A 52916-nucleotide genomic window follows, 5' to 3' on the forward strand; every position below is an offset into this window, starting at 1 on the left:
TGATTACCTTGGGACATGATTCGCTTCCTGACCCTGTTCCTGCCGTTGTTGTGGGCGGCTATGTCGTTCCTGCCTTATCCAGAATCGTCCAGTACCAGCCAGCCCCGGCCCAGTCGACCTAACATCGTTTTCATTCTCGCCGACGACCTTGGGTATGGTGATTTATCGTGCTTCGGCGCTACCGACCTCAGGACGCCCCACATCGACAGCCTGATCGGGAGCGGAATCCGGTTTACCAATTTTTACGCCAATAGTTCGGTCTGTTCGCCGAGCCGGGCGGCCCTGCTGACGGGGCGCTACCCCGAGCAGGTGGGCGTACCGGGCGTCATCCGCGACGAAGTGCAGGACAGCTGGGGGTATCTGGCGTCGTCGGCGACCCTGCTGCCGACGTACCTGCGCAAACAGGGCTACCATTCGGCCAACATCGGCAAGTGGCACCTGGGTCTCGAGTCGCCAAACCTGCCGAACGAGCGGGGATTTCAGGAATTTTACGGATTGCTGGAGGGGATGATGGACGACTACGTAGTAAAGCTCCGCCACGGACAGAATTTCCTCCGGCACAATGGGCAGGTCATTGACCCGCCCGGCCACGCTACCGACGTATTCACCGACGCGGCTGTCCGCTACCTCACCGAACGGAAGGCAAAGAAAGACCCGTTTTTTTTATACCTGGCGTATACGGCTCCGCACGATCCGCTCCAGCCACCCATAGCGTACCTGAACCGGGTGCAGAAGCGGCAGCCCGGTATTGATCCGCAACGCGCCAAACTGGTCGCCCTGATCGAACACATGGACGATAATGTTGGCCGCGTGCTGGCTACGCTGCGGGCCAACGGACAACTGAACAACACACTCGTAATGTTTACCAGCGATAATGGCGGCTGGGGGCCGGGCAAAGCCAACAATGGACCCTTTCGGGGGGTAAAAGGGCAGTTTTACGAAGGGGGCATCCGGATACCGACCGGGGCCATGTGGCCGGGGCATATTGAGGCCGGCAGCGAGTCCGGGGCGGTGCTGCAACTGATGGACTGGTTCCCCACCTTGTTACAGGTCGCCGGGTCCAGCGTGCCCGATGGGATCAGCGGCCAGTCGTTCCTGAACCTGATGACCGGCCAGGGCGACGCGACCATGTCCGATCGGCCGCTGTTTTTTGTCCGGCGCGAAGGTCAGGATACGTACAAGGGATTGCAAATTCACGCGGTCCGGCAGGGCGACTGGAAACTGCTGCAACCGTCGCCTTTTGCACCGTATGAGCTGTATAACCTCAGAAACGATCCGAAAGAAACAACGAACGTAGCCGACCAGAACAAGAACGAACGGGACGTATTGATCAAGCTGCTGATGGAACATATCCGGCAGGGCGGGGCCGTACCCTGGCAGAAGCCGCAGCGACAGTAGTTTTCGTGAACATAACGAATGGTCGCCTGTTTCTCTAGTAAATTTATAGGGAAATGGTATGCGAAAACTGGTAGGGGTTTTAAGTCTTGTGCTGCTGATCTGGGCTTGTGGGGGCGGCAACACATCGTCGAACGTTACATCGCCCGGCGCTGAAAAATCGGCGAAGACAAAGGTCCTCGAAGCGGGAGCCGATGTAATTCAGGACAAATCGCCCATTCGCAAGCTGAACATGTATCTGGATGGCTTTCACTTTTATAACGGCCACCTGGCTGGTCAGATGGAAGCGCATCATTATTGCGCCAAACTCAACGAAGACCTGACCCAGTGCGTAATTTACGACGGTAACGGCGACAGCGCCAAGATCATGGGCGTGGAGTACATCATCTCCGAGAAGCTTTTTAAAACGCTGCCCGCCGATGAGAAAAAACTGTGGCACAGCCACCGCTACGAGGTGAAAAGTGGGGAGCTGATAGCACCCGGTCTGCCTGACGTAGCCGAACACGAGCTGATGGAGCAGATTGTGACAACCTACGGTAAAACCTGGCATACCTGGCACACCGATCAGGACATCAGGCTCCCGCTTGGTAGTCCGGCGCTGATGATGGCCTTCACGCGGGATGGCCTTCTGAAACCCGAATTAGTCAAAGACCGCGACGAACGGTTCGGTGTGTCCATCAGCGAGAAGCGCCGGCAGCGGACCGACATTCAGTCTCCGCCCAAAACCCCCGGTGCCGATTCGTGGGAAACCGGCGAGATTATTCAACTGCCGGCCCTGACCGATCATAAGCACGAGCACGTCAATCAGAACAGTTTTAAAAGCGAAACAGTGAAGCGCTGAGTAACGTCGCCAATGGTCAGACGTATCGTCCGTCAAGCCGAGTGCCTGAACTAAAGGTCTGACGGCACGTCTGACAAGGGATAGATGAGCTTTATATTCGGTCAGACCTGGCTGCTTTTTGAGAAATCCGGTCAGACGTACCGTCAGACCAAATGCCTGAACTAAAGGTCTGACGGTACGTCTGACCGGCTGGATTTTCGGCGTTGACCGCTACAGGCGTCAGCCAAACAGGAACGAAGTCTGTAGCGGTCTGACGGCACGTCTGACCGAGTAAGCAATCATACGGTACGTCTGACCGAGTCACCCCCGGCCTGACGTACCGTAGGGCGAAATCTGTTAGAACGACACCCGCACTTCAGCCCCGACAAAGCGCGGAGGACCGGCGATGAACGTGGGAATACCGAAGGCGTTGCCCGTATTGCCGGCGTCGATGATGTAGTTCTGATCCAGCAGGTTCTTGCCAAAGAAGCCGACCATCACCCGGGGTTTCGCCCCCAATTCAACCCCTGTGTTGAGGTTCACCAGACCGTAGCCTTCCTGCACGAGGTTGGCCTGGTTGGTATTTTCGAAGAACACCTTCGATTTGTACGTATAGTTCGGGCGGAAATAGATTGAAAACCGCGACTGTACCGGGAAATTCAGGTCGGCTCCGAGGGCCATCTGGTTCATCGGGGTCAGGCGGAAGCGGTTTCCGGCAAACTGCTGCTGGCGACCTTCCTGGTCGGTATCATTGAATTTGCCGTCGATGTACGAATAGCTGCCGTACAGGAGCGAATTCCGGAATACGTTGTACCGCAGGCCGACTTCAGCGCCGAAGCTGCGGGCCGATCCAGCGTCGGTCGACAGTGCGCGTAGCTGCCCCTGCTGCAGCACGATCGAGGTGGACTGGAAGTTGTTCCAGTCGTAGAAGTAGGCCGCCAGATCGTACTGCAGGCGGTTAGCCAGAGCCGCACCTTTGTAGCCGATTTCGTAGCTCATGACCGTTTCGGGGCGGAGCAGGGTCGTGTCGATGGCCGATACCTGAATCACACCCGGCCGGCGACCCCGCGAGAGGCTGACGTAGGCTTTCTGATTGCCGATTTTGTAATCCAGCACCAACCGGCCTACTGCTGAGAAATAATCTTTTGTGACCGAGTAACGGCCCTGTGTCGGGCGACTCAGGATATTGGGAAAGTTGTTGACCAGCAAACCAATCAGGCTCGGAGCGGCTGCCGGATCTGCCTGGTAACCACCGGTCTGGCTTTCGTACGTTCCCCGAATCCCGGCGCTCAGGCTCAGGCGGGGAGTCACCTGGTACGTACCATCGGCAAACAGCTCGTAGGCGGTGTTCTGTCCGTAGTTGGCATACGCTTCTTCGTGGCGCGTTTTCAGGGGGGGCAGCGGGCGGGGCACCTGGGGCGGCAGCAGCGGATTCAGCACCGCACTCGTCAGGGTGAGGTTAGGCGTACCGTTGGGGAAAACGATTGGGATAACCGGAATGGTCGGTACCGACTGGTTGATCAGCGCCGTATACAGGGCCAGTATGCTGCGTTCGTCCGTAACCAGAGAAACCCGCTGGGCGTTGTCTTCCGAAAAAACGCTCACCCCCGCAAAGCCCGAAAAACGACCTTCGTTCTGGTAGTTCAGCCGGAACTCCTGACTCCACTGACGGCTGTCGGCAAACTCAGCCAGGAACAGCGCCGGGGCAACCGTACCGTCGGCGTCGAAATTCTCGTGCGAATTGAACCACCGGTACGCTGAGATGGAGTTCAGCGACAGGCGGTTGGTGAGCTGCTGGTTCCAGAGAAGCGTCGTGCCAAACACTTTCCGACGGATAAAGAGGTTGGTGCCCTGCTCCAGATCGGCGGCCGTATTCGGATCGGTAGTGCCGCCCCGGGGGGTGTAGCGGCCGCTTTTGAACGACGTACCCGGGTAATCGTCGTACTGGTAGTTTACCAGCAGATCGAGGGTTGAGCGCGTACCGGGCAGGTACCGTAGCGCCAGACGGCCCGCATACGTACCTTTTCCGTTCAGCGTGCCGCCGGAGATGTTTTCAATGAAGCCGTCGCGTTTGCTGGCCACACCAGCCACCCGCACGAAGAGCTTGTCTTTCACGACCGGCTGGTTAATGAACCCCTGGGCGTAGAGCGCGTTGTAATTGCCATAGGACAACTGAACCTCGCCGGACTGGTTGTTCCGGGCTTTGTTCTGAATCAGGTGCACAGCTCCGATCTGCGCCCCCCGACCGAACAGCGTACCCTGCGGACCTTTGGCCACTTCGACCCGCTCCATGTCAAATAGCTCCACGACGGCCCCGCGCGACCGCGAAATCTGGACTCCGTCCTGAAACACCGATACGCGGGCCTGGGCACGGGAATCGCCGTCGTCGCTCGTTACGCCCCGGATCACAAAACCTGGGTTGTTGGGGCTCTGGAGCTGCACCTGCAGGCCCGGGATGTAGTTGGAGAGTACGTCGAGTTCCTGAATACGCTGCCGCTTCAGAAAATTACCGTCTACGGCCGCGATGGCGATCGGTACGTCGAGGATGGATTCGGCCCGCTTCTGAGTACTGACGATTACTTCGCTGAGCTGCGACGGATTTTCCGCCAGGGTAATGTCAAGCCGTTCGGCACCGTTGACCGTGACGGATTGCCGAAAGGTCTGGAAACCGACAAAACTGGCTTGCAGATCGTGCCGGCCGGTCGGTACGTTACGCAGGAGATACCGGCCACTCTCGTCGGTGGTCGTACCCAGCCGCGAGTCGTCGAGGACGATCGTTACGCCCGGCATGGTCTCGCCCGAAGCTCCGCGGACGGTACCGGTAATCGTGCCGCTGTTCTGTCCCCAGGCGGTGGATAGGGTGACTGTCGTAAGTACAAAAAAGAATAGGTGTCTCATGTAAGTTACTGATTGTAGGTGGATTGATTGCTTTATTAAACAGGGGGCACGAGGTCCTTGGCCGTCACGGACGCTCACGCTGAATGACGCGCAGCCGGCACGACCGGCTATTTGCCCGTTGGTAGTTCGGCGCGGTTAAGCCGACCGCTGCCGGGTGTCAGGTACAGTCCGTAGCCGAAGGTTTCGCCCGAATTGGGCTTGCGGATGTCGTTTACGAAGAACCAGTCGGCCTGGGCCCGATCGGGGGTTAGGGTAAGCAGGAAATAGCCATGCTGCGACAGATCGACGTATTTCAGATGCGGATTCGTTTTCGGATTGGCGAGGGTGTTCTGCACAAACTGGACCTGAGCCGGTGCCCGCTGCCGGATGTACTCGCCGAAATTGGCCGATGTAATGCTGGGCGATACAAACTCCGCCCCAAACGACCCGCGGCCGGTTGTGCCCTGATAAGCCGTCGAATCCTGCGGACTGGTTGTCAGTTCAAACGCCCACGAGTTGTGAATATCACCGGTGATGACGACAAAATCACGGATGCCGGCTTTTTCCAGTACGTTGACGATCCGCCGGCGTTCGGCCGGGTAGCCATCCCACATGTCGAGGTGCAGCGGCATGTTTTTGGGCAGAATCCCGCCGTAGTTTATGGGCGAGAACACAACGTCGTTGCCCAGTACTTTCCAGCGGGCTTTCGACGATTGCAGTCCCCTGGCCAGCCAGTCGAACTGCGCTTTGCCCAGCATGGTACGGTCTTCGGCCTGGTAGTTTTCGTCAACGGATTCGGCCTGCTTGTCGCGACCGGCCAGACGGCCATCGATCATGAATAGTTCGGCCAGATCGCCAAATTTCAGCGACCGGTACAGATGCCGTTCCTGATTCTCGCGAACGGGCAGCCATTCGTAATAGGCCTGCTCCCCGGCCGACCTACGGGTTTTCCAGTCGCCTTCCTGAGCGGGCTGGTGGTTTTCTGCGCCGTCGCGGTAGCTGTTGTTGGCCACTTCGTGGTCATCCCAAGTCGTGATGAACGGGTGGACGCGGTGCAGTTCGCGCAGGTCCGGATCAAGCCGGTATTGCGCATAGCGGGCCCGGTAATCGTCGAGGGCTACGATCTCCTTGGCTGGAATGTGCCGCCGGTTCAGGGTCGAATCGCCGTACTTCCCCCGACCGTATTCGTAGATGTAGTCGCCGAGGTGAACGATCGCATCCAGATCCCGGCGGTTGGCCAGGTGCCGGTACGCTGAGAAATAGCCTGCTTCGTAATTGCTGCAGCTCACAACGGCCAGCCGTAGCTGGTTGGTCTTGTTGGTGGGGGCTGTTTTGGTCCGACCCACCAGCGATTTCGCGCCGTTGCTGGTGAACTGGTAGTAGTAGACATGATCGGGCTGCAGCCCCGATACGTCCACCTTGACCGTGTAATGGCGGGTGCGGTCGGTAACAGCCGCCCCCTGCTTCACAATCCGGCGCATGGTCGAGTCCTCGGCCATCTGATACGTGACGGTAGCGGGCTGGTTCGGATTGTCGGGGGTGAGTTTGGTCCAGATAATGACCCGGTTCGCTTCCGGATCGCCGGAGGCCACCCCGTAATAGAACGGCTTCAGGCGGGTATCGTACAGACTGGCCAGTTCGGCGTCGTAGGGCGTTTGAGCCGTTGCCGTAAGTGAACAAAATAAGGTAAAGAACAGTGGGAACGTAACGATGAAGCGCATAGTGGGATTTTTTGCAAAATTCGATGCGGGGTCCGACCCGGTAGCTGAAGGAACGGTTAAGCGTTTGTGAAACTTTAGGCTGGTGACGTAACACCGGCTTAAAAAAGCGTATCGATGCTCAAGGCCAGCGCTTTATCTGGTCCTGTGGAACAAAACGACCGGTTTTCCGGTACTGACTAAAACCTGATCAATCGACCGCTATGAACCTCGACACAGCCGCCGTTACCGACAACCGCCACCACAACCGGTTTGAACTCACCGTTGATGGAAAACTGAACATCATCCAGTACCAGTCCATCGACGACGAAACTCTTGCCTTGCTGCACACCGAAGTGGACCCTGCACTGGAAGGGAAGGGGGTAGGTTCGCATCTGGTGCAGGGGGCACTGGAATACGTAGAGCGTAATAACCTCCGGATTGTACCCCTCTGTCCGTTCGTAACGGCCTATCTCAAGCGCCATCCCGATTGGAACCGGGTCGTATCAACAGCCTACAGCGTGGATGATTTCTGAGTACGTACCGGTCCCGATGCCGGCGCCGTAGCCCGCCAACCCGGCTGTCAGCGTTTTATGGGTTTCAACGACCGCCATTCCTGCGTCGATCCGGTGTTCGGGTCGACGGTTGGGTCATTGGTGCCCACGATATTACCCTGCTGATTAATCCAGTAATGTTGGTAGGTGGCAGGCAGTTCGATCGGCTGGTTGTTGTTATACGGGTCCGGATACGTCTGCACACCCCCAAGTGCTTCCCGAAACTCCTCATTCCGCCGGTCGGTCGATCGGTTACGCTCGTCGGTAACCTGCTGCCAGTTGCGGTTCGACCAGTCGCGGTAACGTTGAGCGGCTTCGGCAAAGGCCATTGAATTGTTAAGATTCTGCTGCATGATGCCCCGCATCCCGAACGCGGCCCCGTTAGTAGCCGAAATCTGCTCCGCCACCGCCGGCAGCCAGTTGGCGTAACCATCCCACTGGGTGGCATCCGAGAGGGCGGCCGTGATCGCCATAACACTCGAATCATACGCCGGCTGGATGTGGCAGGTAACCAGCCCCCGGCAGGGAGCCGACTGAGCGTAATAGCTAACCTCAAACTGCCAGGCCTGACTAAATCCGGCAATTGGTTTAGCCGCTACCGGCCGACTCAGTTGCAGTTGTTCGGGGCGTATGGCCATCAGCTTTTCGTAGACGAACCGGTCGGGCGGGTAGTTGACCGGTAGCCCCGCATTGCCGACCATAAAGGTAAGCGCCCGCTGATCGGGTGCGAGGAGCGTCAGGGCAAACTGGCCGTCTTCAGCCACACGCCAGCCGTCGGGCAGGGCGAAGGAAAAGAAGCGGCCCTGGCCAATCTGAAGAGAAGGTTCCATGCGATTTGAGGAGGAGGTTACAGGTTTGACCGGAAAGAAGGTTCCGGCCGGCAGGGCAGCCACGCTCGCTGAATCAGCCGCTGACGTACCGGATTGCGCCGTATCCGACTGCGATGAACAGGCAGTCATCAATACGGCGGAGACAATGCGCAGAAGGGTAGCGAAGCGGCTCATAAACGACTTGGACAGGAATAAGCAAATGTACTCATTTTGCTTATCCTCAGTAAGTTATGAGCAGGTATTTAGTAGACGGTTGGGGGAATTGACAAGCCGCGAGTTTACGTTTGTTACGCTTTAATACCTATGGCTGGAACTTGCCAATCCATTAAAAAAAAGGATTCCGCTTTTTACGTATTCTGGCAGAAATACCGGCAGCAATAATGACAAGTACAACTATAAATGGCATTGCTGTTTAATGCTTTCACTTTATACAATAAATGTAATAGTAGCCATTGTTCAAACTATTTTTTAAGTTTTTCAAGGGCTTTTGAATGAGCAATTTTTAAAGCTTCCTCAGAATCGACTTGAATATCTGGAATAATTCCGACTCCTTCCCAATTGGTTTTTGTAATTGGGCTTGTTGGTTTGCCTTGTGGAATTCTTACGAAAAAATTATTAGTTGCGATTACAGCACCTGTAAGATGTGCACCACCAGCTGTTGTTTCTCCGATAATTGTAGCACGTTTTAAATTTTTCATGCAATAGGTAAAACTTTCGGCAGCGGAAAACGTCTTTTTGCTAGTCAAAATATATAAATCTGCTGATGACTTAGACATTCCTGAAACATAAGGTAATGTCCATGATTGTGTTGATTCTTTTTTAGGGCGATTATAGAAATCGAAAAGGTGAGTGGGTGTTGAAAAAAAATAGCTTGCAATCAATTGTACCATTGCGGGGGAACCACCGTCATTTTTACGTAAATCCAAGATTATCGCATTAGTATTCCCGAGAAAATTCATTGCTGCTGTAAGGGTTCTGCCACTGTTTTTTGGGTCGGCAAACTCTCTCAAATCTATATAACCAATGTTACCGTCAAGAACCTTAACTTCCCTGAAGCCAAAATTATCGCGCCTTAAACCTTTTAACAGTTCCTCATTCTCCTCAGTTTCCAGTTTTCTTCTATCATTATCTGTTAATGCTTTTTCTCTGGCAATAACGGAAGGATTATAAATGACACTTAGGTGTTTGTCTTTACTGATTGCTTGAAGGTCTTTTGTAAGTTGTTGGGCGAAACTGGAATGCTCGGCAATTGAAACGTAATTATTATTATTTAAATTAGTTTTAAGGATATTTGACATCTCATTTGCCATTTTTGAATCAACATAATTTTTTTGAAGCTTTTCACATATTGAATCGATAGTAATTGTCTTTTCTTTGATACTTAAAGAGGATGAAAACTGCTGGGCAATTAGCTCCTTACAACAAAATTGAATAGAAAAAATAAAGACAATGAGTAATTTTGAAAAGCTCATGATCAAAATATGTTTGCGATTTAAAAAAGTATAGCTGTAGTTCAGTTTTGATTAGCATCGTATAATAATGTCCGCTAACTGGCCAATTGCCGCACTTTCACTATAAAATGTGTACGTCTCATTTATTGTGCTGCAGTACTATGCACCATTATCTTTAGAGGACTATCGCTAAGCGCTGCTCCGTAAACCTAAATAGGTCTAACCAAGGCGTTCATCTTGTCACACAAGACTGCCCATATCGAGCAAACCTTAAATGCGTATAATCGCTTTAAGTCGAGGTTAGCTTAACTTATCTAATCTAATCTAATTTTGCTTTGTCGACACCGACTAACTTATAAAAATGTCAATTAGAACGATTAGCCTGCCACAGGGGAGCGGGTAATTCTTCTAATAGCATTTCTGATGGCATGACAAGCAGGCCCTAAGGCAGCCCTCAAATTTGGATGATGTGGATCGTAAGGTGCGGTTGTTATTCCAGCTAAATCACTTGGTATAGAAATCCCTTTTCCTCCTGGATGGATTACGAAGGCCCTAAATCTAGTCAACTTACCAATAAACAGGCCGAGTTCAAAAATAACATTATCCCGAGCCACTTGTTTACTCTCTCCACGAGAAATCAATTCATCATCAGGGGTGAATATAAATATTCCAATATCATAACTCTTCACCGCCTGTTCTAATGCTTCAAGTGTAGAAGTTCCAAGACCGAAAACAGTACCTTGATTCCAAATTTCAATTTCATAATCGTATGTAAGCTCAGCTTGAATGCTACGTGCCACATCTAAACCTTCAACAGAAGATCCAATGAAAACACGTACTTTGTCATTAACTGGATGCAAAGATTCCTCCTGGGCTTTTTGCAGAAAAAGAAGGTCATCAATTTTCTTATTAAGCTTATAAAATTCATCCAGCAATTCATTGTTAAGCGATTTTTCTGACTCTTTGATTAATGAAGTATTTGTATCATGACTAATATCTTTTGCCCAACCCAAGGCAGACTTGTCCCTGATAAGGGCTGATACGCTTACTACAATACTGGCGGCAAGATCGTCAGAGGATCTGAAGAAGCGAACGAGTGATTTTTGAATAATACTCTTTTTAAAAGATTCAAATTTTGAATTTTCTAATTTATCAGATTCATAATTTTTACTGCTCTCGCCATCTTCAAAAATAAATGTTAGTGCTGGTATATTTTGAGATTTTGCATATTCGTACTCCATTTCGACAAAACTAATTTGTGCTTCTTTTGAGATAGAGCCGTATTTTTTTCCAATTATAAGTATAAAATAATCGCAGCTATCTATAATCTTTTTATTATAATCAAATAGAGAATCACCCACAGCAGGGAACATTTCTAAGCCAATAGGTATACAGTTTATGCTTAGTAGAGCGGTTGACACTGCTCGCCTTTCTTCCTTTAAATCACCAAAAGTTGAACTGACAAATACCTGATATGTTTTATATGTTTTCATTATTTTATGAAAGTGTGTAAGATATTTAATGCATACAAATATGATAAACTTTACTCACTTCGTGCTATATCTAGCAAAGCCAATGAGCAGGTTCTATTTTGAAATTTATCTACTGAGTTTGATAAAAGCGGTTTTGAAGGGCATGCCCGACCGGGGCGTTTCTTTTGTCGCAAACAAGCCCGACATGGAAACCCAAAGTGGCCCAAGCGGGGCGCTTCTCGTGTCCACAAGAGCCAGAAATGGATGCCCCAAAGTACTCTCCGAGACGTGCCTTGTGTTGACCGAAGACGAAATACACGCTTTACGGCTTGGTAGCTTACCCAACATATACATGTACGCCAACTCACTTAATAACAAATATCTAATTATGAGTAAGATATTATCATGCGAAACAGCAAAATTGCACATTTGAGAAGGAGTATTATGGCGATAAGTAAGTTGATGCAATCCTAACCAATAAACTAGTTTCATGCAAGTTAACTAACTAAAGGTACCCATTAGTATAACAAGTGATACCCTACTTCCCCCGCAACTGCTTCGTGGTTTTCCGGCTGCCGTCGTGGCTCCAGCCGGGAGGGCCGAACAGATAACCTAACGCGTTGCGTAATGACCCGGCTCTGACTACGTCCCGCACCATGTCGCTCCACTCGTGGAAGGCAATTTTTACGGGGTTGTGTGAGTCAATGTTCTTCGTCAAGCCGTAGACCGGGCGCTCGTCCTCGCGCTGGAACGTACCGAACAGCCGGTCCCAGATGATCAGAATGCCCGCGTGGTTTTTGTCTAAATAGGCCAGGTTGGTAGCGTGGTGAACGCGGTGGTGCGAGGGGGTATTAAAGATGAATTCGATGGGAGCCGGCAAGCGGTAGATGAACTCGGTATGAATCCAGAACTGGTACAGCAAACTGATCGCCTGCATCGTCATGATGGCCGCCGGGTGGAAGCCGAGCAGGGGCAGCCAGATCCAGAACAGGAACGAACCGCTCAGATTCCCCGTCCAGGTCTGCCGCAGGGCTGTGCCGAGGTTGTATTTCTGCGAGGAGTGGTGCACTACGTGCGAAGCCCAGAAATACCGACTGCCGTGGCTGATCCGATGAAACCAGTAATAGCTGAAATCGTCGGCGAAAAACAACACGACCCAGGCCCACCACTGCGTCATGTCAATGGTGAACAATCGAAACTGATAAACGAGCGAAAAAGCACCAAACACCACCACTTTTCCCACTATGCCGATAACGACATTGCCGATGCCCATGGCGAGGCTACCGGCCGTATCGCGGGCATCGTAGTAATCCTTCTGCTGTACGGCCGTCGCAATGATCTCGGCCAGCAGTAGGATAACAAAGCCGGGAATGGCGTAGTGAATGAGGTCTTTCATAACTCGTCAATGATATGTACAAAAATAACACATAAAATTACAGCAAGCACACGGCGATTGATCTACGGCTATAATTCTCGAGTACTACATGATAAAGCCCTCTACCGTTCCAGTACGGAACCAATTATCTTTACTCGTCATTTCTGCCATTCTATGACTACGCTAACCGATACCGTTCGTTACCCCATTGGTCCCTGGGTTGATAAGGGGACGTATTCCGCCGACCTTGTTCAACGGCTTGTTGAGCGCATCAGTATCCTGCCCGAGGAGTACCAGACCGTAGCCGATCGCTGTTCGGACGAGGATCTCCGTCGGCAGTACCGGGCCGGTAGCTGGACCGTCCAGCAATTGTTTCATCACGTAGCCGACACGCACCTGATGCACTTCATGCGCCTGAAAAACGCACTGAGTACGCCCGAGCCGACGATCGGCGTTATTGCCGATGTGAATGCCTGGGCCGCGCTGGATGAAGCCCAGACCGCTCCGATCCAGTCGTCGGTTACGATGCTGCGGGGAACGCACCAGCGTATTGCGTATCTGGCCGGGCACCTGACTCCGGACCAGCTCGACATTACATATTTTCACCCACCCCGCCAACGTAACCTATCCCTGGCGCAGGCCCTGGACATCATCGTCTGGCACGCCGAACACCATCTGGGGCATATACGATTGGCAATGAGTCTGTAAGAGTTTATTAAACCGTTTGTTAGCGTACGCAATGGATGATATCGGCCGGCAGGTGCTTCTTAACTTCGACCGGCACGCCCACCTGATTCCGTCCCGGACTGCCGGCATGACCGTCTGGAAATTGCCCGGCCTGACGGCTGTGGATAGTGGCCTGCCCTGCGATACGTTCAATATCGTGCATGTGCATGATCAGGGGCAACTGCAACCCGCCGACCTCGAAGCTACGGTTCACCAGTTTGTTGTCCGGCAGTTTCCGTTCTGCGTCTGGATTGATGACCTAAACCTGACCGAGCCGGTGCAGCAGCAGTTGACCCGGCTTGGATTGACCCGGGCCGAGGTTGAGCCGGGTATGGTGCTCGATCTGGACACCTACAGCCCGGTTGTGGATGACCGTCACCGGAAGGCCCGTATCGCTGCGACCCTTCGCGAGGTCGCTGATTTCGCCGAGGTTGTGGCTCGGAACTGGACCCCACCCGATCCGAACGTACTGGCCTATTTCTGGAAAACCGCTTTGCACTATCTGGCCCCGGACAACCGGATTGTCCTGACGATCTACTACGAGAACGAACTACCCGTGTCGGTCATTGAACTGTTCCCGACCGATGATCAGACAATCGGGTTATACTGCCTGGCCACGCTGAACGAATACCGTGGCCGGGGTATCGGCACCGCCCTGATGACGTTTGCGTTGAACAAAGCCCGCGAACTGGGTTATAAAACGGCGGTGCTGCAGGCTTCCGAAGAGGGAATCCGGATCTACGAACGCCTGGGTTTCAGCGTGGTCAACACGTATTATGAGTATCAGTAGCCCGGTCGAAACCAGTTGATTGCCAAACCTATGACGTCTTCTATGGCCGTTGGTACATCCTGGTAAACCGAAAGATATTCTAACGAGTTTATAGTTGTTTTCAGAGCAGCAGCCAACTGCGGGGCTGTTCGTGATTACTTTCACTACGTATGAATACCGGTTTGCGCTCAACGCTGCCTGATCAGACACACTACTTTCAGGACTTGCTGGCCGCTACAACGGCCGCTATTGTTCATCTGGAGGCCATTCGCGATGCAACCAGTAAGGTTATTGATTTTCGGTATCGCTTTGTTAATAAGGCCGCTGCCCGCCTGATCGGTGTGCCGTCGCCTGATGCGCTGATGGGTACGACCTGGTCAGAACGGGTGCCGGAGGCTGGTCGGGCCGACTGGCTGAGTCAGTATACGCGGGTCATCGACAATGGCGAATCCATCCGGTATACCCAGGTCACTAACGATACCGGAACGGACCGCTGGACCGACGTAGTCGTATCCCGTTTTGGCGATGGCGTACTGCTGACCCTGCACGACTGTACCGATCGCTACCAGGCAGAGCAGGAAAACCAGCAGCGATTGACTCAGCTACAGCGGATAACCGACACGTTGCAGACCAGTATCCACCTGATTCATCCATTACGCGATGCCGGGGGGCAGATCGTTGATTTTACGTTTGTTACGGGTAATCCGGCGTTCATCAACCAGTCCAGCCTCGAACAGATCGACTTTATCGGAAAACCGCTGGCCAGTTTATTTCCGGGTTATAAGACCAGCGGCCTGTTTGACATCTACCGACGCGTGTACGAATCCGGCGAACGGCAGCGGTTTGAGTTTCACTACGATAACGATGGTCTCGACATCTGGGTGGACGCACAGGTGACTCGCCTGGGTGACGACGTGCTCGTGACCCATACGGACCATACTAAGCTCAAACAGGCCGAACTGGCAACGCAGCGGCAGGCCGAACGCCTGAAGTTGGTGACCGACAGCGCCCTTACGGCCATTGCGTTGTATTCGATTGAGCGAGATCCGGCAACCGGCGAGGTCGTTGATCTGCGCTACGAACTCATCAACGGTCGGGCCGAGCAGATGACCGGCCGAAACGCGGAGGAGCTGGTTGGTCATACGATGCGGGAGGTGTTTCCCGGAATTGAGAAAAGTGGCATCTGGCTGCAGTACAAACGATTAGCCGAAACAGGCGAAACGCTACGTTTTCAGAACCAGTACGTCTACGATGGGTATGATCTGTGGTACGAGGTTCAGGGGGTTCGGGAGAGCGGTTTTATCGTGCTGTCATTTCTGGATATTACCGAACTGAAGCGAGCGCAGGAGTTTAATCGGCAGCAGACCGATGAGTTCCGGCAGGTGCTGGACAACGCCCTGACGGCCATTTCGCATTTCACGGCCGTCCGCGACGAAAACGGGCAGATCGTCGATTTTATCTACCAGTCGTTCAACCGAATTTCGGAGCACATAACGGGCCTGAAGGCCGGGCAGGTGGTTGGCCGTCGCATGCTTGAATTATTCCCCGGCGTCCGTCAGAGCGGGGTGTTTGACCGGTGGGTGCGGTTGGTCGAAACCGGAAACACTGTCCGGTTCCAGGACTATTATCAGCACGATGGATTCGATTTCTGGTTTGATACGCAGGCGGTTAAATGGGGGGATGGCTTTATTCAGTCCTACGTGGATATCTCCCTCATCAAACAGGCCGAACTGGCGCAGCAAAAACAGGCTGAACTGCTGAATACGGTGCTGAACGCCACCATGACGTCGGTTGCCTGTTATGAGACCGTGCGCGATGAACAGGGGAGGATCAAGGATTTTCGCTTTGTGCTGGCCAACCAGAAAACCTGTAACGATCTGGAAACTACACCCGAAGCCCTTTACGGTACATTACTGTCGGAGGTAAATCCGGCGGTGGTTCAGTCGCCCATTTTTCAGGAATACATGCAGGTGGTCGAAACGGGCGTACCCTGGGCGAAGGAGCGGCCCTTCCGTGGCCGGTGGTACTACGTATCAGCGGTTAAACTCGGCGATGGCATGGCCATGTCGTCGGTCGACATCACCGAAATTTATCGGTATCGTCAGCAGATCGAAGCCGCCAACGCAGAGTTGAGCCGCTCCAACGAAAACCTGGAGCAGTTTGCCTACGTCGCCAGCCACGACCTGCAGGAACCCCTGCGTAAGATTCAGTCATTCAGTGACGTATTAAAACAGCAGTATGCGCCGGGGCTCGGCGAACAGGGCGCCGATCTTATTAATCGCATGCAACTCGCTGCTCAGCGGATGTCGGTGCTGATTCGTGATTTGCTGAGTTACTCACGGCTTTCAACCCGGAAAGAGCCGTTCCGCCGAGTAGCCCTCAACCAGGTGATTGCCAATGTACTGAGCGATCTGGAAGTAGTTATTCACGACAAACAGGCCACTATTGAGCTGGTTGACCTGCCAACTGTACCGGGTGACGAACGGCAGCTTCAGCAGTTGTTTCAGAACCTGTTGAGCAACGCGCTGAAGTTTACCCGGTCCGACGAGCGGGGGGCTCCGATTTCTCCCCGTATCCGGTTTACCTGCGCGCAGATCAATGCCGCATCCCTCCCTGCTGACGCCACAAAGCAATTACTGCCGGTCGATGTGACTATTGGGGAGCAGCCTCGCCGGTACTGGGCCATTGGTCTGACCGACAATGGTATCGGTTTTGAACAGCACCAGGCCGAACGCATTTTTGGGGCGTTCCAGCGGTTGTATAGCCGACAGCATTATCCCGGCACGGGCATCGGTCTGGCTATTGTTCGTAAAGTAGCCGAAAACCACAGCGGAGCCGTTGTGGCCGAAGGAAAACCCGGTCAGGGCGCTGTCTTTACGGTTTATCTGCCTGCATAAACAAAAAAGCCTGCCCCAGTGGCAGGCTTTTTTATAGATCGGTGTGCTTCAGCTTACCGGTTCATCGAAATCAGGAATTCTTCGTTGGTTCGCGTGCCTCTCATGCGATCAAGCAGGAAGTCCATTGTTTCCATGGGGTTCATGTCGGCCATGTGTTTGCGCAGAATCCAGACGCGTTGCAGCGTTTCCTTGTCCAGCAGCAGGTCTTCCCGGCGCGTACCCGACGCCAGTACGTCCACGGCCGGGAACACGCGTTTGTTGGCCAGACGGCGGTCGAGCTGGAGTTCCATGTTACCGGTACCCTTAAATTCTTCGAAAATAACTTCGTCCATTTTTGATCCTGTATCGATCAGGGCCGTGGCGATGATGGTCAGCGAGCCGCCGTTTTCAACGTTCCGGGCCGCTCCGAAGAACCGCTTGGGCCGGTGCAGTGCGTTGGCATCGACACCACCCGACAGTATCTTACCTGACGATGGCACTACGGTGTTGTAGGCCCGCGCCAGACGCGTAATCGAATCGAGCAGAATCACAACGTCGTGGCCGCATTCGACCATCCGTTTGGCTTTTTCCAGTACCATGCTCGACACCTTGACGTGCCGCTCGGCCTGTTCGTCAAACGTGGACGAGATCACCTCGGCGTTCACGCTGCGGGCCATGTCGGTCACTTCTTCCGGGCGCTCGTCAATCAGCAGAATGATCAGATAAACTTCCGGGTGGTTTTTGGTGATCGAGTTGGCAATCTCCTTGAGCAGTACCGTCTTACCGGTTTTTGGCTGGGCTACAATCATGCCCCGCTGACCTTTTCCGATTGGCGCAAACAGGTCAAGTACCCGCGATGAATAGTTTTCGGGCCGGTTGCTGAGCCGGAGCTGCTCTTCCGGAAACAGAGGAGTCAGGTATTCGAACGGAATCCGGTCGCGGATCTCCTCGGTAGTTTTGCCGTTTACGGTCGACACCCGCAGGAGAGCGAAGTATTTTTCACCTTCCTTCGGCGGCCGGATTGCACCACGTACCGTATCGCCCGTTTTCAGACCAAACAGCTTGATCTGCGACGGTGATACGTAAATATCGTCCGGACTGGCGAGGTAGTTGTAGTCGGCAGAGCGTAGGAACCCGTAGCCGCCGTCCTGCATGATTTCCAGTACGCCTTCGTTGTCGATGATGCCATCGAATTCACGAATGTGCTGGTTGTATTGCCGCCGAATCCGGTTCTGGTATTCCTGGGCTTCGCGCGACGGCTGGGCGGCTTGCTGCTGTGGACCAGACGAAGGAGTCGCCGTAGCTTCCGATGAATCCGGAGCTTCCTGGAACGATTCGGTCGATTCTGTTTCGCCAGGTTGCTGCACGGCCACGTTAGCTGCGTTATCTTCAGTAATAACCGTTGGGGTCAGGAATTCTTCTTCCGGCTCATGGTGCAGGTTCAGCATGGGCTCATCAGCAACGGGTCGCTGTGTACGTTGCCGATGACCAGGCCCGGACTCACCTGTCCGATCAATCCGGGGCCGATCGTGACCAGACCGTTCGTTTGTCGGCTGCGCAACGTTCCGGTTGTCGCGCTGCGTAACCTCGCGTGGTCCGGCATCTCGTTGCCCGGCATCCCGTGGTCCGGCATCCCGGCGTTGGCGCTCGTCGCCCCGTCCGGTTTCCGGCCGGTTACGTACGCGCTGGCTTGGCCCCTGCGAACGCTCAGGCCGCTGGCCACCTTCCTGAGTAGCCGGGCGATCGTTGCGTGGCTGGGGCTGCTCCTGCTGAGCCGTCAGGCCGGGATCCTCAACGGGTACTTCATTTTTAGGTTCGGGCAGGCCGTCTTCGGGGGTTGGGGCCGGCAGTTCGGCTGCATCCGCATCGCGCCGGATGCGATGGCGTGTCCGCTGGCTGTTGTCGCCTTCGGTCTGGCGGGCTGCCGGCTGAGCGTCCGGAGCGGCTGCTTCTGCGGTCGGTTCAGCGTCGGGTGCCGGAGTGGGAGCGGGCGGGGTGTCGGCCGCAGCCGTCCGGGTTTTCCGACCGCGCCGGGGCGTTTCGGCAACCGGGGTGCGTTCGGCCGGTTCAGCGCCGTTCGACCCGGCGGGTTCGGGCATGATGGCCTGCTGATCCAGGATCTTATAAATCAGTTCTTTTTTCTGGTATTTGCTGGCGTCGCGAATGCCGAATTCATCGGCAATGGTCCGAAGCTCCGACAGGAGCTTCAAGTCTAATTCTTCTTTATTGTACATACACTTCAGGTCAAAAAACCTTTTTGCCGACAGCGCGGCTACGTCGATAAGGGGATTGATGGATTAAGAAACGGAAGGCTCGTGGGGCGGGTCGTCTGGCAGGGCATATGCCGGTAGGCCGCAAATCAGCGAGCCAAAGAAACCATGGATGGTCAACTAAGTGAAAAATAAATAGTCAAAACGTGAACAGGAGTAGTTTGGTTGATCAAACCGAACAGGCGACCCCGCGCCGAATCAGCTCTTCGCAGACACCCGGTAGGGCTAAGCGCGGTAATCAATAAACGTTTGGAAATCGGACAATCCGCCGTGACTATGAGTCGTCACAGTGGGAAGGGTACTATCTGCCGTTAGATTCGGTCAAGGCAAAGATAGAATAACAATCCGGTTTTGTCAAGAAAACGCTTTTCATTGTAAAATGTTTCCATAGTTTGTCAGAAAATTAATAAGTCATTGGTGAGCCCGGTGCAATCCGGTAGTTTCTTCTGGACAACTCAAACAAGGGTGGCGTCCGCTTCATAAAATCAAATGTACGTTTCATAATAATTCCCTGACGCTTCGTCGGACAGGACCTCGTAGTTCGTGATGACTTTATTGTGATTTGTTGCACAATCAACTCCTGAACACGTACTATGAACAACCTATCTACTTTCCAAATCGTACTGATAGCGGCCGCTACATTGTATGCCACTGCATCACAGGCTCAGAATAACCTCGTTATCACGTCACCGGTGTCTGCAACGCCGGGAGCTAACAACACACTAGTCGGGATCAACGCCGGCCGAGTCATAAGTTCCGGCAGCGACAATACGTTTGTGGGTTTTAGTGCTGGCGCCAGCAATACCACGGGTGGATTTAATACGTTTCTCGGACGGCAGGCTGGAGACGCCAACACAACCGGAGCACAGAACACCTTTGTTGGACAAGCCGCGGGTTTTTACAATACAGCTGGCCGAAATAATACGTTTTTAGGCTTACAAGCTGGGTTTGAGAATTTGACAGGCAGCGCTAATACGTTCCTTGGCGTTGGGGCTGGAGGCCAAAACAGTGACGGCTACAGCAACGTTGCTTTAGGTGTTTTTGCCGGATCCTGGAACCGTAATGGCACCAATAATGTGATGATTGGCGATTCGGCAGGTTATTTTAGCTTCAGCTCAGGTAACGTCATGGTGGGTAGTAAAGCGGGATATTCCAACCAGAGTGCTACCCAAAACACGTACATAGGCTTTCTGGCGGGATCCAGTAATCGAGCCAATGCAAATGTGTTCCTTGGTTATCGAGCTGGACAAAAAAATACCGTTGGCCAGTTTAATACGTTCATCGGCGTGCAGACTGGTATGAATAACACTACCGGCAACAGTAATTACATGATGGGAACGAACGCGGGGGCAGCTAATACCTCTGGCTCGGGCAACTACTTCCTGGGTGATAACGCCGGGGGCGGCAACACCGGCGGCTCCTTTAACATCTACATCGGCGCCAATGCGGGTAATGGTACCAATGTCAACGGCGATAACAACCTGGCCATCGGTTTCGAAGCTGGTCGGGCTAACGTAGCAGGCATCAACAATACGTTCATCGGTTTCCGGGCCGACGCTGGTGCCAACGGGCTGAGCAATGCTACGGCAATTGGTAACAACGCTAAGGTCAACATCAGCAATGCGGTGGTGCTGGGTAATGGTGCTAACGTAGGCATCGGCAACTCGGCACCCACGGCCCGGCTGCACGTGACGACGGGGGTAGCCAACCAGTCGGGCGTGCGGTTGGAGAACCTGACAAGTGCATCGCCGGCCACCGCCCTCAACCAGTCCAAATTCTTAACGGTCGATGGGTCGGGCAACGTCATCCTGGCCAGTACCAACAGTTCTGCCCGTGAAGCGGCATCCGAAAACCTATGGCAGCGCAACGGCCGCTACCTGATCAGCCAGGCCGACAACGCGGTGATCATCGGCTCAAATGTGAGCAAAACACCGGCGGGCTACCGGCTGTACGTGGAGGAGGGTATCCTGACCGAGAAGGTCAAGGTTGCGGTGAAGAATACCAGCGAGTGGAGCGACTACGTGTTTGTCGATACATACCGGCTGCGGCCCCTGACTGAAGTAGAACAATTCGTACGGCAGCACAAGCACCTGCCGGGTGTACCGTCGGCTGAGCAGGTCGTGAAAGAAGGTGTTGATGTTGGTAAGATGGACGCCAAACTGCTGGAGAAGATTGAGGAGCTTACGTTGTATGTTATCAGCCAGCAGAAAGAAATAGCAGCTTTACGGGAGCAGGTGTCAACATTGGCAAAAAAACAAAACTGATACGCTAATGAAATCGCTATTTATACTCCTGGTGACGGCTTTACCAGTTGCGTCTGGTCTGGCCCAGAACACCGAAAATGAATTATCAGGCAGATTGGCGGTTAACGAGCATCTTCGCTTGAATCGGTTGGTGATTTTGGGCGATAAGCAGTTCGTGACGGCAAGCCAGTCCATAATGTTGGCTCCGGGTTTTGCTGCCCTACCAGGCACCGTGTTTCAGGCCACTATTTCTCCCATAGGTGAACGGCGGCTGATCGGCAAAGAACGGGCTATGGTAACCTTAACGGCCTACCCGAACCCGTTCACGGCCGAAACGCTTGTCGAATACACCGCTCCGTCAGCCAGCCTGGTTCGACATACACTTCTGGACATCAACGGACAGGTGGTTCGCGAAGTGAATACGGTCGTTGAACAGGCGGACGGCAAGCGGTACTTACGCTTAAATGGCAGTATATTGCCGACGGGAACCTATCTGCTCCGGATTGACGCAGTCGGTCAGTCAACGACAATTCGTTTGCTCAAACAATAGTCAGAACATGGATTGAACGCCAAAGGGCATGGATGTTTCTGTGCCCTTTGGCGTTTATTAGGGGTAGTAATAAGTCGCTACGTACTGGCACTTTGTCGTTAAAAAACCTTAAAGCAGACAAATTTTGCAATTTTTGTACCCTTTGTTATCGTTATCAACACCGTACGCCAGGATCGTGATCTGGGCGACGTGGGAACTACTGTACCATGAATCTGGTAATTGATTGGGGCAATTCGAGCCTGAAAGTGGGCTGGTTCAATCAGTCGGCGCTGTTGCAGTCGGAGCGCTACGAGTCCGTAAGCTCATTGCTGGCCGGGGTCAGCCAACGGGCGTTTGACCAGGTAATCGTGTCGTCGACAAGTCGGCCGGCCGACGACATACGGGCGGCTCTGGCCGATCTGAACCGCACCATCCTGACGCTGGACAGCGCAACGCCGGTACCCATCCGGAAAGCGTACGATACGCCCCACACGCTGGGGGCCGACCGCGTGGCGGCTGCGGTGGGGGCAATGAGCCTGTTTCCGTCCTGCGATTGCCTGGTACTCGATGTCGGTACCTGCCTGACCGCCGACCTGATCGACCGGGAGGCTGTGTTTCAGGGTGGACTGATTTCGCCGGGTCTTCATATGCGCTTCCGGGCCATGCACGAGCAGACGGCCCGCCTGCCGCTGGTCGACCTGCCAGACCGCGAAACCGTACCCCTGACGGCTAAGAATACCCGGCAGGCGATGCAGAGTGGCGTTGTGAACGGGTTGACTTTTGAGATGAACGGAATCATCGAAACGTACCGGCGCGAACGGCCGGGCTTGGTGGTGGTGCTGTGCGGGGGCGACGCATCCGTCTTTGAAAGTCGGCTGAAACCCCCCATCTTTGCAGTTCCGGAATTGGTGCTGATTGGATTAAATCGAATTTTAGAACATAATGTCACTATTTTACAAGCGGCTAAGCCGACTCCTGACAGGTAGCTTACTGGCCGCTGCCACCTCGCCGATGGTACTGGCGCAGGGATTAGGTAACTCACCGTACTCGGCTCTGGGTCTTGGTGAGCCATACAGCCAGGCCAACGTGACCAACCTCGGTATGGGGAGCTTAGGCATCAGCAATTCCAATCCGTTCAATCTGAACCTGCAGAATCCGGCCCTGCTTGGTACACGGCCTCCTTATACGCTCTTTGAGGTGGGCATACTCGGTCAGTCTAAATCCATTAGCCAGAACGTTACCAACACGCAGCAAACGCAGCGCGATTTTGGCGGTAACCTGGGTTACCTGGCGCTGGCATTTCCGGCAAATTCCCGCTGGACCATGTCGCTGAGTCTGCGGCCCAGTACGTACGTAGATTACCAGACCCGCCAGTATGCGCAGGTGCCCGGCACGATCTATGAAGCCGAATATAACTACACTGGTCGGGGGGGGATAAACAAAGCTTCGTTTGCCAGCGGATTCCGAATTGGTAAGAACATTTACCTGGGGGCCGAGGGGTCGTATCTCTTTGGCAACGTCACGAACACGTCTGATTCGCGCGTCCTGATCAACGACGCTGCCACTGGGATTCAGGATGTGCGGATTGCCCGTATCAACCGGATCAACTATAGTGATGTGGTCTGGCGGCTGGGCGCAGCCTGGCGGCCTAAACTCAGCACCGACTGGACGCTCAACATCGGGGCTACCGTCGATCCGCGTAGCCGCGTGAACGCCCGTGAAACCGACATCTATCAGCAGGTATCGCTGGCGGGTACCAACATCTCGGCGGCCGATACGCTCCGTATCAACTCGGCCGGTAAGGCTACCGTGCCCCAGCAGGCAAATTTTGGCATCAGCATCGAGCGGAACAATAAACTGCTCGTAGGGGTAGACGTCGGCGTTCAGCAGTGGTCGCAGTACCGGACAATCACCGATCAGCCGGGGTCGTTTAACAACGGGTACACGGTATCAGCCGGGCTGGAATATACTCCCAAGTATAACTCGACCCGCTATTGGGATCTGGTCAGCTACCGGGCCGGGTTTCAGTATAACCGCCTGCCGTATCTGGTCGATGGTGCCCAGGTCAACGATGTCAGCGGGAGCGTAGGTCTGTCGCTGCCCATCGGCGCTTTCCTGGTAAACCGGATCAACATCGCCGTTGTTGGCGGACAGCGCGGGGCTCTGATCGGTACGCAGATTCGGGAACAGTACCTGCGGTTTGCGCTCGGCTTCTCCCTGACCGACCGCTGGTTCCGCAAGTCGGTAATCGATTAATACGTTGGTAAACCAATCCGGCAAAACCCGTGTTTTTGGGTCGTGAATATAGTCATCCATAACCTACGGTACGGTGTCGTGCGGCAACTCGTGCAGCCGGTTTTTCTGCTGGCTACGTTGCTGTTGTCGGCCTGTGAGGAGCCGAAGCAGTCGAAGAAGCTTCAGCCCTACCAGGGACCGATTGAGGAGATCAATGATGTGAAGATGCTGTACAGCGAAGCGGCCATCCTGAAAGTCCGGATGACGACGCCAAAGCAGTTCCGGTATCAGAACGACGACCGCAAATATCCCAAAACGGTCAATATCGTATTTTACGGACCGGCCGGAGAGGAGGTCACTACGTTACGGTCCGATTCCGGACGGTACAACAAAGCAAAAGACCTTTATACGGTCATGGGCAACGTAGTGGTTATCAATAAACAGCAGCAAAACAAATTGTTGACATCGGAACTGAACTGGAGTCCGATCAATAAGAAGGTATTTACTGAAAAACCTGTAACCATCATCAGTCCGCTAACCGGCGAACGACTGCAGGGGATTGGCCTCGATGCACCGCAGGATTTCTCCCGCTACTCCATCCGGAAAACGACCGGTATCTTCAACGTAGAAGGCGGACAGGGCTTTTAGCATTCAACCCTGTTTATCAGGCAACCTATATCGACTGCCTGATAAACAGGGTGACAGTCAGGGCTGGTCGGTTTGTTGTTTGCAGGTAGCCAGGATAGGACTGACCGTTTTCACGTCGGTCACCTTTGTTTCGCCCCCCCATTCGTTGTAGATGTACGTCATCAGCTCGGCCACTTCCAGATCGCTGAGCTGAAGCTGGGCGGGCATTGGCCGGTTGTACGTTTTGCCGTTCACCACAATTGGCCCCCGCTGGCCGTACCGTATGAGGCAGGTAACGGTGTTTTTGTTGACGAGGTAATCAGAGCCGGCAATGGGCGGGTAGAGCGCTTCCAGCCCTTTTCCGTCGGTCTGGTGACAATTGGCGCAGTAGGTTTTGTAGAGCAGCAACCCTTCGGTAATGTACCGCTGGCGTTTGATCTCTTCCTCACTCTGACAGGCCGTAAACAAAAGCATCACGGCGATCAGTCCTGACAGCCCCGTGTATCTGAGCATGCCGCTGGTTTTACCCTGCGAGCTGTGCGTTACCTTTTCGTTTTTGCGATTCTGGAAAAGCCGTGTCATGATTGATACTCGCGCAAGAGTTTGTCCATGTCGGCCATCAGTTTGTTGACGCCCTCTTCGGTGGTGCCGTCGTAAACCCCCCGAATGTGCTTTTCCTTGTCGACCAGGATGAACGCTCCGCTATGCACAACGCCCCCCGGTGCAGATGCATCTTCCTGAGCAGTAACCATGTAGCTGTTCTGGCCAATCTCGTAAATGTCATCGCGCGAACCGGTCACAAACAGCCACTGCCGGTCTGCAATGCCCAGCCCCGTAGCGAATTCTTTCAGTACGGCCACCGAATCGTGTTCCGGATCAATTGTATGCGAGAGAAGCATAACATCCGGATTCCCTTTATACTTGTCATACACCCGCTTTAACTGCGTTTTCATTTTTGGGCAGATCGTCGGGCAGGTCGTGAAGAAGAAATCGGCTACGTAGATCTTGTTGTCGAGTGCTTTGGCCGTGACCGTATCGCCGTACTGGCTGACAAATTTGAAATCCGGTATGCTGTGGTACACCGAATCAACTACGTCTTTCCCATCAACGGTTTTTGTGACGGCCTCCCGCTGCCCCAGAATCGGTAGTTTGTCGTCTGTAGTGCTGCACCCGGCCGTAACTACAAACAGGGCCAGTATAAGCAGCCACGCGTTACGGTGTACTGAAAAAGGCTTCCGCCTGTTGGATGCTGGTGTTGATTTTTGATTTGACATCGTCAATTTTTTCCTTTTCCTGTTCGAGGTAGAGTAAGGCCTGGTCCGTTGGCAGTCGGTCGAGGGTATCGCCGTTATAACGTGCCATCCAGCGCACCATCAGGCTGTCGGCGATGGTCAGGTTCTGCATCAGACGCAGCGCTTCGTCGCGCTTTTCGTCAACCCGAATTGACGCCGTTGCGGATTGGCCGGCCTGCTGCATACTGTCGAGCGAATGGGCATGTACCTTCAACTGCTTGCGCAGCTGCATCAGGCGACCGATTTTGGGCATCACCTCATTATGAATAGCGAACACTTCATCTTCCGCCTGCGTAATGGTGCTGGCTCCGGAGTCAGTACAGGTCTGAAGCAGGCCGGCTACAGCCAGTAGACTTACTAAAAAAACAACACATTTTGTCATAAATTAGGTCGCACCGGCGGATTATTTAGCTATTGCCGTAGCCCGTTGCTTCAGGATTTCACGGGCATTTTTCACCGCACTCGGGGATGGGTTGCTGCCTCCGATCATCTGCGCAATCTCGTTGACGCGTTCGTCAAACGTAAGCTTGCGGATGCGGCTGACAGTCCGGTCGGCGGAGTGGTCTTTGTACACGAAATAATGGGCCGTGCCCTGACCGGCAATCTGATGCAGGTGGGTAATGGCAATGATCTGATGACTGTGGGCCATGTCGCGCATCATCTGCCCCATTTTGATGGCAATCTCACCCGAAACCCCCGTATCGATTTCGTCGAAGATGATGGTCGGCAGGGACCGCTTACTGGCCAGAATGTATTTAATAGCCAGCATCAGGCGCGAAAATTCACCCCCCGACGCTACGTTCTTCAGCTGCTGGGGTTTAATTCCCTTGTTTGCGCTGAACAGGAACGTGATCGTATCCAGGCCGGTCGGGGTGGCTTTGCCGGTTTCAGCCTGGATCTTGAGTGATGCGTTGGGCATGCCCAGATCCCGCAGTAAGCCGCCGATTTCAGTTTCGATGGGTGCGAGAACGGCCAGCCGGGCCGCCGACAGCGCCTGGGCACTAACCTGCATCTGTTCCCGGGCCGCATCGGCCTGCGCCTTGGCCTCGGCCAGTTCATCATCCAGGTTCAGAACCTTGCTGACTTTCTGTTCCAGCTCGTTCTGCAGGGCCAGCAGCCCCGCTACGTCTTTCACCTGGTGCTTGGTCTGCAACTGGTAAATCAGATTCAGCCGGTCGCGGATGGTGTCGGCGCGGGTATCGTCGGTATCTACGCGGTCCTGTTCGGTACTGATCTCGTCGGCCAGGTCGCGTAGTTCGATCAGTGTGCTCTGCGCCCGTTGCTGCAACTGATCGTACTGGCTCGATAGCTTGCTGATGTAGCCCAAATTACTGACGGCCCCTTTCAGGAAGCTAATTACCGACTGTTCAGCGTTGTCGAGGTATTCGTAGGCCAGTTGCAGCCGCTCCTTTATTTCCCCGGCGTTTTCGAGGATGTTCAGCTCCTGCTCCAGCAACTCCTGTTCGTCGGCCTGGAGCTGGGCTTTAGCCAGTTCTTCGTACAGGAAGTTGTTGTAGTCGAACTCCTTCCGCATTGCCGACGCTTCCGCCTGAAGCTGGTCGTAGGTAGTTCGCTTTGCCCGGTAGGCCTGGTAATCAGTACGGTAATGCCGAAGCAGGGCATCGTCCTGGGCATACGTATCGACAATCTCCAGCTGGTATTCGTTCGAGCCAAGCAGCACCGAATCGTGCTGCGAGTGAATATCCATCAGCTGGCTGGTCACGCGCCGGAGAGTTTCCAGATTAACGGGCGTATCGTTAACGAACGCCCGCGATTTACCACTGGTGCTGATTTCGCGCCGGACAATGCAGGATGGAGAAAAGTCTAATTCTTCTTCGTCGAAGATGCGCTCAATCTGGTAGCCCGCTACACCGAACGTACCTTCTATGACGCATTTCTGGTCTGGGTTGTACAAGACTTTTGTGTCGGCCCGGTTCCCGAGCAGCAGGCCAATGGCCCCCAGCATGATGGATTTTCCGGCTCCGGTTTCGCCTGTAATGATGTTCAGCTCGTCGTCGGGAACGAGTTCGAGCTGGTCAATCAGGGCGTAATTTTTTATGAGTAAATGCGATAGCATACAGGTAGCTCCTTACTCAGGTAACAATGCCGGTTGGGGGTGAGGTTCATTCGGTATACGGTTTTCGGTTGACAGTTTTCGGTTTTCGGCGGCCGAAAACCACGAACTAAAAACCGCACACCGTCATCCGGTCTCACCACAGCAGCTTCCGGTACGTTTCGGTTTTGGATGGGTCGAGGAACGACAGCAAATCAAACGCTTTTTTTCGTTCAGGCTGCGTTCCTTCAAATAAAATATTATAGATCTCATCGCCCTTGGCATCGAAGAACGAGTTGAGGAGGACGGAATTGGGCAGTTGCTGGCCGATTGTGCGGATGGTTGACAGCAGATCGAGCGTCTGCTTACGAACCTGCACGGGGTTTGCGCCGAACACATCCAAGCCCTGCCGGTGGTAGGTATACATGGCATCCCGGAACGGCGACAACTGCTGGTTCTGCATGTTTTCGATCAGCCAGTAGCGATTCCGGCGGTCGCCCCCCGTCTGCCACGACGGGTTGACTGAGCCCTGCTGCGCCAGATTCACGATGGCGTAGGCCCGCTGGATGTACGGATTGCCGCCCTGCCGACTGAACGTATCGTAATCGACGGCGAGAATGATGTTGGCGTAATAAGCGAGCAGCGAGGTCAGTTCGTCGGAATACACATTTTCGCGGAAGTAGATCGGGGTGGTAGGCAGATAAACAAAATTGAACGCCCGATCAACGTAACTGAAAGTCGTGGTTTCGTACGACGTACCGTATACAGGGCGGGTCACCACGATCTGGGCCGTTGCTTCAAAAACGCCCTGGGTCAGCGACTTGACAAGGTTGATATTCATTGAGCAGTTGATCCGTTCAGTTGGTGTAAACTGATCGTTGGTCCAGCGCCGGGTGTTCATGAACTCCGAAATGACCGTTTTCAACTGGTTGACGTAGGAAAAGTCAGTTTTCTGCTGGGCAATCAGCTGGTCGGAGTTGATCGTTACCTGACAGTTCAGTTCCTGCGCCTGCGCCAGTCCCGAAAGCCCAATAAGAAGCACTAAAACGCGTATTGTTTTCATAAGAAACGTATTCGACCGGGCAACAATTTGATAAACCACAACCGTTTGGCGATCAGACGACTGACTGTTTGGTTAACGCGCTTTCGACCAGGTCAAGCAGATCCTGTGCCACGTCCTCCTTTGCTTTCAGGGCAAATTCGTGGGTTTGCTCGTCTTTGTCAATAACGGTGATTTTGTTGGTATCGTGTCCGAAACCAGCACCCGAATCGCGTAGTGAATTTAACACAATCCAGTCTAAATTCTTAGCCCGTAATTTTTTCAGTGCATTGGCCAGTTCATCGTTTGTTTCCAGCGCAAAGCCCATCATGAGCTGGTCGGGGCGTTTCTGTTGCCCCAGCGTAGCGGCAATGTCGGTAGTTTTGGTAAGCTCCAGCGCAAAGGTTGCTTCCTGCTTCTTAATTTTCCGGTCGGCGGGGTGGGCGGGGGTATAGTCTGCTACGGCCGCGTTCAGAATCGTTACGGCTGCCCCCGGGAAAGCCGTGGCGGTTGCCTCGTACATGTCGGCCGCCGACCGGACAGTCACCCGCCGAACAGACGGATCGGGGAGGGGCAAAGCCGTGGGACCGCTCACCAGGGTTACCTCGGCTCCCGCTTGGGCAAACGCCTGGGCAATGGCGTAGCCCATCTTGCCGGTCGAGTGGTTGCTGATGTAGCGAACCGGATCGATTGGCTCCTGCGTCGGTCCGGCCGTAATCAGTACCGGTTTGCCGGCCAGTGTTGGCCGGAAGGCGAAATGGCGATTAAGCGCCTGGACGATGGTTTCCGGTTCCGCCAGACGGCCTTCGCCAACCAGACCGCTGGCGAGTTCGCCATGTTCCGCGTCAATGATGTGATTGCCGAATGATTCGAGCCGCCGGAGGTTTTCGACCGTGGTGGGGTGGCGGTACATATCCAGGTCCATGGCCGGCGCAAAAAAGACCGGACACTTAGCCGATAAGTACACGGCCGACAGCAGATCGTCGCAGAGACCGTGGGCGCAGCGGGCCAGCGTGTGCGCCGAAGCCGGTGCGATCACCAGTACGTCGGCCCAGAGGCCAAGCTCGACGTGGTTGTTCCAGCTACCGTTCTGGTCGCTCACGAACGTCGACAGCGCCGGTCGTTTAGATAAGGTAGCCAGCGTAAGTGGCGTAATAAAGGCCTTCGCCGATTCCGTCATGACGACCTGCACCTCGGCCCCGGCTTTAACCAGCAACCGGATCAGCAGCGCCGATTTATAGGCCGAAATGCTTCCCGTTACGCCCAAAAGAATACGCTTCCCTTTCACAGTCGGTTTACGGTTTACAGTGATCAGTTTTCGGTCAGGACTGGTTGACGATCATCATGGGTTCTACCCGAAAACCGTATCCAGCCAACCAAATACCATACCCCAAAAATAAAGCCGCACGGTGAAATTCCCGGCGGCTCTGTTGTTGGTGGGGCGATGTCTACTGCTGCTCTTCTTCGTTGTAGCGCCAGTATACCTTGCCTTCCAGAAATTCATCGGTGGCGATGGATGTCGGCTTCGGCATGCGCTCGTAAAACTTGGAAATCTCGATCTGTTCGCGGTTCTCGAATACCTCTTCAAGGTTGTCAACGGCCGATACAAACTCAGACAGCTTGTTGCTCAGTTCTTCCTTGTTTTTGGAAGCAATCTGCCGGGCACGTTTCGAAATGATCGACACGGATTCGTAAAGATTTCCGGTCATAGCCGCAATCTTGTCATTGTCGCGGGTAATGATAGATTGATTGGTCGCCATACGTTTCTATTCTTGATTAAAAAGCCGGCCTCGACTAGCTGAGTAGCAGTTGGCCAGCGTCAATTTATGCTGATTATTCGTTTGCAGCGGTAACCTTGGACGGCCGGTTCGGGTCCGGTTTTGGCTGTTGTTTTTCTTTTTCCAGCTTATCCATCCGTTCGATTTCCTTCTGGCTGGTTTCGTACATTTTCTCCGCCTGCTTCACAAACTTGCTGTTCGGGTACTTATCGACGAATGCCTGATAGTAACCGATTGCTTCCTGATAACGTTCCTTCTGTTTCGTTTCCAGGCTGTTTTTAGCCAGGCTGTACTGCGCGTCAAACTTCAGATAAGCAAGTTCCTCGTTGTATTCTGAATCAGGAAATTCTTTCTGGAAGTTGTTAATGGCAATTACCGACGACTTGTACGAGGCAATGTTGAACCCACTGGTTTTATAGTACAGAACGGCTTTTTCGTAGGCTTTCCGCTCCAGCTTCCGGCGCAGTTCCAGAATCATCTTCGTGCAATCATCGCGGTACTGGCTGCTCGGATAGGCGTTAATAAAGTCCTGCAGGGCAGACGTTGCCGTCAACGTATTGGACTGATCGAGGTTAAAACCCGGCGTGTCCTTATACAGCGACAGGGCATACATATACATAGCCTCCTGAGCGTAGTCGCTGCGGGCAAAGGTCTCGTAAAACTTCTTGAACAGCGTAGCACTGAGCAGATACTGCTGCTGGTGATACTGAGTATAGGCGTAATAAAACTGAGCCATCTCGGATTCCGTGCTTCCTTTCAGTACCGGAATCAATTCTTCGAACAGGATACCCGCACGATACCAGTCTCCTTTCTTGTAATACTGGACAGCTCCTTTGTATTTCTCGTCGTCGGTTCCGTGTTTCTGCAATTTTGAAAACGGGCTGCATGAACCCAGTAAAACCACAATCCAGGCGCTCAACAGAACCCTAACGATAAGTCGTTGTTGCATAAGGCTACAAAGATACAAAAAATACCGGCCAACAGGGAAATGGCCGTACCTTTTCAACGAAGGGAAAGCGGGTATAGTGCCGGAATCAGGCAGGAAAACGACGGGTTTGCGGGCAAGGGGGCGTTAAATAGTGTTAAAACGGGGTAGCTGGGCCAACCCCGTATCAACCCGCTACTGATGCCGCACGAGCAGTTTCTTCGTCGCTACGATTTTGCCGTTCAGCGACAGACGGTACAGATAATAGCCCGTTGCCAGTTCGCGGGTCTGGATACGGATCTTGCGCTCATTCTGATCCAGCGAATACTCGGCAATGGGCGACCCCAGGATGTTCAACAGGGTCAGCCGGGCGTCGCCGACGGGGCCGTTGATCTGGTAATCGATCTCAGCAAATTCGCTGGCTGGGTTTGGGTAGATGTTTGAGACCGATATGCGGTCATTGGCAAACATCCGTTCCTCTACCTTGCTTTCCGGCTCAGCAACGGCACGTGATTCGCTAACCACCGACGGCGTTGATTCGGCTACAACCGACCGGGCTGCGGGCTTGGCGGCAGTTGGCGCCACCAGCAATGAGCGGTAATACTCATTGATAGTCGTGTTCTTGCGGGGAGCGCCAAGCCGATCAAAGCTGCTCAGCGCCGGGGGGGGAGCTATTGAAAAATACGATGATCGTAACGATTTAGAGGCTGGTCGACTAACAGACGACCGGCCCAGCTCCAACCGGCTACCGCTCTTCTGAACATCGCTGTCCCGGGCTGCGGTCTGCGCCTGCAGCGGGGGAGCGACCAGAGAGAGGCCGATTAGTAAACCAAAAAGTATATATTGTTTCATGAAGATTCACTTTCGGATACGCACATTTAGTCACCACAAACCTATTCATCGAAAAAGACAAAGTCAACGGGCGTCCGTCTAAAAAATTGTTAAATAACTTACTTTTCACTCGTTAGAACCGTCTTTTTAGCCAAAGGTTTAACGCCGGGTTTCTTTTTCGGCGAATTTTTGTTAACCGGTTGCGCCGGCGGGGGCGTTTCAAGCCATAAAACCTGGCCTTTTGTCGGTTTTTCCTCCTGTCGCCACCGGAACCCATCCAGTTCTTTCACGTCACCCACAATCTCGTGTGGGGGTACGAATTTAGAGTCCGGCTGTCCGTAGAACCGGATTGTACCCACTTTGCTGTCGGTAAATTCAAGGTTCATACGACTACATTCAACATGATTCATGCCAATGAGCTTGTTTTTGTCATCAACAGCGAAGTAAATGCTCTGGCCGTTTCCTTCAACGATAACCCGTTCCAGCTCAGTTTTCTGCTCCGGTGCGGTGGTGGTTGATCCGGGGGGCACCGGCCGGGCGGAGGCTGTCAGTTCGCCTTTGGGGCCGACTGCTGTGGTGGCCACGGGCTTCGTGGCGAAGTAGGCTGTAATGGTCCGGCCTTTGATCTGGTTAAAATTCTGGAGCGTATCCAGGGAGATAACAAAGGCCTTGGCCCGCAGATACATCGTATGGATGCGGTTATTTTTCAGAAAGGCCCGCATGGAATCGGCTTCCATCTGGTACTTGTTCTGACTCCAGACAATGGGCTTTTTGTAAAAATAAATGGTTGAATCGGCGGTGTTATAAATCAGCGAGTCGCACTTGCTTTGCAGGTCTGATTTGAATACGTACACGTTCTTGTGAGCCAGCAACCGACGCGTATTAGTCTCCTTGTTGTCGAACGAGAACAGCGTATCGGCCCGCAGAAACAGGGTATCCTGCCCACTGATGCTCTTGGCAACGGCATGGCCCGTCACCCGTGAGATGCCAATTTTACCGTTATACCGGACATGATCGCCTAAAATAATAGCCTGTTTGTCTTTTGCGACCATAATCACATGCCCCCGGGCAACCCCCAGTTCGGTGATGTTATCGTAGTAAAGCGAATCGCCGGTGAGCCGGTATTTGGGGGTTTCGACGGTAGCCCGGCGCTGGAAATTCGATATGCGCGATACGGTATTGTACTGGCCTTCTACGGCCGTCAGAACCCCATCTTTGCTGACAATGCGCGTTGGCCCCTGAAACGTTGCAATCTTGCTCAGCGAATTGTACAGCAGGGAATCGGCGGTAAGGGTGTATTTCGGGTTTACCAGTTTAACGTCGTCTTTGAACGTGAACTGCTTGGAGCGGGTGTCGTAGTAGCCCTCGCGGCTGGTCAGCACGTTTTCATTGTCGACAATCCGGCCCGGCGTAGGGTAATGGGCAATGCCCCCCTGCATGTCGTAGTCGAGCCGGGCGGTCGTCAGCGTCATCTTACGGTCTTTCATGACTACGTGTCCGCGCAGGTTCGCCTGGCGTACATTGCCGTAGTAGAACATGGTATCGCCCCGGACGCTGATGGTGTCGCCCTGAATGATGCGGACGTTGCCATACGCTTCAATTACGTTGGTCGTTACGTTCTGAATGGCGAGGTTGCAGTACATTAGCACCCCTTTGTGCCGGAACCGAACGTTATTGTACAGCTTGCGGATAACCTGACCGGGCGTGTTCAGAACAACCAGGCTGTCGGCACCGGGCGGCAATAGCTCAACCTTATCGCCGGGACCACCCGCCGACGGACGACCCGGCTGGGTCTGGGCGATGGCAGGGCCAAGCAACGAGCCAAGCAGAAAAAACGACAGCACTAAGCGGAACAACGTTCGATACATGTTTGCAAAACTACGGCTTCGGGCCGACACCCCATGTTGGAGCGTAATTTTTTAGAATTTATTAACGGAAACCGATTGTTTGGATCGGCCGATCGGGTACTGCTTGCAGTCAGTGGCGGACTGGATTCGGTGGTGATGACGCATTTGTTTCACCAGATTCGACAGCCGTTTGCCATTGCCCATGTGAACTTCGGACTACGCGGAGACGAGTCGGATGCCGATGCCCATTTTGTACAAAACAAAGCCCGAGAGTACGGGGTTCCGTTTCATCTGACCCGTTTCGACACCACCGCCGAAGCCGACCAGCGGGGCATTTCCATCCAGATGGCTGCCCGCGACCTGCGGTACGACTGGTTTGCGCAACTCGTTCAGCAGGAGGGCTATGCCTGTGTGGCTACGGCCCATCATCAGAACGACGTACTCGAAACCCTATTGCTGAACCTCGTGCGCGGTACGGGGCTGGCCGGTCTCCATGGCATTGCCGTCCGGCAAAATACCGTAGTACGTCCGCTCTTGTTCGTGACCCGTGACGAACTGGAAACCTACGCCCGTGAGCAAGGACTCCACTGGCGCGAAGATCGTTCGAATGCAGAGGATACATATGCCCGAAATCGACTGCGCCATCATGTCGTGCCGGTGTTGGAGAGCCTGAATCCGGGCTTGCTGCATACCGTTCCGCATACGGTCGGGCGGCTTCGGGCGGCCGAAACGCTGATGCGGGAGGAACTGGAGCGCTCGTGGCAGGCCGTAGCCGACAGGCGCGACGACCGGATTCTGCTCAAAGCCGACGCTTTGCTCAACCTGACCGAGCCGGACTTTCGCTTGGCAGAATGGCTGAAACCGTACGGCTTTTCGGCCGACCAGTCAGCCCGGATGGGGCAGGCACTACGTAATCAACCCGGGCAGATTTTCCAGTCGGCAACGTACCGGATAACCCACGAGCGCGACGGGCTGCTGATAACTCCCCTGAGCGCGTCATTGGCCTACAGCCTGACCGTTGAGGCACTGCCGGATGGACCCGTGGACGTAGCCGGACAGTTTTCGCTGGCGTTTGCGGTGTTTGACCGACCGGCTGATTTCCGGCCTCCGGCGGATGCGGCAACGGCCTGCTTCGATGCCGACCGGCTTCGCTGGCCGCTGACAGTCCGGCCCTGGCAGCAGGGGGATCGCTTCCGGCCGCTGGGCCTGAACGGACATAAGCTGGTCAGCGATCTGCTGACTGACCAGAAAGTGAGTCGCCCGGATCGGGAACGTACGGCCGTCCTGCTTTCAGACAATCAGATTGCCTGGGTGATTGGCCGACGGCTGGATCACCGCTTCCGGGTAACGACCGAAACCAAACGGATCATGCTGGTGACGATTCGGTCGTAGGGGTTTACTACGGCCTGCATCAGCCTACGTAGCGAACCGTGCCTTCCTCAAAGGACACGAACTGAGCCGTTTGGTTGATCCACTCGGTAATGACCGGCGACGTAGCGGTTTGCTGCTGAGCGGCCTTGACGGCGGCTTCGTCTTCCCAGCGAATCAGCATCAGCCAGTTTTCTCCGCCCAGGTGCAGAAGCTCGGTGCTTACGTGCCCGGCCAGCGAACCGGTAAACCGCTCGACTTCGGCCCGGCCCTCCAGAAAGGCGGAGGTGTTTTCAGGGGTGACGGTGAACCGGATGATTTCAAGCACCTGGTCGAGGGTGGGTCGATTTGTCATAAAATGGCGGTTATTACTCTATTTTTAAGGGGATTGGGTTTTCAAGTAATGAGGTAATGAAGCTATTGACGGTTTGTTGACCACCGCCTAAATTGTTGTACACCCCGACTACCCGGGGGCGGATCCGGGTTTTCTCGGCGTACAGAACCGCCCGAATGGCACCCAGCGATTGAATTGCGTTCTGAACCGATGTCTGATTGATTTCACTGGGTAACGGTATTGACCCGGAAATGCCTTCACCACTGATTCCAAGCGTCTGGATGACTAAGGTACCGGAAATTTGCTTAGCCTGAGCTGACACACCCAACGCCAGTAGATTGCCCAGGTCAACGGACCCTTCATTGACCGTAATATTGGCCGTTAGCCGCAAACCAACGCCAATGTAAACCGGAACGAGCAGGTCCGGATTGGGCTTGTAGGTTACCGAAGCTGATCTCTGATACGGATTGGTTTCATTCGGCGTGGTCTTTACTTCTACCCCGAAGGACTTTGTATCAAACTTAATGTAGTCCAGCACGACCACATAACTACCGCCCTTAACGCCGATCTTGGCCGGGCCAAACGTCAGACCACCCTCGCTATCAAACTGACCGATGGCCAGCCTGACGGTCTCATCGGGGAGGGCATCCAGAATTTTTGAACTGTTCACGGTTGTGACTGCCTGCGGGCTCAGTACTTCAACCGGTAACGGATCGATAGGCGTATAGCCATACGTCGGTGATTTTTTGACATCGCCCAGCGTAGTGGGCAGTTTTGAACTGGCACACCCGAAGAGCAGACCGACCAGAAGCAGAAGAACATGTTGACAGTTCATGGGATGGAGATGGTTTAAAGGCTTGACTTAGGCCCGGTAAAGCGATTGTGTAAGTGAATGACCGTAAAGTATAACCGCCTGACGGAGCAGTCAACAGGAGTGAAATTGTGTTAATTAACAGCGAGTTGACCTGTTCAGTGAAAAAGCTCTGCTGCTGCTGTCTTTGTCGTTGAGCCGATGATAAATGGTAACAAATTCTTTCGGGCTACTTACCTTGTGTTCTCTTATGTGTGCCGAATTTTTTGAGAGTGAAAGCAGTATGACTTATCCGCCATACGTTAAAAATTGTATTTTTAACATGAAATAGGCGGGAATGTGGCTATTTTATATGAAATAATATATTCCCTGAATTCTGGCATTCTATTTGATACATTCTGGGTAAACCCATAGTTTACCACTAATACTTACACCCATGAACCGAATTGTACGGGTCTTGCTGTTCGCGGGACTGGCCTTGTGGAGCCTGACTGCTCAGGCGCAGAGTACGCGGTTGCGAGCGGCCAATAAGCAATTTGACAACTTAAGCTACGTCACCGCCGTGCGGATGTACGAAGAGTTCCTGCGGACGGATAAGAAGAAAGATCCGGTCGAAACCCGCGAAGCGCTGACCAAACTTGGTTACAGCTACCGGAAGCTGCAGGATACCCGTAATGCCGAACGCGTGTACGGCGAACTGGTCAAAAACTACAACGACCTCGACAGCGAAATGTACCTCTTTTATGCACAGGCACTGGCCGCCAACGGGAAGTACCGCGAGTCGCAGAAGATGTACAGCCGCTACGGCGAGCAGCAGAGCGAAGACCTGCGCGGGCGTAAGTTCACCGTGTCGTACATGGACGTAAACCGGTTCTATCGCGATTCGTCGTCGTACCGGGTGCATAACATTCCCATCAACTCACGGCAGGCTGATTTCAGCCCGATGTTTTACAAAGGCGGTCTGGTGTTCGTATCGTCGCGCGATGAGTCGGGCGTAATCCGCCGGGTGTTTAGCTGGAACCAGACGCCGTTCCTGGATTTATATTTCCACCCCGATACGAACCAGCTCAAGGTGCCGAACATCGAACGGCGGCCGAGTATGGCCATGCTGGGGGGCGGCAACACCGAAGCCAAGCCCATCGAGGCCATGGAGGAAACGACATCGGCCGAAGAACAGCAGCCGTTGACAAAAGCACAGAAATTCAGCCGGACGCTGAACACCAAATACCACGAGGGACCCGTTACGTTCACGAAAGACCAGAGTTTCATCGTGTTCACCCGGAACAACGGTGCCAAAGGCAAGGCCGGAAAAAGCCAGGAGGGCGTACGGAAACTGAAACTGTACTCGGCCGTTAATAAAAACGGCAAGTGGACTGATGTGCAGGACCTGCCGTTCAACAGTGCGGAATACTCGGTTGGACACCCGGCGTTCACGCCCGACAATACCCGGATGTATTTCGTCTCGGATATGCCCGGTGGCTACGGTGGAACGGATGTTTACGTCGTGGAATTCAACAACGGCCAGTGGGGAACGCCCGTAAACATGGGCCGGGAAATTAATACGGAGGGTAACGAAATGTTCCCGTACGTCGATGAAACCGGTAACCTGTACTTTGCGTCGGATGGCCACGAAGGCCTGGGGGGGCTGGATATTTTCTACGCCGAACTGAAAGACGGCGTCGCCTACAAGGGTGTTGAGAACGTAGGGGCACCGATCAACTCCGAAAAAGATGATTTCGGCCTGATCACCGACGCCAGCCGCACGACGGGCTTCTTTAGCAGTAACCGGAAAAAAGGCATTACCGACGATGATATCTACAGCTTCAAGCGGACCTGCAAGCAACTCAACATTCTGGTCTACGATGCCAAAACGAATATGCCGCTCGAAAATGCCGACGTGCGTATCCTGCGCAATGGTTCCAGCCAGGACCTGCGGCTGACCAACGTCGAGGGCCGTGCCGAACTTTGCGTAGAATCCAATGCGGAATATGAATTCAAAGCCGTGAAAGAAGGATTTGCCATGAACAGCGTGCGGTTCTCAACCCTGACGCAGTCGAGCAAGCCGGTGATGAACGTATCAATCTACCTCGAACGCTCCGAGAATACCATCATGAAGGGTGTCGTGAAAACCGAAGTCAACCAGAAACCGGCTTCCGGAGTAAAGGTGACTCTGCGTAACGAGAAAGACAAGTCGGAGCAAACGGTGGTGACCGGGCCGGATGGCGGCTACGAGTTCGCGATGAAACCAAACGCTCCGTACACGCTGACGGCTCAGAAAGATCAGTACGCAGTCAAAAAAGCGAAGTATGGCAAGCAGCCCAAGAAAGCAACAAATAAGGTGGTTACCGATTCGGTCGGTATCTACGGGGTCGGGGATGTATTCCAGCTCAAAAACATCTACTACGACCTGAACAAGTTCTTTATCCGGCCCGATGCAGCCCGCGAACTGGATCGTCTGGTGGGGCTGTTGAAGGAATACCCCGAGATGAAGGTGGAGATCCGGTCGCATACGGATGCGCGGGCCAGCGACGGCTATAACATCCGGTTGTCGGAAAACCGGGCCCGTGCAGCACTCGACTACATCGTCAGCCGGGGCATCACCCCGAGCCGGCTCGTAGCCCGCGGATACGGCGAAAGTGAAATTGTAAACGGTTGCGTGGATGGGGTGAACTGTTCAGAAAATGAGCACCAGCAGAACCGCCGGACCGAGTTCAAAATATTGGCTGTGCAGTAAGGTACGCGAATCAGACAGATGAAGGAGTGGCGTGGGTCGTAGGGCCCACGCTTTTTTGTTTCTCTACCAAAAGACGGCTGATGTTAGCTATGATGTGTTATTAACAACTTCATAGCCGTCAATGCCTTTTATTGTCATCCCGAGGAACGAGGGATCTTTGGGTGAGACTGACATTTCGTCCAGCTACCGGAGATATCTCGTTCCCCGGGATGACAAAGATGATTTAATTAGATGCTGATAACCAATAAATTGAATTATTTACTGCCCATAATTCAGGTTAAACGAACGTCGGATTTTTGTCGCGACGAGTGCATACCGTGGCAGTTCAATGCCGCTTTCAGGGGTTGGGGCTGTGTTACTTACCGCAGCAACAGCAGGCTTCCCCGCTGCACGGGACGCTCAGGCACGGTTCGGAGCGTGTACGTGTACAGGCCAGCCGGGAGCGGGGTACCGTTAAGGGTGCCGTCGAAGGGTAGGGGATAGCCTTTGTCGGACAAGTAGATAACCTCACCCCAGCGGTTGAAAACGGTTACCACAGCGTCGGGGAAGGCTTCGATGCCGGGGAGTTGCCAGACATCGTTCAGGCCGTCGCCGTTGGGCGAAAACGCATCAGGAATGCCAAGCTGCGAATAGACCGTAATGTGGATGGTATCCCGGGCCGTACAGCCGACGTTGTTTTCCACGTCGAAAACGTAGGTGATGTCAGCTCCGATCCGCTGAACGGCGGGCGTTGCCGACCGGTCATTGTCCAGGTACGTTCCGGCTGTCCACTGAAACCGGGTGGCATTGCCCGTTACAACCGGAGCCAGGGTGAACGTATTGCCTTTATACGTTGCCATCGAATCGGCCAGGTCGATGGCGGGAATCGGGGCGACTACGGCTGTTCGGGTGGCCACGGTACCTTTACATTCCGGGGCCGCTTTGACCGTGTAGGTAAGCGCATGGTTGCCGATTCCGGCCAGCTTCGGGCTGAACTGGTTTTCCTCAACGCCCGTCCCGGCAAAGACACCGCCCGCCGGACTGCCGCGCAACGCATAAGCCGGAGCATCAGGGCCGCAGACCCCCGGCAGCGAATCGAACAGCACCGTAACGGGCGGAACGGGCGTTATCAAAAACGGCGACGACGTCCCCTGGCAGCCGTAGCCATCGGTAGCCGTCAGGACGTAGGTACCCGTTTGGCTGATGTCGAGGTCCGAGCCGGTTGCGTCGGAAACGGGTAGACCGTCGTGCTGCCAGGCGTAGCGCGTTCCTCCGCTACCGGTCAGACGAAGGGTTTCCTGCGGACAGAGCCGGGCCTGACCCGTAGCGGACTGAATGGACGCGACGACTGCTGCCGACCGGGCCAGTGAAACCGTATCGGTTCGGGTAACACAGCCATAGGTCGCGTAGGTCAGAACAGACCAGAAACGACCGGGTTGGAGTGTAGCCAGTGAGTCGGCGGTCTGGCCCGGTACCGGCTGACCATCCCGATACCACTGGTAGGTGACGTTCGTGGCGCCGGTAGCGGTGATCGTAACGGTACCCGTCGTAGCGCATAAATGCCCCGTCGTCGAGAGTTTGGCCTGGCTGCCAACCACGGTAATTCGCAGGCTTTCCGACGTACTGGATTGACTACAGGCTGCTTTGGGCGACACAACCACCGTGTAGTCGCCCGGCTCCCGCACCGACAGCGAGGGGCTGGTCGCGTTCAGTAAGTTCACGCCGTCGCGTTGCCACTGGTAATTCCAGCTCGTATCTACTTTGGCCAGGAGCGTAGCAAGGTTTCCCTGGCAAATGGTCGTGTCGCGTAGCCCCGGCCGGTCCTTGATCTGAACCGTAGGGTCCGGAGTCGTGGTGGGCGGGCAGTCGACCACCAGAAACTGGAAGTCGCGTCGTACTTCGCCGATTTTAACCCCATTGCGGAATTCTTCCACTTTTACGGCGAATACGAACAGACCGAGTTGTGTGGCGGTGATCGACAACTGCCCGGTTTTGGGATCGACGCTCAGGGGTGGGCTGCCCGGGATGGCCCGGTCGGCACTAAAACCGCTGAGCCACCTTACGTCGGGATAAGGAGCCGGCGACACGGCGTTCTGACTACCCCCACGGTTGGGGCCTTTCTGGTCGAGGGGCGTCACCATCGAGTAACGCAACTCGTCGCCGTCGGGGTCGGTGCCGCCAAACGGAAACGTAAAGGGCTTACCGGCGCAGATGTATTCGCCGTTGATCGGGCCGAAGCGGGGGGATGAGTTCGTAACATACTGACCGTTCTGCAGCAGCGCGGGAAATTCCAGGTAAAACGTAAAACCTGTGCCGGTCGGGTCATTGATGTTAGCCAGCCCCCCGTTGCGATTGCGGGTCTGAAACGAGATGTAGTACCCCTGCGTGTCATTGTACGCAGCCGGGTCGAGGTCGAGTTCAGCCTGGAACGTAACGACGATAAAGTTGAGGTTCCGTTGGCTGGAGCAAAACGTATTGCTGTAAATAACGGGCTGGCGCTGGCCGGTTTCACGGACCACGAACGTCGTCATCAGGGCATCGTCGCGTTTGCGAAAGACCCCAAGTGTGCCGCCTGTTTCGCGGTCGGCCCGGGGACCGGCTTCCAGGTAATTCGTGACGATGATAAAAAAATGCCCCGGTCGGTCACCAACCGCCCGCATTTCGATCTGCCCCCCAACCTGGTGTATAGCCAGAACCGCTACAGGAATAGCCAGAACAAACACTACCGCAATGACAAACTTGTAGAAATTGGGCATAGAGTAAAACTGGGCCTTGACTCATTAACAATTACTACGATCACAGGAAACGGGCGAGGAGGATTAAACCCGTTGATGCACACGCTATTAGTGTTGCCTTTAAAATGGATTTTGCCTGGCTATCTACTTATTCAGCCGACCAATTATACGGCCTGGTGAACTTTGCTATCGTATGGACAGGTCTGCCCCGAAAGAGGTTGGCTGTCGACGCTTCTTTTTTGCAAATCATTCGTTGACGTCCGTCAGGCTCAGGTCAGTTTCCGGCGGGACTTTTAGTGGGGCAGCGGCACCGCCAGCAGACATAGCAGTGAGTCGTTGGACAGGGCCTCAAAGTCGATGTCGTCGCCGGGTTCGCACCACAACGCAAGACCGTCTTTTTCGTGAAGGAGTCGATTGGCGACTTCAAACACCCCTTGCAAAACAAACACAAATACCCCCCGATCCGGCCCGTCAATCGAATACGTACCTTCTTCCCGACCGTCGTAGCGGCCGAGAAACAGGCGGCCGCTGGCGGGAGCAGCATTCGGGTCAAACAAAGGCAGCAGGGTATTCCGGGTGGTCGGATCGAATGCCGTCGACTGATAACCCGGCGCGCCTGAACCTCCTGGATTCGTTACCCAGTAGTGCAGAAAATTGACCGGTTCCGTTTCATATGGATTAGAAACGGTGTAGGACGCTCCTGCCGGCAGCGACAGCCGGACAAGCTGACCCGGCCACACAAGCTCATTCCGAGGGTGGTTCAGCTCCACCGCCCCGCTCACCGGCAGCAGCAAAACGTCGGTCGGCTGGTCGACCTGATACGTCAGGCCGGCTTGAGGGCTCACCGTTTCGTCGTTGAGGAGCCGCAGCGGACCAAACGGCTCCCGGCCCTCCGCTACGTACTGGCCGTAGTTGAGGGTATGGAAGCTCCGGGAAACGTCCGTTTCGGAACAGCCTCGCTGATCAGCCAGATAGATATGGGCCTGGGTGGTTGTCGGCATAGGTCTATGGTTTAGTGGTTTGTGGTTAGTAGTTTGTGGTTTATGGGGGCTGACGCAACAACCGAAAACCACAAACCACTCAACTACAAACCGTACCTACCCGCTAACAACGATTGTGTGGGTCAGGGTGTAACCCGCTGCGTTACTGCCCGACACCGTAGCCAGTTCGGTGGAGAAGCCGTCCCGGAACACGTTGTCCGTTTCGTTGCGGGTGTCCTGCGTACCTTTCGTGTACCCGTACGACTGCCCCGTGGTATATACCGTATTAGCCAGGTCGTAGGGGAACGCAATCTGGGTGACCAGCAGCGACTTACCCGACGCACTGTAGATGTGTACGTGAATGTGCGGAGCCCGACCCGAATACCAGCCGGGAAAAATCGTTGTGAAGCCGACAAGACCGTTCGCATCCGTTGTCTGGCGACCGCGCAGGAAGTCAACGGTCGAGTAGTTGACGTTTTGCATACCGCTGCCACCGTATTCAGAATAGTACCCATCCTTGTCGCAGTGCCACACATCGACAAGGGCCCCCGCCAGGGCCGCGCAACCGGCGTTGGCGTTCCTGATGGTGATATTCATCGCCATCGGAATACCGGTGCGATCGTCGCGGATGTCCTTGCGGACAAAGTTGGCCGGCACTTTCGTCGGGAAAGGCCCTTCGGTTTCCGAGGGCGTAACGGTGCAGTTGCTGGACGAACTGCCGTTGGTAGAACCGGTCGAGGTTGTGTTGCCCGTGTTCGTACCGCTGGCCGGATCGATTTCGGTGGTTTCGTTGCAGGCCTGTATGGCCGGTAGCAGGGTGGCAATGCCAAGCAGGCTGGTGAATCCGCGCTTTAAAAATTCCTTACGCTCCATGAGTTTGTATGGTACAGGTTAGTTGATCGTTTCTGACGTAGTTGTCAGCTTGAGTTGCTACTGATAATACGTTGGCAATAGAGCGATTCGTTGCAGGGGGCGGCCATGTGCAGAGCTAAGGCGCCAATGTGTCGACAACCGTCAGGACGACTCCCGGCGGGGTGTCGATAACCAGGCCCGGGCGCTCAGGGTATCCAGAAAATATCGGCTGGTGATAGCAGGGTTCATGTCGAAAGCCGCCCGCAGAACCAGATCAGAGCCCTGCTTACTGAACTGATTGAGATCGGTCAGCACTACGCCGATTCTGACGCGGGTGGGGAGTCGATAGATGGCTTCGGGAAGCCACTGCTGCGTGAACCACTGCAAGTCCAGCGGGTTATACAGCCGCAGCTGCCGCTGATCGATCAGCCAGCGGCTAAGGTGGTGTGTTTCGGCCAGTTGCAGGGAAATGAGCGAGGCTTCCCGGTAGTTTTCGCTGCTGGGCAGACCTTGCCAGACCTGCTGCAGCAAATGGGTGTGGTACTCGACCCCAACGGCGACGTGGTCGTTCCGGTACAGTTGCATAGGGAATCGATCAGGCCGCGGGGTCATTGATACGTCCCTGCAGGCAGGCATTTTCCAGACAGACCTTCTGAAGTTCAGCTTCCATAAAGCGATACGCGTAGATAAATTTGTCGGGTTCGCTCCGGATGATGCCCATATCTTCAAGGGCTACGACGTTCTGCCAGACGTGCTGCAGGCGTTCGTAAAAATTCGTCTCGCTCGATACGTGCAGGGTGGTTAGGGTAGGGAGGGCGGTGGCTGAGGGGGGAACGTCGACGGTTGTGCGGGGGCTTCTCATGGTCCGATCTAGCTGATGTTTGATTGATTTCGGTTTAGAAAATAACGTAGATCTGTCGCATCCGGTGTTTACGTAAAGTAGGGTATGTGCCTCAAAGCCCTGATTTTTAGATTTTTTAACGGCAGCTTCCCGTCTCTGCTCATCTGTACGCAGAACGACCCGGCTTCGTTGCAGAAACCGGGCCGTTTTATCGATAAGCCGGCCGTTGTCAAGGTCGTACTGGGTTTTGGCCAACGTACGGTGTAAGCAGAATCGGCTGTAAATGCGTGCAGAGCAGCGTTGACGCGTGTAGATACTGACGGGTGTTTTCTGCGTAGGGCTGCTGATCCGCATGAGTGATACGTCGGCACAAAGCCGGATTTGGTCGGCAGATGCGTAAGCCGATGGACGCACCGATGAGGGAAACCCCGTAACTTGCATTCTATGAACTTTCTCCAACGATACCAGAACTGGCTGCACGTAGTGGGGTGGGTGGTATTTATTGGGCTGCCGTTCCTGATGTTTCCCGGCTACGTCTGGAGCCGGTCGGTGCTGTTGAGCTTTGGCGTAACCAAGGTGATCGAGGATGTCATGCTGATCGCTTTTTTTTACGTGAACCTGCTGTTTTTGACGCCAGCGTTTCTTCAGCAGCGTAATCCTGGGCGGTTTGCCGCTGGGTTGCTGCTTGCGTTCGTGGCCGTGCTGGCGCTCGATCTGCTCATTCTGAATCTCTTTCCGCCCCTTGCACCCGATTTGCAGCCGCAACCCACAGCCAATGCCACCAGGGCGGGGCAACTCAACTGGCCGGGACCACCCCCCGCCGATTACATCCTGGGCGTTCGGGTTGACGTTGGGCGGCTGACCAGCACCGTCGTGTCGTTTGGGTTTGTTGGGCTGCTGGGGTCGCTGATCGCGTTCAGCCAGCACTATGACCGCGTTCGGGAAATGCAGCAGCAGATGACGCTGGAGAAAGTATCGGCCGAACTGGCCATGCTCAAGCTACAGGTGAGCCCCCACTTTCTGTTCAATACGCTGAACAACATCCGCTGGCTGGCCCGGCAGAAATCCGACCAGACCGAAGACGCCATCGTGACGCTCTCGCAATTGCTCCGGTACATGATTTACCGGGCGCAGCACGACAAAGTCCCACTTCGGCAGGAAATCGATCATCTGGCCGATTACGTAGCCTTGCAGAAGATGCGTTTGAACCCAAATCAGTCCGTTACGTTCACGCACGAAGGCGACATCGATAGCTACGAGATTGAGCCGCTGCTGTTCATCCCCTTCGTCGAAAACGCCTTCAAATATGGCCTGCACGGCCAGCAGGCCAGCCAGATCGGAATTCGGCTGGTTGTATCGAACGATACGCTGGTGTTCTCCGCTGAAAACCCACTGTTTGAGCAGGCCCGGCTGGGCGACGTACCAACGGATTCGGGCATTGGTATCCGGAACGTGGAGAAGCGACTTGCTTTGCATTATCCAAATCGGCATACTTTGCAGCTAACCACCGAGGCCGACCGGTTTCGGGTTCTGTTAACTCTGCAACTACACCATGACAACGTTGCGCTGCATCGCCATTGACGACGAGCCCTTTGCGCTGGAGATCATTGCCGATGACATTCGGAAAATTCCGTTTCTGGAACTGGTAGGGCAGTTTTCAAGTCCGCTGGATGCGCTCAACGTCCTGAAACAGGAACGGATCGATCTGTTATTTCTGGACATCCAGATGCCGACGCTCACCGGAATTCAGTTTCTGCGGAGCCTGTCGCAGCCGCCAATGGTCATCCTGACGACGGCCTACGAGCAGTACGCCCTGGAAGGCTACGACCTCAACGTCGTTGATTACCTGCTCAAACCGATTCGCTTCGAGCGGCTGCTGCGGGCGGCCAACAAAGCGTATGAGCTGTTCACGTTACGCCAGCCAGCCACTCAGGCACCTGAACTGGACGTTGCCCCGGCCGTTGTTACGTCGCCTGAACCTGAGCCAACGTCAGACACGCAGGAACGTACCTTCTTCTTTATCTTTTCCGAGTACCGAGAAATCAGGATCTTCCACGACGACGTGCTGTACGTTGAGGGCCTAAAAGACTACGTCAAAATTTTCACGACTCACCAGCCCCGGCCGTATCTGAGCCGACTCACGCTTAAAACCATCACGCCCAAATTGCCCGACGATCGATTCTGCCGGGTCCACAAATCGTTCATCGTTGCCCTCGATAAGATCAGTTCATTCCAGAAAACAAAGCTGTTCATCGGCAAGCAGGAAATCCCCGTCGGCAGCAGCTACGTCGAGGCATTCGAGCGGAGGTATCGGGAGGAGTAGAAATCTATAGTGCATAGTGAATCATTGATCTGAATAGGCTCTATGGTTACCTATGGCCCAAAATTGAAAGTAAATGTCCCAAAATTGATAGTGGGTGTCTCAAAATTGATAGTAATTGGCCCAAAATTGTATGTGCCTATTTGGTAAAAAAAGGAGATTTGTGTCGGTAGTTTGACCCAAATTAAAGGAGCCTGCCTGCCGACTATCCAGCACTTATCCATACCATTTTCTTATGAAAGTCTTCCTGCCCATTGGATCGTTTTACCCCGCTCAGATCGGTGGACCAGATAACATCATGTACTGGCATGCTAAAGCGCTCCAACAGCGTGGCCATACAGTATGGGTCGCTACAACCAACGATGGCATTGCCGCCGACGTGCCTCTCGACCGCTGGTTAAAGACTGATTACGGCAAAGTTATCTATGTCAAAACAGCGATTCATTACGCTCCTCTCAAATTATTGCTCGCTTCCATAGGGCCGTTGCTTCGCTGTGATGTTATTCATTTGTCAGCTATTTTTTACCCGATTTCCTGGTTGTTGGCCCCACTAGCAATAATACTTGGTAAAAAAGTGGTCTGGACGGTTCACGGAGAGCTGGACCCGGATGTATTGATTTATAGTACAGGGCGGAAAAAAGTGGTCCTTTCGGTAGTGCGCTTATTGAAGAACCGGGTCGTTTTTCATTCAACCTGCGACGCTGAAACCAAGTATATACGGCTTCAGTTCGGCTCGTCCGTGGCGGTATTACAACTCCCTTATTTCGTTGAATTAGCCCCTCAACAGACGCAGCAACCCGACGATTATTGGTTGTATGTTGGGCGAATTCATCCCAAAAAGGCGATTGAAAATTTGATTGAAGCATTGCCACAGGTCAGGTCGAAAAAGCGCCTGAAAATCATTGGCGATCATCATAACGAATACGGCAGGCAGCTCATCGAACTGGCCGAGCGGTTAGGTTGCCGGGAGCAGATTGACTTTCTGGGACATAAACGGGGTGAGGATAAGTACCAGCTTATGGCCAATGCGTATTGTCTGGTCATGCCATCACACACCGAAAACTTTGGCATCGTCGTCACTGAAGCGTTGACACAGGGAACGCCCGCTATTGCCTCGTTTGGTACCCCCTGGCAAGTACTAAATGATCGACAGGCCGGTTTTTGGTCGTCCAACAACGTAGCGGCTCTGGCACGCACACTCGACCAGATGGCTGAGCTGGATAAAGAAACGTATAGGCAGTACCGAACGAATGCCCGAAACCTCGTTGAGGACTATGACGTAACAAAAAATATTCATCAGTGGGAGGGAATTTATGAATCACTCAGAGCCCGGCACGCACGGAAGGCGGATACATTTTATGAGGGGATTCCAGGCCACACCTCCTACAGTTAGTTTTACGGCTTTTCAGTACTAACGTCACTCACCGCGTCAACGTCACAAACCCCCCGGGTGGCTTCCGGTGATGGGTGGCCTGCTCATAGCCGTACGTCAGCCGGATCAGGGTGGGCTCGTCGAACAGCCGTCCCAGAAACTGAAGCCCCGCCGGTAAGTCGCCGGTGGTGTACCCCATCGGAACGGTAAAGGCTGGTAAGCCCGTGGCCGGGGCCACCACCTGACTATTGTCGCCTTTGTAGCCCTTATCGTCGCCGATCCGGGCCGGTGGGTAATTCCACGATGGATAGATCAGCGCATCGACGCGGAGCCGGTTCATTTCGGCTTCCACGGCTTTCCGGAAGGCAATTCGGAGCGGGTCGGTATAGGCATCGCCACAGGGAATTTCCGGATGAGTTGCCCGGCCCGAATGCGTTTGCTGGTACGTTAGGCGGTCGCGGACAAGGTCCGAATAGCCGCCCACCCGAATGATGTCCTCCAGCGTTTTCAGCGTATCGCGCCTGACGAAGGTCCGCAGGTACGTTTCGATGTCGGCCCTGAACTCAGCGCACCACTGATTGGCCCGCAGCGAGTCAAAATCAGGAATCGTTACGTCAACGACCTGGGCACCCGCTTTGGTCATGTCGGCAATGGCCTGATCGAATAACTGCTTGATCTCGGGGTGGATGTTTCGGTCGCTCAATTGGCGAAGCACCCCAATCCGGGCACCCTTCAGGCCGTCTTTTCGTAGAAACTGGGTGTAAGTTTTTGGTACGTGACCCTGGCTGTTTCTGGTAATCGGATCGTTGGGGTCGTAGCCCGCGGTGACCTCCAGCAGCCGCACCGCATCCTCAACCGTGCGGCACATCGGCCCCCCCACGTCGTTGCGGGTATACAGCGGAATGATGCCGTAGCGGCTAACCAGCCCCAGCGAGGTTCGGAACCCCACCAGCGCGTTGTGCGACGATGGCCCGCGGATGGAGTTGCCCGTATCGGACCCCAGCCCAACGGTTCCCAGATTGGTAGCCACCGCAGCCGCCGTTCCGCCACTCGACCCGGCCGGTACGTAGTCCAGGTTGTAGGGATTGCGGGTTTCGCCCGCGATGGAACTCTGCGAGTGCATGGGCGTAAAGGCCCATTCGGCCATGTTGGATTTCGCCAGTACGATCGCGCCCGCTTCCCGCAGTTTCCGGACCTGCCAGGCGTCGTCGGTAGGGGCAAAGCCTTTCAGGGCCACCGAGCCGCCCGTCGTTTGCAAACCCTTTGTATTGAAGTTGTCTTTGACGATCACCGGAATGCCGTGCAGGGGACGTAGCTTGCCGGTCTTCCGAAACTCAACGTCCAGCGCCCGGGCCGTTGCGATGGCTTCCGGATTGACGACGATGATGGCGTTGAGTCGGGTCGGCTGGTCGTAGGTCTGGATACGGTCGAGGTAGGCGCTGACCAGTTGTTCACTCGTCAGGGTTCGGTTGCGAAACGCCCGGTGAATATCGCTGATCGTCGCTTCCAGCAGTTCAAATTGGGCGGTTCGTGTCGTGGTCGTTCGGGATTGCGCCTGAGTCGGCGTATGTACGCTGCCACTGACCAGGAGCAGACAAAAAGCAAGGCGTAGGGTATAGGATAGATACGTACAGGCGTTTCGGGGCGTTTTTCTCGGCATGAGTTGGTGGCGGGTATTATAACGAGAGTAATGAATAAATCGGAGTACGAGCTGCTAGTTATCAAAAGACTTACATTCCTTTAGCTTTGTCATCCCGACGACAGGACCGGAGCGCCGGAGCGGGGATCTTCGGTAGCTGGAGAGAATATCAGCCTCACCCAAAGATCCCTCCTGCGTCGGGATGACAAAGCTAAAGGCTTAGAATGTCAGCCATTAGGCATGTTATTTTACGGCCGTTTGCGGACTATTGAAAGATAAGCAAAATTCCGATTCAAGGACAAACCTATTATGCCTAAACCGAACTCCGTAGCGACCTGTCTCATTGTACTCCTTTTCTGTGTCGCGACCTCGGCCGTATCGGCCCAGACAACCGCCGGCTATACCTGGTGGAAACCTGCTGACAGTACCTTCCCGTTTATCGACGGGCAGGCATGGTCGGCCGAAATGCCGGATACCTTCCAGCGGCTGCCGCCCCGGGCAAAGGGGCTGGTTCGGAAACCGGTCTGGGATCTGTCGCGGCAAACGGCGGGGCTGTCCATCCGGTTCGTCAGCAACGCGCCCGAGATCGTTGTCCGCTACAAGGTTACGGGGACGGTAGCGTTGCCGCACATGCCCGCTACGGGTGTCAGCGGAGTGGACCTGTACGGCATCGACAGCGACGGTACGTGGCACCAGGCGACCGGTAAATACAGCTTCCGGGATACGGTTCAGTACACCTTCGCGCAGCTCAGACCTAACGATGCGTACCACCAGCTTGGCCGGGAATACTGCTTGTACCTGCCCCTCTACAACGGGGTGCGGCAGCTGGAAATCGGCGTCCCGGCGGGCAGTCGGTTTATGGTGCTGCCGCAACGGGCCGAAAAGCCGATTGTCGTCTACGGTACGTCCATTGCGCAGGGGGCCTGTGCCTCGCGCCCCGGTATGGCCTGGCCCAACATCCTGGCCCGGAAGCTGGACCGGACGGTGATCAACCTCGGTTTTTCGGGCAACGGGCGACTGGAGAACGAAGTGGTCAGTCTGGTCAATGAGATCGATGCGAAGGTGTTTGTGCTCGACTGCCTGCCGAACCTGATCGAGACCGTCGTGAGCCGCGCGGAGTTGCAGAAACGTATCGTCGAGTCGGTCAGGGCGATACGGGCCAGACACCCGAACACGCCCATTCTGCTGACTGACCACGACGGCTACACCGAGGGGTATCTGATGCCCCACCGGCAACCCTTGTCTGAACAGGCGAACCAGGATCTGGACCAGGCCTACCGGCAGTTGACCGCCGAGAACGTACCGGGGCTGTACCGGCTGACCATCGCCGAGATTGGCATGGACCTCGATTGTATGGTAGACGGCACCCATCCCAACGACCTCGGCATGATGCGCTACGCCGACGCCTACGAGAAAAAACTACGCGACATCCTGAAAGAGCCCGTCGGCACGATCAGGACGCAGATGCCGACCCGACAGAACCGGGAGCCCGGCAGCTACAACTGGGAAGAACGGCACAACGCGATGCTGGCACTCAACCAGACGGAGCCGACCAGGGTCGTGTTCATCGGCAACTCGATCACCCACAACTGGGGCGGCAAGCCCCTAAACAACCGCATCGTAGGGGCCGACTCCTGGCAGACGTACCTGGAAACGCTGCAGGTACGTAATTTCGGGTTTGGCTGGGACCGAATCGAGAACGTCTTGTGGCGGGTGTACCACGACGAACTGGACGGCATCTCGCCCGAGCAGATCGTCATCAACATCGGCACGAATAACCTCCACCTGAACACCGACGACGAGATCGTGCAGGGGCTTCGGTTTCTGGTGCAGGCCATCCGGCTCCGGCAGCCGAACGCCCGCATTACGTTGCTGGGCATTTACCCCCGCCGTGAGCAGGAAGGGCGCGTAGCCGGGCTGAACAAAAGCATTCAGGCAATGGCCCGCTCGGAGAAGGTCAGCTATCAGGACATTGGCAAACGCCTGCTGCTGAACAACGGCACCCTCAACGAACAGCTTTTCTCCGACGGCCTACACCCTAATGCCGCGGGATATGAATTGTTGGGGAAGGAGTTGGGGCGGGTGTTGAGGGGGAAGTGATTGATGGGACTTAAGAGTAATTAGCAATATATATTGTTATTATTGCTGAGATGGCCGGATAGTTGCTTGTCATTGTGCCGTGCCCAACGACCCCATGTGGTACTGATGGGTACGTAGTGAAACAGTAGCAACATTAACACACATGGCGAGTTGGGCTGAACGTCTGAGAACGGGACGTGCTACCTGTCGCCCGCCAACCCACCCGGAGCGAAAATTTAGAAGGTGTTGGGGAATTATGCTTGGTTAAAGGGTTTGACTCGCTGAACCATCATCTGAATATTGGCTAAATACAGCCACGCCACCGAAGAAGATAAAGTATACTCATAATCTTTGACGATCC

Annotated in this window: 43 protein-coding genes; 18 read left to right on the forward strand and 25 right to left on the reverse strand. The window is 54.4% G+C overall.

Annotated elements, in window-relative coordinates; translation table 11 throughout:
* The first annotated feature begins 15 nt into the window (after window positions 1-15).
* Together DYU11_RS19615 and DYU11_RS19620 are read left to right on the forward strand one after the other, a co-directional pair.
* Window positions 16-1398, forward strand: coding sequence for a sulfatase family protein (locus DYU11_RS19615; protein ID WP_199736744.1), 1383 nt, complete (start codon window positions 16-18; stop codon window positions 1396-1398).
* Between the two features lie 58 nt (window positions 1399-1456).
* On the forward strand, window positions 1457-2236 hold the full coding sequence (locus DYU11_RS19620; protein WP_119669396.1) for an OBAP family protein: 780 nt from the start codon (window positions 1457-1459) through the stop codon (window positions 2234-2236).
* 336 nt (window positions 2237-2572) lie between these two features.
* Here DYU11_RS19620 and DYU11_RS19625 read toward each other — a convergent pair whose 3' ends face one another.
* Window positions 2573-5113 carry a TonB-dependent receptor gene (locus DYU11_RS19625; RefSeq protein WP_119669397.1) on the reverse strand — a complete coding sequence of 847 codons (2541 nt, stop codon included), beginning with the start codon at window positions 5111-5113 and terminating at the stop codon, window positions 2573-2575.
* Window positions 5114-5220: 107 nt separating this feature from the next.
* The gene (locus DYU11_RS19630) at window positions 5221-6813 is read right to left on the reverse strand and encodes an alkaline phosphatase D family protein (RefSeq protein WP_119669398.1); all 1593 of its coding nucleotides are present in this window, start codon (window positions 6811-6813) and stop codon (window positions 5221-5223) included.
* A gap of 200 nt (window positions 6814-7013) precedes the next feature.
* On the opposite strand from DYU11_RS19630, the gene DYU11_RS19635 reads away from it, so the two are divergent.
* Window positions 7014-7325 (forward strand): GNAT family N-acetyltransferase, encoded by a 312-nt coding sequence (locus DYU11_RS19635; protein WP_119669399.1) that lies wholly within the window; start codon window positions 7014-7016, stop codon window positions 7323-7325.
* A gap of 47 nt (window positions 7326-7372) precedes the next feature.
* Here the strand turns inward: DYU11_RS19635 and DYU11_RS19640 are convergent, their stop codons facing one another.
* The 4 genes from DYU11_RS19640 to DYU11_RS19665 form a co-directional block, all read right to left on the reverse strand.
* The gene (locus tag DYU11_RS19640) at window positions 7373-8347 is read right to left on the reverse strand and encodes a hypothetical protein (RefSeq protein WP_199736745.1); all 975 of its coding nucleotides are present in this window, start codon (window positions 8345-8347) and stop codon (window positions 7373-7375) included.
* Between the two features lie 287 nt (window positions 8348-8634).
* Window positions 8635-9645, reverse strand: a complete 1011-nt coding sequence (locus DYU11_RS19650) for a S41 family peptidase (protein WP_119669402.1) — start codon at window positions 9643-9645, stop codon at window positions 8635-8637.
* Window positions 9646-10001: 356 nt separating this feature from the next.
* Window positions 10002-11117, reverse strand: a complete 1116-nt coding sequence (locus DYU11_RS19655; RefSeq protein ID WP_119669403.1) for a DUF4062 domain-containing protein — start codon at window positions 11115-11117, stop codon at window positions 10002-10004.
* Between the two features lie 517 nt (window positions 11118-11634).
* Window positions 11635-12492: a sterol desaturase family protein gene (locus DYU11_RS19665; protein ID WP_119669405.1), complete on the reverse strand. Its 858-nt coding sequence runs from the start codon at window positions 12490-12492 to the stop codon at window positions 11635-11637.
* Window positions 12493-12645: 153 nt separating this feature from the next.
* Here DYU11_RS19665 and DYU11_RS19670 point away from each other — a divergent pair, with 153 nt between their 5' ends.
* From DYU11_RS19670 to DYU11_RS19680, 3 genes are all read left to right on the forward strand, one after another.
* Entirely contained in the window at window positions 12646-13179 is a 534-nt protein-coding gene (locus DYU11_RS19670; protein ID WP_158600319.1) for a DinB family protein, read from the forward strand.
* A gap of 31 nt (window positions 13180-13210) precedes the next feature.
* Complete coding sequence (locus DYU11_RS19675) at window positions 13211-13987, forward strand: GNAT family N-acetyltransferase (RefSeq protein ID WP_119669407.1); 777 nt, start codon at window positions 13211-13213, stop codon at window positions 13985-13987.
* Window positions 13988-14136: 149 nt separating this feature from the next.
* Entirely contained in the window at window positions 14137-16863 is a 2727-nt protein-coding gene (locus DYU11_RS19680) for a PAS domain-containing sensor histidine kinase (RefSeq protein WP_119669408.1), read from the forward strand.
* Window positions 16864-16916: 53 nt separating this feature from the next.
* Here DYU11_RS19680 and rho read toward each other — a convergent pair whose 3' ends face one another.
* Complete coding sequence (rho, locus tag DYU11_RS19685) at window positions 16917-19076, reverse strand: transcription termination factor Rho (protein WP_119669409.1); 2160 nt, start codon at window positions 19074-19076, stop codon at window positions 16917-16919.
* 629 nt (window positions 19077-19705) lie between these two features.
* On the opposite strand from rho, the gene DYU11_RS19690 reads away from it, so the two are divergent.
* From DYU11_RS19690 to lptC, 5 genes are all read left to right on the forward strand, one after another.
* A complete protein-coding gene (locus DYU11_RS19690) occupies window positions 19706-21376 on the forward strand; it encodes a hypothetical protein (RefSeq protein ID WP_229365937.1) in 1671 nt (556 codons plus the stop codon).
* Between the two features lie 7 nt (window positions 21377-21383).
* Window positions 21384-21905 carry a T9SS type A sorting domain-containing protein gene (locus DYU11_RS19695; protein WP_119669410.1) on the forward strand — a complete coding sequence of 174 codons (522 nt, stop codon included), beginning with the start codon at window positions 21384-21386 and terminating at the stop codon, window positions 21903-21905.
* A gap of 206 nt (window positions 21906-22111) precedes the next feature.
* Window positions 22112-22870, forward strand: a complete 759-nt coding sequence (locus tag DYU11_RS19700) for a type III pantothenate kinase (RefSeq protein WP_119669411.1) — start codon at window positions 22112-22114, stop codon at window positions 22868-22870.
* Window positions 22827-24140, forward strand: coding sequence for a BamG family beta-barrel-assembly machinery protein (bamG, locus tag DYU11_RS19705; RefSeq protein WP_199736746.1), 1314 nt, complete (start codon window positions 22827-22829; stop codon window positions 24138-24140). Before DYU11_RS19700 ends, bamG begins: the two co-directional genes overlap by 44 nt.
* Before the next feature lie 42 nt (window positions 24141-24182).
* Window positions 24183-24767 carry an LPS export ABC transporter periplasmic protein LptC gene (gene lptC / locus DYU11_RS19710; RefSeq protein ID WP_119669413.1) on the forward strand — a complete coding sequence of 195 codons (585 nt, stop codon included), beginning with the start codon at window positions 24183-24185 and terminating at the stop codon, window positions 24765-24767.
* A gap of 57 nt (window positions 24768-24824) precedes the next feature.
* On the opposite strand, the gene DYU11_RS19715 is transcribed toward lptC, so the two are convergent.
* The 10 genes from DYU11_RS19715 to DYU11_RS19760 all read right to left on the reverse strand — a co-directional run bounded on the left by DYU11_RS19715 (window position 24825) and on the right by DYU11_RS19760 (window position 34532).
* Window positions 24825-25328, reverse strand: a complete 504-nt coding sequence (locus DYU11_RS19715) for a c-type cytochrome (RefSeq protein WP_119669414.1) — start codon at window positions 25326-25328, stop codon at window positions 24825-24827.
* Window positions 25325-26020, reverse strand: a complete 696-nt coding sequence (locus tag DYU11_RS19720; protein ID WP_119669415.1) for an SCO family protein — start codon at window positions 26018-26020, stop codon at window positions 25325-25327. Before DYU11_RS19720 ends, DYU11_RS19715 begins: the two co-directional genes overlap by 4 nt.
* Window positions 25959-26420: a prefoldin domain-containing protein gene (locus DYU11_RS19725; RefSeq protein WP_119669416.1), complete on the reverse strand. Its 462-nt coding sequence runs from the start codon at window positions 26418-26420 to the stop codon at window positions 25959-25961. The genes DYU11_RS19720 and DYU11_RS19725 overlap by 62 nt, the downstream gene beginning before the upstream one ends.
* A 21-nt stretch (window positions 26421-26441) precedes the next feature.
* A complete protein-coding gene (gene recN, locus DYU11_RS19730; protein ID WP_119669417.1) occupies window positions 26442-28115 on the reverse strand; it encodes a DNA repair protein RecN in 1674 nt (557 codons plus the stop codon).
* A gap of 133 nt (window positions 28116-28248) precedes the next feature.
* Complete coding sequence (porD, locus tag DYU11_RS19735; RefSeq protein ID WP_119669470.1) at window positions 28249-29154, reverse strand: type IX secretion system protein PorD; 906 nt, start codon at window positions 29152-29154, stop codon at window positions 28249-28251.
* Between the two features lie 52 nt (window positions 29155-29206).
* On the reverse strand, window positions 29207-30418 hold the full coding sequence (coaBC, locus tag DYU11_RS19740) for a bifunctional phosphopantothenoylcysteine decarboxylase/phosphopantothenate--cysteine ligase CoaBC (protein ID WP_119669418.1): 1212 nt from the start codon (window positions 30416-30418) through the stop codon (window positions 29207-29209).
* A 160-nt stretch (window positions 30419-30578) separates the two neighbouring features.
* On the reverse strand, window positions 30579-30890 hold the full coding sequence (locus DYU11_RS19745) for a DNA-directed RNA polymerase subunit omega (RefSeq protein WP_119669419.1): 312 nt from the start codon (window positions 30888-30890) through the stop codon (window positions 30579-30581).
* Window positions 30891-30963: 73 nt separating this feature from the next.
* Window positions 30964-31857: an outer membrane protein assembly factor BamD gene (locus tag DYU11_RS19750; RefSeq protein ID WP_119669420.1), complete on the reverse strand. Its 894-nt coding sequence runs from the start codon at window positions 31855-31857 to the stop codon at window positions 30964-30966.
* Between the two features lie 171 nt (window positions 31858-32028).
* A complete protein-coding gene (locus DYU11_RS19755; protein WP_119669421.1) occupies window positions 32029-32685 on the reverse strand; it encodes a T9SS type A sorting domain-containing protein in 657 nt (218 codons plus the stop codon).
* A 98-nt stretch (window positions 32686-32783) separates the two neighbouring features.
* Window positions 32784-34532 (reverse strand): OstA-like protein, encoded by a 1749-nt coding sequence (locus DYU11_RS19760; protein WP_119669422.1) that lies wholly within the window; start codon window positions 34530-34532, stop codon window positions 32784-32786.
* Window positions 34533-34565: 33 nt separating this feature from the next.
* On the opposite strand from DYU11_RS19760, the gene tilS reads away from it, so the two are divergent.
* Window positions 34566-35903 (forward strand): tRNA lysidine(34) synthetase TilS, encoded by a 1338-nt coding sequence (tilS, locus tag DYU11_RS19765; RefSeq protein ID WP_119669423.1) that lies wholly within the window; start codon window positions 34566-34568, stop codon window positions 35901-35903.
* A gap of 19 nt (window positions 35904-35922) precedes the next feature.
* On the opposite strand, the gene DYU11_RS19770 is transcribed toward tilS, so the two are convergent.
* Together DYU11_RS19770 and DYU11_RS19775 are read right to left on the reverse strand one after the other, a co-directional pair.
* On the reverse strand, window positions 35923-36234 hold the full coding sequence (locus DYU11_RS19770) for an antibiotic biosynthesis monooxygenase family protein (RefSeq protein WP_119669424.1): 312 nt from the start codon (window positions 36232-36234) through the stop codon (window positions 35923-35925).
* A gap of 13 nt (window positions 36235-36247) precedes the next feature.
* A complete protein-coding gene (locus DYU11_RS19775) occupies window positions 36248-37048 on the reverse strand; it encodes a hypothetical protein (protein WP_119669425.1) in 801 nt (266 codons plus the stop codon).
* Window positions 37049-37460: 412 nt separating this feature from the next.
* On the opposite strand from DYU11_RS19775, the gene DYU11_RS19780 reads away from it, so the two are divergent.
* On the forward strand, window positions 37461-39758 hold the full coding sequence (locus DYU11_RS19780) for an OmpA family protein (RefSeq protein WP_119669426.1): 2298 nt from the start codon (window positions 37461-37463) through the stop codon (window positions 39756-39758).
* Between the two features lie 359 nt (window positions 39759-40117).
* On the opposite strand, the gene DYU11_RS19785 is transcribed toward DYU11_RS19780, so the two are convergent.
* From DYU11_RS19785 to DYU11_RS19805, 5 genes are all read right to left on the reverse strand, one after another.
* Window positions 40118-42493, reverse strand: a complete 2376-nt coding sequence (locus DYU11_RS19785; RefSeq protein WP_119669427.1) for a T9SS type B sorting domain-containing protein — start codon at window positions 42491-42493, stop codon at window positions 40118-40120.
* Window positions 42494-42765: 272 nt separating this feature from the next.
* Window positions 42766-43473 carry a pirin family protein gene (locus DYU11_RS19790; protein WP_119669428.1) on the reverse strand — a complete coding sequence of 236 codons (708 nt, stop codon included), beginning with the start codon at window positions 43471-43473 and terminating at the stop codon, window positions 42766-42768.
* A 96-nt stretch (window positions 43474-43569) separates the two neighbouring features.
* Window positions 43570-44325 carry a dioxygenase family protein gene (locus DYU11_RS19795; RefSeq protein ID WP_119669429.1) on the reverse strand — a complete coding sequence of 252 codons (756 nt, stop codon included), beginning with the start codon at window positions 44323-44325 and terminating at the stop codon, window positions 43570-43572.
* 141 nt (window positions 44326-44466) lie between these two features.
* On the reverse strand, window positions 44467-44889 hold the full coding sequence (locus tag DYU11_RS19800; RefSeq protein ID WP_119669430.1) for a hypothetical protein: 423 nt from the start codon (window positions 44887-44889) through the stop codon (window positions 44467-44469).
* Window positions 44890-44899: 10 nt separating this feature from the next.
* On the reverse strand, window positions 44900-45166 hold the full coding sequence (locus DYU11_RS19805) for a hypothetical protein (RefSeq protein ID WP_119669431.1): 267 nt from the start codon (window positions 45164-45166) through the stop codon (window positions 44900-44902).
* 84 nt (window positions 45167-45250) lie between these two features.
* Between DYU11_RS19805 and DYU11_RS33275 the strand changes: the two genes are divergently transcribed.
* From DYU11_RS33275 to DYU11_RS19820, 4 genes are all read left to right on the forward strand, one after another.
* Window positions 45251-45412, forward strand: coding sequence for a hypothetical protein (locus DYU11_RS33275; RefSeq protein ID WP_158600320.1), 162 nt, complete (start codon window positions 45251-45253; stop codon window positions 45410-45412).
* A gap of 177 nt (window positions 45413-45589) precedes the next feature.
* On the forward strand, window positions 45590-46726 hold the full coding sequence (locus tag DYU11_RS19810) for a sensor histidine kinase (RefSeq protein WP_119669432.1): 1137 nt from the start codon (window positions 45590-45592) through the stop codon (window positions 46724-46726).
* Complete coding sequence (locus DYU11_RS19815) at window positions 46698-47468, forward strand: LytR/AlgR family response regulator transcription factor (protein WP_119669433.1); 771 nt, start codon at window positions 46698-46700, stop codon at window positions 47466-47468. Before DYU11_RS19810 ends, DYU11_RS19815 begins: the two co-directional genes overlap by 29 nt.
* 232 nt (window positions 47469-47700) lie before the next feature.
* Window positions 47701-48858, forward strand: coding sequence for a glycosyltransferase family 4 protein (locus DYU11_RS19820; protein ID WP_119669434.1), 1158 nt, complete (start codon window positions 47701-47703; stop codon window positions 48856-48858).
* Window positions 48859-48886: 28 nt separating this feature from the next.
* Here the strand turns inward: DYU11_RS19820 and DYU11_RS19825 are convergent, their stop codons facing one another.
* Complete coding sequence (locus DYU11_RS19825) at window positions 48887-50497, reverse strand: amidase (RefSeq protein ID WP_119669435.1); 1611 nt, start codon at window positions 50495-50497, stop codon at window positions 48887-48889.
* A 288-nt stretch (window positions 50498-50785) separates the two neighbouring features.
* On the opposite strand from DYU11_RS19825, the gene DYU11_RS19830 reads away from it, so the two are divergent.
* Window positions 50786-52576 carry an SGNH/GDSL hydrolase family protein gene (locus DYU11_RS19830; protein WP_119669436.1) on the forward strand — a complete coding sequence of 597 codons (1791 nt, stop codon included), beginning with the start codon at window positions 50786-50788 and terminating at the stop codon, window positions 52574-52576.
* Window positions 52577-52916 lie beyond the last annotated feature (340 nt).

The organism is Fibrisoma montanum, assembly GCF_003583365.1.
Classification (GTDB): Bacteria; Bacteroidota; Bacteroidia; order Cytophagales; family Spirosomataceae; genus Fibrisoma; species Fibrisoma montanum.

Excerpts from the sequence above, each read along its gene's own strand:
- DYU11_RS33275 (WP_158600320.1), top strand. The coding sequence starts at position 45,251 with ATGTGCCTCAAAGCCCTGATTTTTAGATTTTTTAACGGCAGCTTCCCG.
- porD (WP_119669470.1), bottom strand. The coding sequence starts at position 29,154 with ATGAAAACAATACGCGTTTTAGTGCTTCTTATTGGGCTTTCGGGACTG.
- bamG (WP_199736746.1), top strand. The coding sequence starts at position 22,827 with ATGTCACTATTTTACAAGCGGCTAAGCCGACTCCTGACAGGTAGCTTA.
- DYU11_RS19715 (WP_119669414.1), bottom strand. The coding sequence starts at position 25,328 with ATGACACGGCTTTTCCAGAATCGCAAAAACGAAAAGGTAACGCACAGC.
- rho (WP_119669409.1), bottom strand. The coding sequence starts at position 19,076 with ATGTACAATAAAGAAGAATTAGACTTGAAGCTCCTGTCGGAGCTTCGG.
- DYU11_RS19770 (WP_119669424.1), bottom strand. The coding sequence starts at position 36,234 with ATGACAAATCGACCCACCCTCGACCAGGTGCTTGAAATCATCCGGTTC.
- DYU11_RS19830 (WP_119669436.1), top strand. The coding sequence starts at position 50,786 with ATGCCTAAACCGAACTCCGTAGCGACCTGTCTCATTGTACTCCTTTTC.
- DYU11_RS19635 (WP_119669399.1), top strand. The coding sequence starts at position 7,014 with ATGAACCTCGACACAGCCGCCGTTACCGACAACCGCCACCACAACCGG.
- DYU11_RS19695 (WP_119669410.1), top strand. The coding sequence starts at position 21,384 with ATGAAATCGCTATTTATACTCCTGGTGACGGCTTTACCAGTTGCGTCT.
- DYU11_RS19625 (WP_119669397.1), bottom strand. The coding sequence starts at position 5,113 with ATGAGACACCTATTCTTTTTTGTACTTACGACAGTCACCCTATCCACC.
- DYU11_RS19790 (WP_119669428.1), bottom strand. The coding sequence starts at position 43,473 with ATGCCGACAACCACCCAGGCCCATATCTATCTGGCTGATCAGCGAGGC.
- DYU11_RS19670 (WP_158600319.1), top strand. The coding sequence starts at position 12,646 with ATGACTACGCTAACCGATACCGTTCGTTACCCCATTGGTCCCTGGGTT.
- DYU11_RS19720 (WP_119669415.1), bottom strand. The coding sequence starts at position 26,020 with ATGTCAAATCAAAAATCAACACCAGCATCCAACAGGCGGAAGCCTTTT.
- DYU11_RS19795 (WP_119669429.1), bottom strand. The coding sequence starts at position 44,325 with ATGGAGCGTAAGGAATTTTTAAAGCGCGGATTCACCAGCCTGCTTGGC.
- DYU11_RS19690 (WP_229365937.1), top strand. The coding sequence starts at position 19,706 with ATGAACAACCTATCTACTTTCCAAATCGTACTGATAGCGGCCGCTACA.
- DYU11_RS19750 (WP_119669420.1), bottom strand. The coding sequence starts at position 31,857 with ATGCAACAACGACTTATCGTTAGGGTTCTGTTGAGCGCCTGGATTGTG.
- DYU11_RS19780 (WP_119669426.1), top strand. The coding sequence starts at position 37,461 with ATGAACCGAATTGTACGGGTCTTGCTGTTCGCGGGACTGGCCTTGTGG.
- DYU11_RS19640 (WP_199736745.1), bottom strand. The coding sequence starts at position 8,347 with ATGAGCCGCTTCGCTACCCTTCTGCGCATTGTCTCCGCCGTATTGATG.
- DYU11_RS19665 (WP_119669405.1), bottom strand. The coding sequence starts at position 12,492 with ATGAAAGACCTCATTCACTACGCCATTCCCGGCTTTGTTATCCTACTG.
- DYU11_RS19785 (WP_119669427.1), bottom strand. The coding sequence starts at position 42,493 with ATGCCCAATTTCTACAAGTTTGTCATTGCGGTAGTGTTTGTTCTGGCT.
- DYU11_RS19620 (WP_119669396.1), top strand. The coding sequence starts at position 1,457 with ATGCGAAAACTGGTAGGGGTTTTAAGTCTTGTGCTGCTGATCTGGGCT.
- DYU11_RS19675 (WP_119669407.1), top strand. The coding sequence starts at position 13,211 with ATGGATGATATCGGCCGGCAGGTGCTTCTTAACTTCGACCGGCACGCC.
- DYU11_RS19615 (WP_199736744.1), top strand. The coding sequence starts at position 16 with ATGATTCGCTTCCTGACCCTGTTCCTGCCGTTGTTGTGGGCGGCTATG.
- DYU11_RS19820 (WP_119669434.1), top strand. The coding sequence starts at position 47,701 with ATGAAAGTCTTCCTGCCCATTGGATCGTTTTACCCCGCTCAGATCGGT.
- DYU11_RS19825 (WP_119669435.1), bottom strand. The coding sequence starts at position 50,497 with ATGCCGAGAAAAACGCCCCGAAACGCCTGTACGTATCTATCCTATACC.
- DYU11_RS19755 (WP_119669421.1), bottom strand. The coding sequence starts at position 32,685 with ATGAAACAATATATACTTTTTGGTTTACTAATCGGCCTCTCTCTGGTC.
- DYU11_RS19700 (WP_119669411.1), top strand. The coding sequence starts at position 22,112 with ATGAATCTGGTAATTGATTGGGGCAATTCGAGCCTGAAAGTGGGCTGG.
- DYU11_RS19745 (WP_119669419.1), bottom strand. The coding sequence starts at position 30,890 with ATGGCGACCAATCAATCTATCATTACCCGCGACAATGACAAGATTGCG.
- DYU11_RS19815 (WP_119669433.1), top strand. The coding sequence starts at position 46,698 with ATGACAACGTTGCGCTGCATCGCCATTGACGACGAGCCCTTTGCGCTG.
- DYU11_RS19680 (WP_119669408.1), top strand. The coding sequence starts at position 14,137 with ATGAATACCGGTTTGCGCTCAACGCTGCCTGATCAGACACACTACTTT.
- DYU11_RS19650 (WP_119669402.1), bottom strand. The coding sequence starts at position 9,645 with ATGAGCTTTTCAAAATTACTCATTGTCTTTATTTTTTCTATTCAATTT.
- DYU11_RS19760 (WP_119669422.1), bottom strand. The coding sequence starts at position 34,532 with ATGTATCGAACGTTGTTCCGCTTAGTGCTGTCGTTTTTTCTGCTTGGC.
- DYU11_RS19775 (WP_119669425.1), bottom strand. The coding sequence starts at position 37,048 with ATGAACTGTCAACATGTTCTTCTGCTTCTGGTCGGTCTGCTCTTCGGG.
- DYU11_RS19810 (WP_119669432.1), top strand. The coding sequence starts at position 45,590 with ATGAACTTTCTCCAACGATACCAGAACTGGCTGCACGTAGTGGGGTGG.
- DYU11_RS19630 (WP_119669398.1), bottom strand. The coding sequence starts at position 6,813 with ATGCGCTTCATCGTTACGTTCCCACTGTTCTTTACCTTATTTTGTTCA.
- DYU11_RS19725 (WP_119669416.1), bottom strand. The coding sequence starts at position 26,420 with ATGACAAAATGTGTTGTTTTTTTAGTAAGTCTACTGGCTGTAGCCGGC.
- tilS (WP_119669423.1), top strand. The coding sequence starts at position 34,566 with ATGTTGGAGCGTAATTTTTTAGAATTTATTAACGGAAACCGATTGTTT.
- DYU11_RS19805 (WP_119669431.1), bottom strand. The coding sequence starts at position 45,166 with ATGAGAAGCCCCCGCACAACCGTCGACGTTCCCCCCTCAGCCACCGCC.
- recN (WP_119669417.1), bottom strand. The coding sequence starts at position 28,115 with ATGCTATCGCATTTACTCATAAAAAATTACGCCCTGATTGACCAGCTC.
- DYU11_RS19800 (WP_119669430.1), bottom strand. The coding sequence starts at position 44,889 with ATGCAACTGTACCGGAACGACCACGTCGCCGTTGGGGTCGAGTACCAC.
- DYU11_RS19655 (WP_119669403.1), bottom strand. The coding sequence starts at position 11,117 with ATGAAAACATATAAAACATATCAGGTATTTGTCAGTTCAACTTTTGGT.